Source organism: Massilia sp. UYP34 (assembly GCF_056279385.1).
Map to the genome: position 1 here is coordinate 1 of NZ_JBWBRF010000014.1, position 56,661 is coordinate 56,661.

Here is a 56,661-nt window from a genome sequence, read left to right on the forward strand (position 1 = left end):
GGGTTTCATCATGACGGCACTCGCTGGCTTGGTTCGATGTCAGGATTTTACCCAGCCGCAGGCGTCTCGGCCGAGGTTTTTAGAGGTGGCCTTAATAGCTGCCTTTGCATTTTCGCGAACACCGGAGTCAAGCCGAATATCTAACTTTGGATGAAAAGGGTCATTAACAGACCCAGCACTGTAAAAATGGAATTCGTGAACTGATGCAGCGCGCTTGTAAGCTGGAGTTCGAAATGCCATCTCCTGCCCATTCCAATGTGCTATCCGTCGCGTTTGATCACGCAATATTTTCCCACGAGAGAATACCGGCCCAAGTCCTGCAGCTTCTGCATTTCGTTGCGCACGCTCGTGCAGTATTTTCGGGCTGGAATCATTGTCCAGATACTCAAGATTCTTATGGACATCTACTGATATATGCACATCCGGAAATTCAATCAATCTTATTCCGATTGTCACACGTTCATACTCATACTCTCCAGCAACAAATCCCCCTTCAATACACAATCCAGGCTCAGCTGGAATTTCTTCGGCCTCACGAGCACGCAAGATAGTTGCTACACGATTCATTCGATTGACGAAGTCATCTTCTGGCAGAACACCGTAGACCTCTTGAATGAAAATATCTTCGTTCACCGGCACAAGCGACAACACCGTATAGCCTACCCTATCATCGGAGCCAATAATAATTTTTTGATTCAATCTCGCCCCATCAAGTACCTTTCCGAATAGCGGAAGCTTCGAAAAATTCCTCTCATTAAAAAACCTGCGCTCTTTGTCGATTTTCTTCATTCGCACGGAGATATATTCATCGAACCTCCCCAATTCCCCTTGTCGATATTCGATCGATGATTCAATCTCCGCCGGGCCATATACTAAAGTAGCATCATGCGGAACCTGCATTACAAGACGACCAAAGCAAATAGATCTAGTCTCGCTGAACATTGATTTTAGTTTGGGCGATATATTTTCCACAGCTCCTCCGGAAGCATCATCTACTGCTCGACGGCATCCTTCAATACAAAACAAAGCCAAGAAGGTCATTAGTAAATAAATTACAGATTTCCGAGATAAAGACGCCCTCATTATTTCGACCATCTCATTGTTGAGATAATCCGATATAGACAATAAATCGTTGCCGCGATCACCGACTCATTGCTATAGCTGGCCTGATGCTCGTATCCAGTCTGCCGGAACACTCCTTTGAATTTTCCACTTCTTAGTTGCGCATCTGCTGAGTATGTTGGAACCGTTTGATCTCCCGGCTCGGCTGGAGGCTGGAGGTGCGTTTTTAATAAAATCTTTTTCTCTGTTTTTTTCGACGATGCACTTGAATTTCTGAGATCCAGCCCCCCCTTTTCATCGTCACTGGCTATCTCTAGCGATGTCACGTCATCCGAAACAACATCTCCCTCGATTTTCCATATCACCTTATGCCAGGCGAGCCCTTTGGCATCGGCACCATAGTGGGCGTAGCTCTGATCATGATAAGTTTCAACAATCTGATTATGGAATCTTTTTGCTTCATCAATTAAATGAAATGTTCGCCTTAAGTTCCTCCCTGGCAAATTTGCCGGATTGAGCCAGTTTTTACGTAGAAGTCCATACCATTTATCGCTCGCCTTGTATATCTCCTCATAGGGATCTCCTTTCTGAGGAAAGCTTTTAATTACTTCGCTACCACGCGTCACTTGCAACCAATTATTCCCATATTCCTGAGAAGGAAGCAATTCCAGTCCGCCTTGAGAGTTTCCCAGAACAGCAGTCACATGGGGACCCGTTGCACCTAGAATTCTTGCCGAGGTATCGTCGCCTTCAAAACCGCACCGCATGCGCTTGTAAGCTGTTCCCGCTCCTATCGCGGGCATTACGCCATGTATTACACCAAGAACCTGATCGCCAATCTTACCCATTTCTGGATGAATTATTGCTCGCGCAACCAAGCCTCCCATCGAGTGTGTAATTAGAATTACCTTCTCACATTGGTAGCCCTGGCTCTGATACTTCTTCATCAACGCAGTTATCCTCTCAGCAGTTTCAATCCCAGAGTCCATGTTTCCTTGGAGCCAGTTATACCCCATTGCGTGTACAGGAAACCAACATCCTTTGACGGCATTGCGCAATGATGCTTCGTCCATTTTAGTCATAGATGAGCCTGGATGTGCCTCCCACTGGGAAGGATTAACATTGACGATTGACCGCATTAAATAGCCGTCTTTGAATTGATCGGAGAACACACCATTCAACCGCACCTCGCATTCGCTAAGAATTTTCTCATAGCTTCCAAAGAAAACTTCGCCCCACCCACGTTCACGCGCTTTTTCATCCCTAGTTTTTGCGTCGCTCGTTCCGGGCCTGTCGCTTTGCAGAAGTGGCCCATCAATACGTCTCCAACTTCCACCATACTGACTGGAAAAATGTGCAGCCTTGTTACGTATATTTGATGTTTCAATCGGGTTTCCGGTAATATTTATTTTGGGATCATAGGTATCAAGTTCGGTTTGGGATGGGTCAAAGCGCAATTGTCTTTCCGCTGCACTGTCCTCCTTCATCGGCACGGTTTCGAAAAGATTATCTGGTCGCCATGCAATATTATTTTTCTTCCCAAGGCTGGCCTGCCGTTCCGCGCTCATTCGCAAATTCGACCCCATGATACCTGGAATGAATATGATGGGAAGAACGCGCTTGGGTGGGATACTATGAACTTGAGGAGTCTTGTTCTGGCTAGGCGTGATGAAACCTTGGGCCAACTTTCCACCACTTTGCTCGGGTTTCGTTGGGAGCTTATAACCTGCTAGCTTTTGACCAGTCGCCATGATGCTTTCTCTGATATCAATATCGGTGATTTAATCGTCCAAAGCTTCAATCGTGTATTGCGCAAATGGGATATCTGAAGAGAAATCCTGAGTCATCCCGTCCTGATCCGTGCGCCCTTCGACAGTCTGTCCATCCTCTAGCGTGACGCGATACCGTTGATCTACCAAGGGCATTCCTGTACTCAAATCGACCATGCGCACACGCTGATCATGCTTAAGCACGCTTTCGGGCATATGCATCGTCATCCCTACACCGTCGCCAGCACTGGGAAATTCAAACTTGGATGCCTTAACCACAAAACCACCAGTGCATTGATGTGTGATCGCACCGTCGCCAAACACGACTTGGGCACCTTGCGTGACCAGTGTTATTCGGGGAGACTGCAGAACGATTTCCTCGGAAGCAGAGAGGACAATACGTTTCGCTGAAGTAATCTCCACATTCTCATCCTGCGCCTCGATTTCTACTTTCCCACTTGCCGCAACCAGCTTGGCGCCAATGGAATGCACAAATATGCTGATTCCCTGTAGTGCTTGGAGAAGCAATTTTCGGCCAGCCGATACCTGCGTATTCCCAACACTGAGAAGATCAATATGTGCTTGAGCACCAATTGCGACACCCGCCTGACTGCCGACCAGCACACCTGCCGGTGCCTCAATAGCGACGATCGGCTCGCCATTTGCTCCCGATGTCGACTGCCCTACCGCCTTAGTGCCGTCCTCCCACTTTTCGAGATGGTTTTTCAGCTGCATGAGCGACTCGCCTTCCGACACATCTGCTTCGTGCGCCTCAGCCAACTCGGCCAGCTGTTTTTGAATACTCGACAATGCGTCGAATAGACCAGTCAGTCCATCACGATCAAGCAGCCTTCCCGCAGCCCGCAGCGACGCATCCGCACTGATGAGAATCCCCTGCCCGCCCCGCAATGAAAGCGCTGCATCGGTGCGCAGCTCCGCACCTTCGCCACGTGGCTCGGCCGAACCATCCCGCCTCGGGTGTGTGAGGTAGCCGAGATTCAGCTGGCTGTGAGCGTGTTCGCTCCCAAGCTGCGCGCTGATCTGCCCCGGCGTGTCGTCCATGCGAAGCTGATTGGCCCGCACCCCCTGCCCTTCCTTGCTCACGATTCCAGACAAGTGCTTGTCGCCGGGAAGGGCACTATTGCGGCTGAACGAAGGCGACGGCGTCCGGGCGCCATGGACGTTGCCGATGACGAGGGGTTTGTCAGGATCGCCGCCCATGAACACCACGACCACCTCGTCGCCGACGCGCGGCAGCGAGATCGCTCCATACCCGTTACCCGCCCACCCTGAAGCAACGCGCAACCATGCCGAATCGCGGTCACTGCCGGAAGCGCCGGCACCATCCGCGTGCTCATGGTCTTCCGGACGGCACGCCGGAAAGCAGACCTTGATTCGGCCGCGCTCGTCGCAGTAGATTTCCTGGTTCGCAGGTCCGACCACGATGGCGGTCTGCGCTTCAGTCCGAGGCAAGTCGATACGCGGATCATAGGCAGGAACGATCGGGATTCCTCGCCGCACGCACGTAAAGCGGTTCGTGTAACGCACACCGCGTTCAGCGCTGGCCTGCAGCAAGGCGGCGCGATCGCTGCTCCAACGGTTCAGGGCGAACAGACGGCCAGCCTTTTCCTCGAGCGTCGTCGGCAGGTTGTTTTCGGCTTCCACCCGCAACTCGGTGCAGACGAATTCCCGCTGATCGGCTGGATGGGAATCGATTTCCGGATGCCCATCCATGCGACGCCATTGCCCGACCCGCATGTCCCGATCGCCGCTTTCCGCTTGAAAGAACTTGGCTTCGTATTCCTTGCGCTGCATGCGCAGCACCCCAAGGCTCCGATAATCGTCGCCATTGGCACCAGCATGGGGGGAATCGATCAGGTACTCATCGAGACTGGCCGCGAACTGGTTGCCCATCACGCCCTGATCGACGAGGCTCGTTTCCTGGCTATTCATGGACCACGTCTGGGCGTAATCCCAGCTACGGCGATTGACACGCCCAGCGGTCAGGTGACGTACCGCATGCCAGGAGGTAATACTGTCGCGCTGCTCGGTGCCGTGATCACGGTGGAAGCGCGCCGCACCGGCTGGATTCTGCTCCAGCGCGTTCGGGTTATCGACAAGGACCAGCGTATGGACCGGGACGTCGCTGCTTCCTCGCTCATTCGACGCGCCCGCCTTGATGAACCATGCAATACCCCGACGCTTCCAGAGACGCCGCAAGAAAGCCGCATTGGATTCGTTGTACTGCATCGTGAATTCGCGAGGCGGATACTGCTTCAACCCGCCCGATTCGAAATGAAATGCAGCCGCCGCGATCGGATTGGCCTGGCGCCACTCGCGCAAGATGATCTCGGTGATGTCGATCTCGTTGCGATTGCGGAAAACCCGTGTATTGCAGGTTTGCTCCAGCAGCGAAAAGGCGTCCCGAACCATCAACTGATAAGTCGCAAGCCCCCCGTCGCTCTGCCCCTCGATGACGCCGCCGATAATCCCGCACACGCTGCGAAGCTTGCCCGAGTCGGTCACGAACTGAAGTTCGACCGGATTGGCGATAAAGCGCTTGAGCTCCATGCCCGCCTGCAGGGAGACGCACTGCAGCGCATATTCAATTCCCCCGCAGATCGTCTCCACGCCGCTGACATATTTCACCAGCAGCAGATCGTCGACGATCCCCCTTGGTGTGGACAGACGCAGCCGTATGGCGCGGTTCATGTCGGTCAAACTACTGACCCCGGCGGCAAACTTATCGATGATCATGGTTTCCACCTCATGAATGAACAGTTCGCTAGTGCCTATGAGCAAAGCCGATCATAGCCACGGCAAATCACGATGAGGTTGATGGGGCGCAACTGCACCACTGGCAACGCGGTGGTACAGCAGCGCGCCGAACGGCTGAGCCGCAGATTCGGGGCGGTTGCCCCCGGCAGGGCGTTTCCGTCGTTGTAACGCGGAATTGCCCGCGCGGGGGCGCGTGGCTCGGGTGATTTGGCTACACTGATTGCACCGACTGCTGTCAATGCGCCCCGCGGCGCTGTGGTGACGCCATGCGCAATTTTTTCAACTCACACTGGAAAGTGATCCTCGCGATCCTGCTGGCGATCGTGCTGGCCATGCTGACCGTCGACACCACATCCGGCGCGCCCCCGCTGGCGGCGCGCCTCCAGGCACACACCCAGGCGCTGGCGTCCGCCGCGTCGGGCAAGCCGTACGGCGCACTGCGCCACGTCGAGGCGTCGCTGCGGCGCTACGGTTATGCCCCTCGCGTGCGACAGGGCGGCGACGCGGCGCATCCGGGCCGCAGCATCGAGGTGGCGGTGTCCAGGCTGGCGCCCGGCGAGCGCCCCGCCCGCACCTTCATCGTCGGCGCCCACCTCGATCAGGACACTCCTGCGGGGATCGCTGGCGCCGCCGCCGTGCTCGAGCTGGCGCGCGCGGCCAGGACGCTGCATCCCGCTTACGGCACCGAGGTCCGCTTCGTTTTTTTCGTGAACGATGAGCCGGCCGCAGCGGCGGACCGGCGCGCCATCGCAGCTCGCCGCGATGGCGGCAACTTCATGGCCTTCATTGGAACGCGCGAATCGTCGACCCGGGTGCGCCAGGCGCTGGCCGCCTTGCGCAACGATCCGATGCAAGCCCGGCAAGGACTGGCGGCGCCGGCCCACGTGATGGGGCTGACCCTGTCGGGGCATGGCGGCGGACCGGAAGACGGGCCTGCGCTGGTGATCACCGACGCCGGCTTCCTTCGCTTTCCTTATTTCCACGCCGAGGCGGCACCCGGCCAGGAGCAAGACCAGGCCCATGAGCGGCCGCAGGACCGCAACGACTACCACGGCATGGCGCGCATCGTCGGCGGCCTGTCCCGCACCCTGGAGGCGCTGGCCGGCGCCGTCGAGATCTAGGCCCTACTCGGCCACCCCCCTATTCGGCCAGGAACATCTCTTGCAGGTCGTTCAGGAAGCGCTGCCCCAGCTCGGTCGGCTTGATCAGCTTGTGGTCGCGGTAGATCAGGCCTTTCGCCTCGGCCTCGTTGAGCGCCTTCGTGATCGCACCGATGTTCATGCCGGTGCGCTCGCCGAACAGGTTCGGATCGAAGCCGCCGGTCAGGCGCAGCGCGTTGAGCATGAACTCGAAGCCCATGTCGGCGCGGCCGATCTCGTGTTCTTCCTGCACCGGATTGCCGCGCTTCGCGGCCTCGATGAAGGATGCGGGCTGCTTGAAGCGCGCCTGGCGCAGCACGCGGTGCGGGAACGAAAGCTTCGAGTGGGCCCCGGCGCCGATGCCGAGGTAGTCGCCGAACTTCCAGTAATTCAGGTTGTGGCGCGCGCGCCGGCCCGGCTGGGCATAGGCCGAGACCTCGTAATGCTCGTAGCCCGCGGCGCCGGTCACCTCGGCGATCATGTCCTGCATGTCGGCGGAGAGGTCGTCGTCCGGGAGCGCCGGCGGATACTTGGCGAACACCGTGTTCGGCTCCATCGTCAGGTGGTACAGCGACAGGTGCGGCGGCGCGAACGCCAGCGCCGTCTCCAGGTCGCGCCGTGCTTCGTCGAGCGTCTGCGACGGCAGCGCGTACATCAGGTCGAGGTTGAAATTCTCGAAGGTGTTCTTCGCGATCTCGACCGCGCGCAAGGCTTCGCTTCCGTCATGGATGCGGCCCAGCGCCTTCAGGTGCGCCGGGTTGAAACTCTGGATGCCGATCGACAGCCGGTTGATGCCGCTCGCGCGGTAGCTCTTGAAGCGCTCGGCCTCGAAGGTGCCCGGATTGGCTTCCATCGTGATCTCGGCGTCCAGCTCCAGCGGCAGCAGCGTGCGCAGGTCGGACATCAGGCGGTCCAGGCCGGCCGCCGACATCAGGCTCGGCGTGCCGCCGCCGATGAAAACGGTGTGGATCTTGCGGCCCCAGATCAGCGGCAGCGACTGCTCCAGGTCGAGGCGCAGCGCGTCCAGGTAGGCCTGCTCGGGCAGCTCGCCCTTCGATTCGTGCGAGTTGAAGTCGCAGTACGGGCATTTGCGCACGCACCAGGGCCAGTGCACGTACAGCGACAGCGGCGGCAAGGCGGCAAGGTTGAGTGCGCCCGGCTGCAGGTATTGCAGCGCGGCGCTGGCCGGCGAACGCGGCTCGCTCGGCCCAGGGGCCGCAACTTTAATCGGGATCATGTCAGGCGGACTTCAGTTTCTCGACCAGCGCGCGCAGCGCCTGGCCGCGGTGGGACAGCGCGTTCTTCTCGATCGGCGCCAGCTCGGCCGTGGTCTTGCCGAGCGACGGGATCAGGAAATGCGGATCGTAGCCGAAGCCGTTCTCGCCGCGCGGGCTGGCGATGATCTCGCCGTTCCAACGGCCGTCGGCGATCACCGGCTGCGGATCGTCCGGATGGCGCACGTAGACCAGCACGCAATAGTAATAGGCCGATTTGTCGCCGAGTCCCGCCAGGTCGGACACCAGCTTCTGGTTGTTGCGGGCGTCCGACTTCGGCTCACCGGCAAATCGCGCCGAATGCACGCCCGGCGCGCCGCCCAGCGCGTTCACGCACACGCCCGAATCGTCGGCCAGCGCCGGCAGTCCGGTCAGGCGCGACGCGTGGCGCGCCTTGGCCAGCGCGTTCTCGACGAAGGTGCCGAACGGCTCTTCCGCCTCCGGCACGTCGAATTCGCCCTGCGGATGCAGCTCGAACCCGATGGGGCCGAGCAGCTGGGCGAATTCCTTGAGCTTGCCGGCGTTGTTGGAGGCGAGGATCAGGCGTTGGGTCATGGTAAGCGGGTGGGATTGAATGAGCCAGCTATTTTACCGGCTTCACACACGCCATGCAGGTCACAGGAGCCGTAGCGATTGCTTCTGCAGGTGGATCAGGTCGGCGATGCCGTGCTGCGCCAGGTCCAGCAGGCGGTTCATGCCGGCGCGGTCGAACGCCGCGCCCTCGGCCGTGCCCTGCACCTCGATGAAGTGGCCCGTCTCGGTCATCACCACGTTCATGTCGGTATCGCAATCCGAATCCTCCGGATAGTCGAGGTCGAGCACCGGCATGCCGCGGAACACGCCCACCGACACCGCGGCCACGAAATGGCGCACCGGGACCGCCGGGATCATGCCGGCCGCCACCAGTTTATCGAAGGCGTCATGGGCCGCCACCATGGCGCCGGTGATGCTGGCCGTGCGGGTGCCGCCGTCGGCCTGGATCACGTCGCAATCGAGGTGCAGGGTGCGCTCGCCGAACGCTTCGAGGTCGAACGCCGCGCGCAGCGAGCGGCCGATCAGGCGCTGGATTTCCTGGGTGCGGCCGCTCTGCTTGCCGCGCGCGGCTTCGCGGTCCATGCGACTGTGGGTCGAGCGCGGCAGCATGCCGTATTCGGCGGTCAGCCAGCCCTGGCCCTTCCCTTTCAAGAAGCCCGGCACCTTCTCTTCGATGCTGGCGGTGCAGATCACCTTGGTGTCGCCGAACTCGATCAGCACCGAGCCTTCGGCGTGACGCGTGTAGTTGCGCGTGATGGTGATGGGACGCAGTTGGTCGACCGCGCGGCCGCTGGGGCGCTGTTCAAATGTCATGACGGTTGCTTTCGTGTTTATCGGGTGTCTACTTGATGACCTGGGATGACTTTTCGATCGCCGCACGGATCTCGGCGATCGCTTTTTCGATGTCGTCGTCGCCGAACGCGTCCGCGCCGCCCGGGGCCGCTTCGTCCCCGACGATGGTCGACCTGACCATGTCCTCGCCCAGCAGCTGGGTCGAGATCACATCGGGCAGCCCCGCATGCGCGGTGTCGGCGCCCTGCCAGGCGATGGCCAGCGCGGTCGTGTTGTCGGCCTGGGCGCCGCCGACGGCGACCGCCGTCTGCACCATCCCGGGCACGGCCTGCACCACGCTGCCGGTCGCCAGGCGATGCACGATCTCGGCCTCGGGCAACATCGACCACAGGCCGTCGGAGCACAGCAGCAGCACGTCGCCCGGCTGCAGGCTGACCTGGTGCGACAGCTCGATCTTCGGCGCGCCAGAGGCGCCCAGGCAGTTGTACAGCTTGTTGCGGTCGGGATGGGTCGCGCGCTCGCTCGGATCGGCGCGGCCGCGGTCGACCAGGTACTCGAAATGCGAATGGTCGCGCGTGCGCGCCAGCACCTGGTTGCGCCGCACCCAGTACAGGCGCGAGTCGCCGGCATGCGCCCACACCGCGCAGTTGTGCTGCACCAGGCAGGCCACGACGGTCGTGCGCGGCATCTCGGGCAGGCCGTGGGTGGCGGCATGGGCCTGGATGTCGTGGTGGGCCTGCAGCAGCGCTTCTTCCAGGAAGCGCTCCGGCCGTTTGACGTAGGGACGCGCCTGCATGCGGAACATCATCGACACCGTCTGCAGCGCGATGGTCGCGGCGATCTCGCCGTGCGCGTGTCCGCCCATGCCGTCGGCCAGCAGGAGCAGCAGCGAATCGCGCGTGAAGCAATAGCCCATGCGGTCCTGGTTGACCTTGCGGCCGCCGATATGGCTTTGCTGGTAAACGGAAAATTGCATGATTACCCCTGGCCGCGCCCGAATGCGCCGAGACGGTCGACGAGTCCGCGCCAGCCGCCGCGCGCCGCTGCCGACGCCGCCGCGCGCGGCGCCGCCGGGGTGGCCTGCAGCGCTTTCTGGATGGCGAACACGCTCTGCGGACGGGCGAGCGGATCGAGCGCCAGGCAGGCTTGCACGAGGTCGATCAGCTCGGGCGAATAGCGGCCCACCAGCCGGTCCAGCTGCTCGGCCAACCCGTCGCCGGCGCGGCGCGCCTCGACCGACTGCGGGGTCGCGCAGCTCATGCAGGCCAGCATGGCGGCGCCCAGGCTGTAGATATCGGTCCACGGCCCGAGGCTGGCGCCGCGCGTGGACAGCTCGGGCGCCGCGAAACCCGGCGTGTACATCGGCGCCAGCATCGGCGCATCGCTGTGCAGGGTCTGGCGCGCGGCGCCGAAGTCGAGCAGCAGCGGCGAACCGTCGGACCGCAGATAAATATTGGCCGGCTTGAGGTCGAGGTGCAGCAGCTTGTTGGCGTGCACCTCGCGCAGGCCGGCGCACACGCCCGTAAATACCTGGCGCACGAACTGCTCGCCGAGGCGCCCGCCCTTGGCCGCGGCGCGCGCGATGTGTTCCTGCAGCGAGTGGCCGGATTCGTAGGCCATGACCATGTATACGGTGTCGTGGGCGCGAAAGAAGTTCAGCACGCGCACCACGTTCGGGTGCACGATGCGCGCCAGCGCCCTGCCCTCTTCGAAGAAACACTTGAGGCCGATACGGAACACGGCCAGGTGCGGCTTGGCGACGACGGGCACCAGTTCGCCCGGCTGGCGCAGCGCGAGCGCGCTCGGTAAATACTCCTTGATGGCGACCGCATTGCCTTCGCCGTCATAGGCAAGGTAAACAATACTGAACCCACCGGACGCGATTTTCTTTACAATGCGGTATCCGGCAATGTCCAGCCCATCGGGCAGGGGAGCGTTATTCTGTGCAGCCATCCAATTGGGTTTCCTTGCTAAACAGGGCGATTGTGTGGATAAATGTCGGCTTTGTAAAGAATAAAAACCGGGGATCCCATTGAGCATTTCAAGCATGACAGGTTACGCGGTCGCCACCAGCGAAGGCGCTGCAGGAACCCTCACGATCGAAATCAAGAGCGTCAATTCGCGCTTCCTCGATCTCCAGTTCCGTATCAATGACGATTTGCGCGCGCTGGAACCCGACCTGCGCTCGGCGATCATGGCCGCGATCACGCGCGGCAAGGTCGAGGTTCGCCTGTCGTTCGGCCGCAAGGCCAGCGGCGGCTCCTCGGCGCTGAACCAGGAACTGCTGGCCGACCTCGCCCGCCTGCAGGGCGAAGTGACGCGTCACTTCGCGCAGGCGTCCCCGATGACGGTGGCCGAGCTGCTGCGCTGGCCCGGCGTCGTCGAAGAATCGACCATCGGCCAGGAGTCGCTCCAGGCGGACGTGGCCGCCCTCACCGCCACCACCATCGCCGCCTTCGTCGACAGCCGCAAGCGCGAAGGCGCGGCGCTCGAAACGATGCTGCAATCGCGCATCGAATCGATGGAAGCGATCGTCAAGCGCATCACGCCGCTCATTCCGCAAGTCATTTCGCAATTCCAGCACAAGGCCATCGAGCGCATGCAGGACGCCCTGGGCCTGGCCGGCCACGGCAATCCGTCGACGCTCACGCGCCAGGAAGTACTGGAACGGATCCGGCAAGAAGTGACGCTGTACGGCATCCGCATCGACGTCTCCGAAGAGCTGTCGCGCCTGTCGGCCCACCTGAACGAAACCCGCCACATCCTCAAGAAAGGCGGCCAGGTCGGCAAGCGCCTCGACTTCATGATGCAGGAACTGAACCGCGAAGCGAACACGCTGGGCGCCAAGGCCTCGGTCAAGGAACTGGCGGATGCGTCGATGGAACTGAAACTGCTCATCGAGCAGATGCGTGAACAGGTGCAGAATCTGGAGTGATCCGGCTGACGTTGTTCAGCCCGTGGATTTATTTTTTTGTTAGCCCCAAAACGTCGTTCCCGCGAAGGCGGGAACCCAAGTTGTTCAGCGTCTCGATAGCGCTGGCAACTTAGGTTCCCGCCTACGCGGGAACGACGTATTTATGCTAGCGTGATTGTCATCATTATCGCGGCGCGCACTCGCGACGAAACGTATTAACAAAGGAACCACCATGCTCCCACACGCCTTCTCCGGCAGCCTGTTCATCGTCGCCGCCCCGTCCGGCGCCGGCAAGTCGAGCCTGGTCAACGCCCTGCTGGCGCAGGAACCCGGCATCAAGCTGTCGATCTCGACCACGACCCGCCCGCCGCGTCCGGGCGAACAGGATGGCGAGCATTACCACTTCACCAGCGCCGAGGATTTCGTCACCCGCGCCGAGCGCGGCGAATTCCTGGAATGGGCCGAGGTGCACGGCAATTACTATGGCACGAGCCGCCTGACCGTCGAACAGGAAATGAAGAACGGCACCGACATCCTGCTTGAGATCGACTGGCAGGGTGCGCGCCAGGTGAAGAAATTATTCCCGGACGCGGCCGGCATTTTCATTCTGCCGCCGTCGATCGAGGCGCTGGAAGAACGCCTGCACAAGCGGGGCACCGACGAGCCGCACATCATCACGCGCCGCCTGCTGGCGGCCGGCGGCGAGATGGCTCACGCTCCGGAGTTCGAATATGCTATCATCAACGAAGAGTTTAACGTCGCCCTGGCCGAACTGCAGGCGATTATCAAAGCGACACGTTGCCGGTTTGCCCAACAGGCCGCCCGTAGCGCTACGCTGTTTGCCCAACTGGGAATCCACGCGCATCAAACCTGATCGGCGCGCCAATCTGGCGTGCTTTTCACCGTTGGTGCGTTGTACCATTGGCGCGCTCTAGCGTTGTCATTCCCGCGTTTTGAAACGAATTTTTGCACATCAGGAGCACACACATGGCCCGCATTACCATCGAAGACTGCCTCAAGAACATCCCGAACCGGTTCCAGCTGACCCTGGCCGCTACCTACCGTGCTCGTCAGTTGCTGCAAGGCCACACCCCGAAGGTCGAAGCCAAGGATAAGCCGACCGTCATCGCCCTGCGCGAAATCGCCGCCGGCAAAGTCGGCGTGGAAATGCTGAAAAAAGTACCGATGTAATTCCCTTCGGGGTTGCCTGGATTAGCGTCATCCCGTCTTCTGTTATTCTGTACCTACTACGGCTTGACGATTAACGTAATGAACCTGTCTCCGGATTCGACCAATTCACGCAACCCTGCTGCTCCACGCGAGCGGCGCGCCGACAATCGTCCGCCCGATTACCTCGAGCCCGTCGCTCCCGGCGTGGCATCGGTCACGCAGCTGATCTCGATGCTGTCCGAGTACCTCACGCCGGCCGAACTCAAGAAAGTCAAGGAAGCCTACCGCTTCTCCGACGAGATGCACCTGGGCCAGGTGCGCAAGTCGGGCGAACCCTATATTTCCCATCCGATCGCCGTCGCCGAGATCTGCGCCGAGTGGAAGCTCGATGCGCAAGCCATCATGGCTGCCCTGCTGCACGACGTGATTGAAGACCAGGACGTCAAGAAAGACGAGCTGATCGAGCGCTTCGGCGCCCAGGTCGCCAACCTCGTCGATGGCCTGTCCAAGCTCGAGAAGATCGAGTTCCAGAGCCAGCTCGAAGCGCAGGCGGAAAACTTCCGCAAGATGCTGCTGGCGATGGCATCCGACGTGCGCGTGATCCTGATCAAGCTGGCCGACCGCCTGCACAATATGCGCACCCTGGGCGTCATGGTGCCGGCCAAGAAGCGCCGCATCGCCGGCGAGACGATGGAAGTGTACGTGCCGATCGCCCACCGCCTCGGCCTGAACAATATCTACCGCGAACTGCAAGACCTCTCGTTCTCGCACCTGTACCCGCTGCGCTACCAGACGCTGTCGAAGGCGATCAAGGCCGCGCGCGGCAACCGCCGTGAGGTGGTCAAGAAGATCCTCGAGTCGGTCAAGAACCAGCTGGCCTCGAGCGGTCTGCAGTTCGAAGTCGACGGCCGCGAAAAGACGCTGTACGGCATCTATAAAAAGATGCGCAACAAGCACCTGTCGTTCTCGCAAGTGCTGGACGTGTATGGCTTCCGCGTCGTCGTCGACAGCGTGCCCAACTGTTACGTGGCGCTCGGCACCCTGCACGCGCTGTACAAGCCGATGCCCGGCAAGTTCAAGGACTACATCGCGATCGGCAAGATCAACGGCTACCAGTCCCTGCACACCACCCTGATCGGCCCCTACGGCACCCCGGTCGAATTCCAGATCCGCACGCAAGAGATGCACCGCACCGCCGAGAGCGGCGTGGCGGCGCACTGGCTGTACAAGACGGGCGACTCCAACATCACCGACCTGCAGCACCGCACCCATGCCTGGCTGCAGTCGCTGCTCGACATCCAGCAGCAGACCGGCGACTCGGCCGAGTTCCTCGAACACGTGAAAGTCGACCTGTTCCCGGATTCGGTCTATGTCTTCACGCCCAAGTCGAAGATCATCGCCCTGCCGCGCGGCGCCACGGCGCTGGATTTCGCCTACTCGATCCACACCGGCATCGGCGACCACACGGTGGGCGTCAAGATCAACAACGAAGACCAGCCGCTGCGCACCGAGCTGCACAACGGCGACATCGTCGAGATCATCACCGACCCGGAATCGCGTCCGAGCCCGACCTGGCTCACCTTCGTTCGCACCGGCAAGGCGCGCTCGGCGATCCGTCACCACCTGCGCCTGATCGACGTCAACGAATCGGTCGAGCTGGGCCAGGAATTGCTGGCCCAGGCGCTCGCGGTGCGCAATATCAAGCCGGACCTGCCGGACGCCGTCATCGAGCGCCTGCTGGCCGAGACCTCGGCCAAGTCGATGGAAGAGATGTATGCCGACATCGGCATCGGCAAGCGCATGCCGGCCCTGGTGGCGCGCCACATCTTCGGGCTGATGGAAGGCGACCCCGAACTGCTGCCGTCGAGTAAGCCCCTGCCGGCCAGCGAGATCGCGCCGGTCACGATCTACGGCAGCGAAGGCGTGGCGGTGCAGTTGGCGGCCTGCTGCCTGCCGATCCCGGGCGACCAGATCACCGGCCAGCTGCGGCGCGACCAGGCGCTGGTGGTGCACACCTGCGACTGCCTGCCGGCCAAGCGCATCCGCGCCAAGGAGCCGGATCGCTGGATCGCGGTGCAATGGGGCGACGAACTCAACCGCCGCTTCGACTGCCGCATCCGCCTGTTGATCAACAACGAAAAAGGCATTCTCGCCCGCGTGGCCGCCGAAATCGGCGAGTCGGACGCCAACATCACCTATGTGGGCATGGACGAGGATGACGAGCACAGCATGACGCAGCTGCGCTTCACGATCCAGATCAAGGATCGGGTGCATCTGGCGCAGCTGATTCGCAATCTGCGCAGGGTGGCGGGAGTGAACCGGGTGGAGCGGGAGCGGTCGTGACTGGCGGCCGCGCCAATATCGTCCACCCTGCGTTGTCCACCCTATGCCGGCAACTTCGATAGCCTGAGAATACTGTCGAAAGCCGCGCACGCACCCGCGCACGCGTCGGCAATCTCGTCCGGCGACTTCACGTGCTGCTTCAACGCCAGCATGAATGCGCGCCAGCGCGGCCCCGGGCCTTCGTCGGCCCCGCGCAGGTAACGCAGCGGATGCGGGGCGAGCCGCTCCGAGAGCTTCCCGTACAACACCTTCCCGCCCAGCTGCGAGCCCTCGACCACGTACGCCACGCCCCAGCGGTAGGCGGCGCTGGCATCGCGTGGCCAGGCATGCGGGCCGGACGGCGCACGCACCGGCGGCATGCCGGGCTCGTCCAGATCGGCATCGATCAGCTCCAGCCGCCCCACCGCCGGCAACGCCTGTTGCGGACCATCGCCGAAACCATCGAGCCAGACCTGCAGCGGCGCCAGCCAGTCGCGCACCATCGTGAGGTGCGTGGCATAGTCATGCAGATCGGGAGCGGGGCCGGACAGGGGCAAGCCGCCGTCGAGGCGCTCGTGGCGTGCAGAAGTGGCGGCGCGCAGCGCGGCCAGGGCGTCCACATCGGGCGCGGATTGTAGAGGTCGATTCATGACCGCATCTTAGCAGCGAACCAGGGCCTCAGTCGGCCACGGGTTCGGGATAATCGACCGACAAAATCTCCAGTTCGTCCATGCCGAGCGGCGTCTGCAACGGCACCACGTCGCCCTCGCGGCACTTGGTGAGTGCGCGCGCCACTGGCGACACCCAGCTGATCTTGCCCTTCAAAGGATCGAGCTCGTCCACGCCGACGATGGTGACGGTGTGTTCATCGCCGGCCTTGTTGATGTAGCTCACCGTTGCGCCGAAAAAGACCTGGTCGTTACCGTAATGGACAGTCGGGTCAACGACGAAGGCCGAATCCATGCGCTTGGTGAGAAAGCGGATGCGGCGGTCGATCTCGCGCAGGCGGCGCTTGCCGTAGATGTAGTCGCCGTTCTCGGAGCGGTCGCCGTTCGAGGCGGCCCAGTGAACGATGCGCACCACCTCGGGCCGGTCGACGTCGATCAGCTGCAGCAGCTCGTCCTTGATGCGCTGGTAGCCGGCCGGGGTGATGTAGTTCTTGGCGCCGGCGGGAATCGCCTGCGCCAGCGCCAATGCTTCTTCGTCGTCCTCGTTGTCCGACTCTTTGACAAATGCCTTATTCATGACCTTATTGTAACGAGACTTGGCATTGCCTGCGCCGGGATTCGCGTGCTTTTATCGTATGATGCAGACAAGCCAGAAGGGCACCTCGAAAAACCGTCGCGAGCGGCAGCAGATTCGGTCGAGAAGCGCAGCTGTACTCGAGTACAGCGAGCATCGCAGACCTACGCGGCCCGACCGAATCTGCAACGCGCAGCAGGTTTTTCGACGTGCCCAAAAGCAGTGCGCGAAAAAAAAGAAGCAACGAGACAAAACAATGAGCCTGCCCTCCTCTTTCCACACCGAACACCCACCCTCGTCCGGCCTGGTCTACCGGTTCGTCCTGCACCCCGACGGCAGCACCAGCTTCGCCTGCCTGAACGAAGGCTGCAGCGCGCTGCTCGGCATCGCGCCCGGCGAGCTGCAGGACGATCCGGCCTTGTTCGAACGCCTGATCCTGCCGGAAGACCGCCGCGCCTACCACGAGGCGATGCAGGCGTCGGCCACCGCCCTGGCGGCCTGGAACTGGGAGGGACGGATCCGCATCCCGGTCTGGAACGACGTCAAGTGGATCAACCTGCGCGCCACTCCGCACCCCCGCGAGGACGGCGCGGTTCAGTGGGACGGCATCATGACCAATATCACGGCAAGCAAGCAGGAGCAGGAAGAATCGCACCGTTCGCGCGAGCGCCTGGCCGAGCTGACCGCGCATATCGAGCAGGCCAAGGAAGACGAGCGCACCCGCATCGCGCGCGAGATCCACGACGACCTGGGCGGCAACCTCACCGCGATCAAGATGGCGCTGGCCATGCTGTCGGCGCGCCTGCCGCCCGACCAGCCGGAACTGACCGACAAGGCGAACTACGTCGACGGCCTGGTCGACCGCACGATCGAGGCGGTGCACCGCATTTCGCTCGACCTGCGCCCGAGCACGCTCGACCTCGGCATCGTCGCCGCACTGGAATGGCAGGCGCGCGAGTTCGAAAAGCAGATGGGGACCGCCGTCATCATGCGCTGTCCGGACAAAGACCTGGAGCTCGCGCCCGACCACGCGAGCGCGCTGTTTCGCATCTTCCAGGAAGCGCTCACGAATATCGCCAAGCATGCCGGCGCGACACGGGTCACGGTGTCGCTGCGGCGCCAGCGCAACCTGCTCACCCTGTCGATCTGCGACAACGGCCGCGGCATCCAGCCGGCCGACCGCCTCAAGCCGCAATCGTTCGGCCTGCGCGGCATGAGCGAGCGCGCCAGCGCACTCGGAGGCACGCTGGCCTTGTCGTCCGCGCCCGGAGGTGGCACGATGGTGACCATCAAGACCAGGCTGGCATCCAGGACCTCCGCGCAGCAGGCGGCGGCCCGCGAAGCGGCGCAAGAACAAGAATGACCGAAAAAGTACATATCCGCGTTTTCATCGCCGACGACCATGCCATCGTACGCGAGGGCCTGAAGCAGATCCTGGCCGAACAGCGCGACATCAACGTCGCCGGCGAAGCTGAAAATGGCGTCGACGCCGCCCGGCTGGTGGGCAAGTCCAAAGCCAATGTGATGCTGCTCGATATCTCGCTGCCCGACCGCAACGGCATCGACGTATTAAAGCAGATCAAGAAGGACAAGCCCGAACTGGCGGTGCTGATGCTGTCGATGCACCGCGAAGACCAGTACGCGATCCGCGCGCTGAAGGCCGGCGCGTCCGGCTACCTGACCAAGCAGAGCGCGCCGCGCGAACTGGTGACGGCCATCCGCCAGGTGGCGGGCGGCCAGAAATACGTGAGCGCGGCGCTGGCCCAGACCCTGGCCAGCTCGATCGGCGCGGACCACGAAGCGCCGGTGCACGAAGGCCTGTCCGACCGCGAGTACCAGACCCTGACCATGATCGCCTCCGGCATGACGGTCAGCGAGATCGCGCGCGAGCTGTCGCTGTCGGTCAAGACCGTCAGCGAATACCGCGCCCGCTTGTTGGTCAAAATGAAACTCAAGACCAGCGCCGAGCTGACGACCTACGCCATCCGTAACGGTTTGGTCGACTAAAGAACCTATCCCGGTAGGTGAGAGTCGTTCCTGCCGCGCCTGGCAAGCGTGCGCTGCGTTGCTCGTCGTTGCATGGCTCGCCATGCGGCCTCCTCGCGCCTTGCTCACGCCTGCCATGCATCGGCATGAACTTCCTCCCACCTACCGGGATAGGTTCTAAATCTCACATTCCGTTGCGCCACGGCGGCCACCGGCACGCGCAAGGGCTGTGTTACCGTTTTTTAATTGATGCTCGGCAAAGAAGCTGATTATCATGTGGCCAATCCCGCACATTCGTCACTGCGCAGCCATCCATGTCCATCCCGCCTACTCCTGCCGCGCCCGCCGTCAACCAGCCAGCCACCCCTGCTGCGGGTTCTGCTGCCGGTTCTGCTGTGAATCCTGCTGAAACCGCACGCGAGGCCTTCCGCCGCCTCGCCGCGCGCCGCCTCGCGCCGACGCCGGACAACTACCGCGCCATCTATGACGAGATCGCCGGCACTCCACCGGCGCCGCCCGCACCGGCGCCGGATGCGGGCGCGGTCGAGGTGCTGGCCGGCTTCGCACGGCGCATGGCCGAGACGCCGGGCGAGCTTTCCGAGCATGGCCGCCGCATGGCGCGCGCGGTCAAGCTGGAAGACTGGGGCGGCTACACCCAGGCGCTGGGGCAGATACTCGAGCGCCACCTGCGCCGCAACACGCCGGTGATGGCCCTGGGCGACGAGGAACCGGACACGGTCCTGCTGCGCGAGATGCTGGCGCGCACCCTGTCCTTCGCCTGCGCCTCGCTGCTCAGCGGCGACGCCGAACTGTCGGCCGAGGCCGAAGCGCTCGGCGCGGCGGTCAAGACCGCCGTCGGCGAATCCGAGCTGCAGCACATCGCGGCGCGCCTGAAGCAATTGTGCTTCCAGATCGAACTACGCAAGGACGACGGCGCCGAACGGCAGGAACTGCTGTTGCGCCTGTTCCGCCTGCTGCTCGACAATATCGAAGGCCTGCTCGACGACGACAACTACATGCACGGCCAGGTGCTGGTGGTGCAGGAACTGATCAAGGGCCCGCTCGACACGCGCGCGCTCGAAGACGCCACCCGAGGCCTGAAGGACGTGATCATCAGGCAGGGCCATCTCAAGCATGGCATCGACGGTGTGCGCGGCGCGATGAAGAACATGATGATGACCTTCATCGATCGCCTCGGCTCGGCCGCCGCGTCCACGAGCGACTACCATGCCAGGCTGGGCGGCTTCTCGGAACGCATCGGCAAGGCCACGGACGTGAACCAGATCAACGGCGTGCTCGACGAAGTGCTGCGCGAGATGCGCAACGCCCAGGACGAGGCGCTGGCGTCGCGTGACCGCATGGTCGGCGCGCATCAAGAGGTGCAGGAAGCCGAGCAGCGCATCCGCGAGCTGGAAGCCGAGCTGCAGCATATGAGCGAGCTGGTGCGCGAAGACCAGCTGACCGGCAGCCTGAACCGCCGCGGCCTGGACGACGTGTTCGAACGCGAGAGCGCGCGCGCCGACCGCCGAAAGACGCCGCTGTGCGTGGCCCTGCTCGACCTCGATAACTTCAAGCGGCTCAATGACACCTATGGCCATGTGGCGGGCGACGGCGCGCTCAGGCACCTGGTGAAGGTGGTGCGCGAGACCCTGCGCTCGATGGACGTGATCGCCCGTTTCGGCGGCGAGGAATTCCTGATCCTGCTGCCGGAGACCACGGTCGACGCGGCGGCGGCGGCCATGGTGCGGGTGCAGCGCGAGCTGACCCGGCATTTCTTCTTGCACGATAACGAGAAGATGCTCATCACTTTCTCGTGCGGGGTGGCGCTCCGGGCGCCCAACGAAGACCAGGCTTCGCTGATGGCGCGCGCCGACAAGGCGATGTACCAAGCCAAGAATAGCGGGAAGAATCGGGTGGTGATCGCGGATTGAACCTGGCCCTGCCGAATTTATACTGCGCTGCAACTTTCCAATCTTTCGAGCAGCCAGTCCATGCCCATCCTGCATCGCACCCAGACCCTGACCGCGCTCAAGCCTCGCTTCGTCGAGCGGTTTCGCTGCATCGGCGCCAGTTGCGAGGACACCTGCTGTTCCGGCTGGACGGTGCATGTCGACAAGAAAACCTACAAGGCCTACCGCAAGGAATCGGTCCCGGCGCTCGATCGCATGATGGCCAATATGACGCGCCTGGAAGGGATGGGCGATCGCGCCTATGGGGCGATCAGGACGGTCGGCGAGCAGGAGCAATGCCCAGCGCTCCACGACGGCATCTGCTCGGTACAGGCCCACCTCGGCGCATCCTACCTGCCCGAAGTCTGCCACGAATACCCGCGCACCAGCCGCAGCGTGGACGGCCAGGTCGAGCAGGCGATCACGCTTTCCTGCCCCGAAGCGGCGCGCCTGGCCCTGCTTGCCGAAGACGCCTTCGATTTCGTCGAGGCCCCGATCCATGTCCGCCAGTCGGCCGTGCTCGGCGTCGGGCCACGTTGCGGCGTGCCCCCGGCGCTCATGGCCGAGATCCGCATCTTTTGCCTGAACCTGTTGCGTACCCGCGAGCTGACCCTGTGGCAGCGCCTGGCGCTGCTGGGGGCGTTCTGCGACATGCTGAGCGGGGTGTGCGAACGTGGCGAGCAACAGACCATTCCCGCCATGATCGGCGACTTCGTGCGCCTGGTCGAGGACGGCGGGCTGGTCGCGACGCTCGACCTGATCCAGCCCGACCATGATGCCCAGGCCATGGTGTTCGCCACCTTGTGGGCCACCAAGGGTTTCGAATCCACGTCACCGCACGAGCAGGCGCTGATGCGCCAGGTCGCCGCCAGGTTCGGCGCCGACGCCCAGGGCCAGGTCAGCGCCGAGCGGCTGGTCGGCGCCTACCGGCGCGGCCTGGGGCGCCTCGACGCGGCCCTGGCGGCCGCCCCGTGGCTGCTCGAGCATTACCTGGTAAACGAGGTGTTCTCCGAGCTGTTCCCGTTCAATGGGGCTACCCCCTATCACAGCTATGTGCAGTTGATGGCGCGCTTCGGCCTGTTGCGCCTGATCCTCGCGGTGCAATGCAATACCGAGGGCGACGTGCCGCCGCTCGCCACCATGGTCTCGACCGTACAACTGCACTGCCGGCGCTTCCAGCATGTGCCCGGGTACACCACGCGCGTCAACAACTCACTGCACGACAGCGGCTGGGCGGAGCTGGGCAAGTTGTACACATTGCTCAAGACCTGAGCCGGACCGATGGCGCTGCCCGGGCGGCAAGGCCGCTCCGGTGTCGATTCCGCCGGTTCGGCGAGCGCGATGAACCCTATAAATAAATTTATTTTTACCCTCAAGTTCTCTTTTTGCCTGCCGCTAAGGGGCGCGGTCGTTGGCCGCACTCCTGCTACAGGCCATCTTTTTCGACAGGCGGCCCTAAACTTTTTCCATAGGGCACCGTTACCAGCAATAACAGCGGTTTGAACGTCACGGAACAGCGCGACGGACCAAAGTACACAGCAGCAAGGTCGCTGCACCCTGAAAGACCACGTCTCTGGAGTAGACACCATGGCATCCGTAATCAACACCAACGTCGCATCCCTCAACTCGCAGCGCAACCTGGCTACCTCGCAGTCGCAGCTGAACACCTCGATCCAGCGCCTGTCGTCGGGCCTGCGCATCAACAGCGCCAAGGATGACGCCGCCGGTCTCGCGATCTCCGACCGCATGCAGTCGCAGATCAAGGGCATGACGCAAGCCACCCGCAACGCCAACGATGCCGTATCGATGGCGCAAACCGCCGAAGGCGCCCTGTCGAGCTCGGGCGACATCCTGCAGCGTATCCGTGAGCTGGCAGTGCAGTCGTCGAACTCGTCGAACTCGTCCAGCGACCGCAAGGCCCTGCAAACCGAAGTTACCCAACTGACCTCGGAACTGAACCGCATCTCGAACACCACCGAATTCAACGGCCAGAAGCTGATGGACGGTTCGATGGGCACCGCGAACTTCCAGGTCGGCGCCAACGCAGGCCAGCTGATCTCGATGACCGGCTCGAACTTCACCACCTCGACCTACGGCAACAACAGCACCGACGTCGCAGCCAAGGCCACTAACGCCAGCTCGGCCAACGGCGTGGTGGCCGGCACCGTGACCATCAACGGCTCGCAAGGTTCGAAGGCCATCAACGTCGGCGCCGGGGATACCGCCAAGGCCACCGTTGACAAGATCAACACCGTCAGCGGCGATACCGGCGTGACCGCCACCGCCAAGACCGACGCCAACCTGGAACTGCTGGCGAACGAGTCGTACACGTTCACGATGCAGTCGGATAACGCCACTGCGGTGACGATCTCGTTCTCGGTGGGCACCAACGACGCCAACGGCCATGCCGGTGCGATCAGCGCCTTCAATGCCCAGTCGGCAAAGACCGGCGTCACCGCATCGTATGACTCAACCAACGGCGGCATCAAGCTGAGCCACGCCGACGGCAACGACGTCAAGCTGAAGAACACCTCGACCGGCGCCGCTGCGGGCGACGCCATGCTGGCGACCTACACCACCGCCGGCGCGCTGAGCGCTCAAGCTGAAACGAACGGCGCCAATGGCGCTACCGCGATGGGCAAGATCACCATGGACTCGGACAAGAGCTTCTCGGTGGTCGACGCGACCACCACCATGGGCCTGGGCGGCAATTCGGCGCTGAAGGCGGTGGCCGACCTCGACATCAGCACCTTCGAAGGCGCACAGGCCGCCATCAAGACCGCCGATGCCGCACTGTCCGCCGTGAACAGCCAGCGCGCAGAATACGGCGCACTGCAGTCGCGCTTCGAATCGGCGATCTCGAACCTGTCGTCGTCGACCGAGAACCTGTCGGCATCGCGCAGCCGCATCGTCGATACCGACTTCGCAGCCGAAACCGCGAAGATGACCCGCGGCCAGATCCTGCAGCAGGCCGGCACCTCGATGCTGGCCCAGGCCAACTCGCTGCCGAACGGCGTCCTGTCGCTGCTGCGTGGCTAATCGCTAACGAGCGGTAACGACAACGCGAAGTAAGCGGTTCCTCGGCTGGAGAAATTCAGCCGGGGAATTTTTACTAGGGGAATCGACATGCACATCCAATCATTGGGTTCGTCGCCCGCAACGAAACTGGACGACCGTCCGGTTGCGGTGGCCGGGCAGCCTGCGCCTGCGGACCGCCAGCCGGCCACGGATGCGCCAGCCTCCGTACCGGTCACCATATCGGGCACCGTATCGGGAAGGGACGCGGTGTCGGCAGCCGTGAAGAAACTCAACGAGGCCATGCCGCCTTCGGCCCAGAGCCTGGAATTCGAGATCGACGAGGGCAGCAAGGAGGTCGTCGTCAAGATCATCGACCAGAGCACCAAGGAGGTGGTTCGCCAGATCCCTACCGAGGAAGCCCTGGAAATGGCCAGGTCGATCGACAAGATGCAGGGATTGCTGATCCGGCAAACCGCCTGAACTTCCGTATCAGAAAGCGCCACATTCGCGAGAATGTGGCGCTTTTTTCATGTGCAAGCACGGCGCCGGCATATGGCTATTTCGCAAAATCAAAATAAAGCGACCTTTACCGCTCTTAAGTCCGGTTTGTTTCTGTCGATAATCACTTACGATATTGCTTTCACGGGAGAAACAAGTGGCCGTTAGTTCAACCTCACTCGACATCAACAGCATCGTCAGCCAACTGATGCAGGCTGAGGCCGCGCCGCTTGCCAATTATGACAAGAAGACCGCGGCGTTCCAGGCTCGTGCGGCCGCCCTCGCCCAAGTCAGCGCCGCGGTCGGCACCTTCCAGGGTGCGCTGACGAAGCTCAACACGTCTGCCACGTTCCAGGGCCTCGGCGCCGCCACCAGCAACAAGGACGTCTTGAGCGGGACCGCCGGCGCAGGCGCTGTGCCGGGCAAGTACAAGATCAACGTGACCCAGCTGGCGCAGGCCCAGAGCCTGAAGACGAACGGCTACGCCAGCACGACGTCGACCATCGGCGCCGGCGCCCCGACCACCCTCACCTTCCAGTTTGGCACCGTTACCGGCGGCACCTTCGGCGCCGCCGGTAACGCGCTGGGGCTGGCGGCGGCGGCAAGCGGCATCGCCAACGGTTCGCTGAACCTGAACGGCGTTTCCATCGGCACCGGCCCAACCACGCGCAGCGCCCGCGCGCTGGCGGAAGCCATCAATGCGCAATCCGACAAGACCGGCGTGGTCGCCACCGCCGGCGTCACCAGCACCGCTGCCGGCCTGTTCGAGAATTTTGGCGAGGTCAGCGTCGATGCGGGCTCCAGCTACACCCTGTCGGTGGGCGGCGTACAGCTGGCCAACCTGACCCCGGGCAGTACGCCGCTGACGGGCGCCGCCCTCGACACCGTACTGGCCGGCGCCAACACCCGCAATGCGCTGGCCGCCGCCAACATCACCTTCACCGGCAGCGCCGCCGACGGCACGTTGCAGTTTAGCGCTTCCGACGGTTCGACCATCGACGTGACCGAAGCCGTCACCGGCACCGTCCACGGCGGCATTGGACACGCCGACACTGCCGTGAATACCGGTGCAACCGTGACCGCGACCGCCGGCGTCACCCTGCGTTCGAACGACGGCAACCAGATCGTGGTCGGCGGCACCAACCCGGCCGCCGCCGGCTTTGCCGCAGGCAGCGTCGGCGCCCATATGGGATCGGGCTTTTCGCTCAACGGGGCCATCAACAGCAAGACGGTCACGCTTGGCGCCGGCGACCAGTCGCTGCAGGGCATTCGCGATGCGATCAACAAGGCCGACATGGGCGTGACCGCCACCATCGTGTCCGACGGCAGCGCCAAGCCGTATCACCTGGTGCTCACCTCGAACAAGACCGGTGAAGCGACGACGATGAAGATCAGCGTCGGCGGCGAAGACGGCAACCCGGCGGATCCGGCCATTGCCGCGATGCTCGGCTACGATCCGGCCGGCGTGCAGAACTTGACCCAGACGGCCGGCGCCCAGAGCACCAGGCTGAACATGAACGGCATCGAGATCAAGAGCGACAGCACCACGGTCACCGATGCGATCCAGGGCGTGACGCTGGACGTCACCTCGACCGGCAGCTCGACGCTGACGGTGTCCAAGGACACGGCGTCGATCACCACCGCGGTCAACGACTTCGTCAAGGCTTATAACGACCTGAACAAGACGATCGGCGGCCTGACCTCGTTCAACTCCACCAGCGGCAAGGGCGCCATCCTGCAGGGCGACGCCAGCGTGCGCACCATCCAGAGCCAATTGCGCCGCCAGATCAGCGCCGTGATGGAAGGCTCCGGCGGCAAGCTCAATTCGCTGAGCCAGATCGGCATCGGCTTCCAGCAGGACGGCAGCCTGAAGGTCGACTCCACCAAACTCAACAAGGCGATCAGCGAAAACGCGGCGGACTTCGGCGGCCTGTTCGCCGCCATGGGCTCGACCACCGACAGCATGATCAAGTTCGACAAGTCGAGCGCCGCCACCAAGGCGGGCACCTACGCGATCAACATCACCAGCCTGGCGACCCAGGGCAACCTGGTCAGCAGCGCCGCTCTCAGCGGCTCGACCACGATCGCCCCGAATACCGTCTGGCGCGTGACGCTGAACCAGACCGATCCGGTCACCGAAAGCAAGAGCCAGGAGATCAAGCTCCAGGCAGGCACCTACAGCAACGACGACCTGGCGGCCCTGATCCGCTCGGCGATCAACGGCAACTCCACCTTCGCCGGCGCCGGCGACACGGTCGAGGCCGCGGTCGGTGACGACGGCCGCCTGACGCTGTCGTCGAGCAAATATGGCGACATCTCGAACATTGAGATCGCCGGCATCAGCGGCAGCACGGTCGACAGCATCTTCGGGGCCGCCACGCCGACCAAGGGCAAGGACGTCGAAGGCACCATCGGCGGCGTGGCCGCCACCGGCAACGGTCAATCGCTGACCGCCGCAGCCGGCTCGGCGGCCGAAGGCATCCAGGTCTCGATCACCGGCGGCCTGGTCGGGGATCGCGGCAGCATCACCTTCTCGCAAGGCTTCGCTTACCAGCTGACCAACCTGGCGGCCGGCTTCATCGGCAAGGACAGTCTGCTCAAGAGCAAGACCGACGGCCTGGATGCCTCGATCAAATCGGTCGCCGCGCAGCGTGCACGCTTCGAGATGCGCCTGGAAAGCATGGAAAAACGCTATCGCGCGCAATTCGTCGCACTCGACGCCATGCTGTCCTCGATGCAGTCGACTTCTAACTACCTCACCCAGCAGTTGGCGAGCCTGTCCGCCAACCGGGGTTAATTCAGCATCACTGGAGAATTACATGTTTGGAACCCAGAAACGCGGCGTGGGCGCCTATGCGACGGTCGGCCTGGAAACCGGCGTCGCCTCGGCCTCGCCGCACAAACTGGTGGTCATGCTGTACGACGGCGTGATCGTCGCCCTGCTCAGCGCGATCAACGGCATCAAGTCGTCGAACATCGGCATCAAGGGCGCCGCGATTTCGAAGGCCATCACGATCATCGACAACGGCCTGCGCGCCTCGCTCGACAAGAAGGCCGGCGGCGACATCGCCGCCAACCTCGACGCGCTGTACGATTACATGAGCCGCCGCCTGCTGGAAGCGAACATCAAGAACGACGCGACGATCGTCGAGGAAGTGCACGGCCTGATGGCCGACCTGCGCGAAGCCTGGGTCCAGATCGGCGAGCAGCAGGCCGTGGCCGAGCCGATGCCGCCCGCGATCCAGCAAGCCCCCACCCTGATGAGCGCCTGAGAGAGATGACGACGATGACGATGAGCGGACAGGAAGTCGTGACCACTTACGAAACCATGGTCGGCATCACCGAGCGCATGCTCGATGCGGCCAGCGCCAGCGAGTGGGACCGCCTGGCCGAACTGGAGCAGGAATGCGCACGCCACGCGAACCGGTTGAAGGCGAATGAAGGCGGCGCGCCGCTGGGCGGCCAGGAACGCCTGCGCAAGGTCGACGCGATCCGCCGCATGCTCGACTTCGACCGCCAGATCCGCGACCTCACCACGCCATGGATGGCGCACTTGTCGACGCTGATGAAGAGCGCCTCGACCGAACGCCGCGTCGCGCGCGCCTACGGCGTCTGATGATGGGAGGGCTGGATGCTGCCGCGTGAACTCGTCGGCAGCGTCACGCCCGTCACCCCGGCGCGGCCGGCCGAGCAGGCCGTCGATCCGCGCCAGCAGGCGTTCGCGCGCGAGATCGCGCCGCTGCTGGGCAAGACCATCCACGGCGCGATCCAGGCGCGGCTGCTCGATGGGACGTTCGTCGTCCGGTTCGCCGACACCCAGGCCCGCATGCAGCTGCCTCCCGGCGCCCAGGTCGGCGCCGACGTGCCGCTGACCCTGGTCGGCCTGCATCCGCGTCCCACCTTCCAGGTCGGTTCACACACCACCACCGCCTTCGCCGAAGCCGGCCCCGCGCCGCAGGAGGACGCCGACGGCGCGCATGCGCCGCTGTCGTACCGCGAAGGCGCCGCCATCGGCCGCGCCGCCGGCCTGCTGGCATCAAGCGCGGCACTCGGCGCGCAAGCCTTCGCCGGCGGCGCCGAAGCGAAGAACACCACCTTGAGTCCCACCGCCCAGGCCCTGGCCGGCGTGCTGGCCGCAGCCCAGAAGGCCGACAGCCAGCTGTCCGCCATCGTCGGCCGCGCTCCGCTGGCGCCCGGCCCCGGGGCGGATCCAGCGGCGTTGGCGGCCGGCCTGCAGCAGGCCTTCGGCAAGAGCGGCCTGTTCTACGAATCGCACGTGGCCGAATGGGCGCGCGGCGCCCTGCCCCTGTCCGAGCTGGCGGGCGAGCCGCAGCAGCAGGCTGCGCAGGGCGGGGCACGCCCCAATGCGCAGGATCCCGCGACTGCGCAGTTCATCAGCATGCAGCTGGCGGCCCACGAACAATCGCACCTGTCATGGAAAGGCCAGCTGTGGCCGGGCCAGCCGATGGAGTGGGACGTGCAGCGCGAGGCCCATCAGGATGGTGACGGCAGCGGCGACGGCGAACAGGCGATCTGGCACTCGCGCCTGCGCCTGCGTTTTCCGCAGCTGGGCGAGCTCGAGGCGCAGCTGCGCATGGTGAACGGCGCCCTGCAGGTGCAGTTCGCGGCGGCCGACGAAGCCACCGCCGGCCTGCTGCGCGAGCACATGCCGGCACTGGCCGGCGCCCTCGACGCGGTGGGCACGCCGCTGGCCGGCTTCGACGCCCGTGCGCGCGCCGGAGCGGCCGAAGACCCGGATCACGATCATGCGTGAGCAGGGCGACAAGCGGCGCCAGAATGCCGTGGCGCTGGCCTACGGCGCCGGAGAACGCGCGCCGACCGTGGTGGCCAAGGGCTCCGGACTGGTCGCCGAGCAGATCATCCGGCGCGCCCAGGACGCCGGGGTGTTCGTGCACGAATCGAAAGAGCTGGTGTCGCTGCTGATGCAGGTGGATCTCGACCGCGAGATTCCTCCCGCCCTGTACCGGGCAATTGCAGAACTGTTGGCATGGCTATATCATATAGAGTCGGCTCGACAACACGATGATCTGTTGCCTCCCGCGCCCGATCCGACGCCCCACCTCCCATTGGCACCAGCGGCAAGGATAGATGCAAGCGATGATTGAAACAGAACTGGAAGACTGGCACGACTTTGAAGTAGCATCGCGCCGCGAGATCGTGGCGCTGCTGCGCCAGATCGGAGAAAAGAACCAGCTGATTCGCATGCTGATCAAGGGCGAGGCCGACGTCTGCGTCACCTCGATCCTGGCGGTCGACGAGGACAGCGGCACCGTGGTGCTGGACCGCTCGGTGGACCGCGCCCAGAACGAGCGCATCGTGGCCGCCGGCCGCGTGAAATGCGAGACGTCGCTCGACAAGATCCGCATCCTGTTCGGCGCCGACGGCCTGGCCGCCACCACCTGGCGCGGCGAGCCCGCGCTGCGCGCCGACATCCCGCCCACCCTGATCCGCCTGCAGCGGCGCGAGTACTACCGCATGCCGACCCCGGTCAGCAATCCGGTGCGCGCGCTGGTGCCGGTGCCGATCGACGCCGGCGGCGGCATGGGCGTGTTCCCGCTGCACGACATCAGCGTCGGCGGCATCGCCCTGCTCGACAACAAGCTTCAGCTGGGCGCCAGCATCGGCCGCGTGATCGAAGGCTGCCGCATCGAGCTGCCCGAGATCGGTCCGATCGCGACCTCGCTCGAGATCCGCAACTCGCTCGACCTCACCCTCCTGAACCAGAAGACCAGCCGCCGCCTGGGCTGCCAGTTCGTCGACATCTCGCGCGGCGCTCTGGCCGCCGTGCAGCGCTACATCACCAAGCTCGAACGCGAGCGCAACGCGAAGCTCGCCGGCCTGGCCTGAGGCCGGCCCTGCGCGGGCATTTCAGCGACGAAGATCGATGGACACGGCCGCGCGCGCATCTTCTCTTTCCCTGTCGTTTCCCGCGGCGCTTCTCCACGGCCACGACACCGCGACCCTGTCCCAGGCAATGGGACTGCTCGCCATCGTCGGCGACCTGGGCATGGGCCAGCCGCTCGATGGTTCGGCGCGCGCCGCGCGCCTGGCCGCGCGCGTGGCCGCGGCGGCCGGCGCCGGCGCCGCGGCGTGCGAGCATGCGCGCATGGTGGCGCTGCTGCGCTGGTCGGGCTGCACCGCCACCGCGGCCGGCTTCGCCGCGATGCTGGGCGACGACGTCGGCGCGCGCCACGCGCTGGTGAGCCGCACCCTCCATGCCCGGCAGGCGGCTCGCCTCTCCGACACCACCGGGCTGGCCGAGGTCCACTGCGAAGTGGCGGGCGACATCGCCGCCATGATGGGCTTGCCGGCCGCGGTCGAACGCGGCTTGCGCCACGTGTGGGAGCATGACGACGGCAGCGGCCTGCCGTCGCACCTGCGCGGCGCCGACGTGCCGGACGTGGTGCATCACGCGACGCTGGGCGGAGACCTCGACATCCTGGCGCGCGTGCATGGTGTCGACCGCGCGCTGGACATGATCGCGCAGCTGGGCGGCGTCAAGTATCCGGCGCGCCTGGTGGCGCTCGTGGCGCCGCACGCGCGCGCCTGGCTCGACGCGCTGGAGGCCGCCGAAGCGCCATCGTCGCAGCCGGATTTTCTTCCGGTATCGGCGTCGCTCACCCTGGTGGCCGACATGATCGAACTCAAGCTGCCCTGGCTGGCCGGCTATTCGCGCCGCGTCGCGTTGCTGGCGCAGGAAGCGGCGCAACTGGCGGGCCTGCCCGAGACGCAGCAGCGCGGCCTGGCGCGCGCCGCCCTGCTGCACGGGATCGGGCGCGCGGCGGTGACCAACACGGTGTGGGAGCGCAGCGGCAAACTGAGCGCCGCCGACTGGGAAGCGGTGCGCCTGGTGCCCTACTGGACCGCGCGCGCCGGCAGCCGCATCGACGGCCTGGGACCGGACGCGCAACTGGCGTCGCACGTCTACGAGCGGCTCGACGGCAGCGGATACTTTCGCAGCCTGGACGCGGGCGCCCTCGGCGCGCCGCAGCGCCTGCTGGGCGCGGCCGCCGCCTGGGTGGCGCTGCGCTCGCCGCGGCCATGGCGCGCCGCCCATGCGCCGGCGGCGGCCGGCGCCCTGCTCGCGGCCCAGGTGACGGGCGGCCGCTTCGACCGCGCCACGGTGGACGCCGTGCTGGCCGCGGCGGCAGGCGTTCGCGCCGCGCCGGGAAATGGAATAGCAGATGCGGGTGCGAACGCCGCAGCCGGCGCGCCGGTGCGCGCCACGCTGTCGGCGCGCGAGACCGAGGTATTGCGGCGCATCAGCCTCGGGGAGAGCAACAAGGCGGCCGCGCGCGCCATGCGCCTCAGCCCCAGCGCCGTGCGCACCCACGTCGAGAGCATCTTCGGCAAGCTCGATTGCACCACCCGCGCCGCCGCCACCCTCAAGGCCCTGACCCTCGGCCTGATCTGAGGCCGCAATCGGCTCGAGCGGCGCGCGGGACAGGTCGCCGCGCAGCGGCGTCAGGACGAATGCATGCGGCGCTCGTTCAGCAGGGCCACGAAGCGCCGCGCCGCCAGCCCCTGGGGACGGTTGTTCGCCCACACCACGTCGACGAACAACGTCATGATGTTGGTGAAATTGGCGGAAGGAATGTGCACCAGCTGGCCATCCGCCAGCGGCGTGAGCACGAAGCCGGCGGGCAGCCAGGCCCAGCCCAGGCCCGCCGTCACCAGGCTCAGTGCGGCGACCGGATTGTCGGTCTTCCACTGCAGGCGCGACATGGCGATGCGCTTGTCGACCTGGTCGGCGTGGCGGCCGGCCATGACGATCTGGCGCTCGCCCAGCAGGTGCTGGTCGCGGATCGCGCCGGCCGGTACACGCGCCAGCAGCGGGTGATCGGGCGCCAGCACCGCCACCAGGGTTTCACGGGCTACTTCCTGGAAACCTTCGCGCGGATCCATGCCGTAGCGCTCGAACACCAGCGCCAGGTCGGCGCGGCCATCCTGCAACATCGCCAGGGCATCGGCTTGCGCGGCGCTCAAGACGTTCACTTCCAGTAAGGGAAACGCCTCGGAGAGCGCACGCAGCGCGTCGTGCCAGGGCGCGGCGGCCATCAGCTCGGGCACCAGAACCAGGGTCAGCGAAGGTTCGAGGTCCTGGCTCAGCGACAGCGCGTGCTGGTTCAGCAGCCGCAATTGCTCGACCAGCAGGCGCGCCTGCGGCAGCAACGCCAGCGCGTGTTCGGTGGGACGCGGTTCGCGGCCGCCGCGGTCGAACAGCTCGAGGCCGAGCTCGGCCTCCAGGTTGGCGATGGACATGCTGACGGCCGAGGGCACGCGCCCGAGCGCGCGGGCGGCGGCCGAGAATGAGCCGTGGTCCACGGCGGCGAGCAGGATGCGCAGGTGGTCGAGATCGAAAGCCATCTATCAATCATACTGACAGCTGCTGACTTTTTCCATCACCCTGATTCACATAAGATGCGTTTCCATCAGCGGCAAGGTCTGCCGCATCCATTCGAGGAGAGCATCATGGTGTGGTTGGTATTGTTTCTTGCAGGGTTGTTCGAAGTGTGCTGGGCCGTCGGCTTGAAGTACACGGAAGGGTTCACCCGCCCGTGGCCCACGGTCGGCACCGTGGTGGCGATGGCGATCAGCTTCGTCCTGCTGTCGCAGGCGATGAAGACGCTGCCGCTGGGAACGGCCTATGCGATCTGGACCGGCATTGGCGCGGTCGGCACCGCCCTGGTGGGCATCGTCCTGTTCGGCGAATCGGCCAACCCGGCGCGCATCGCCTGCATCGGCCTGATCGCGGCCGGCATCATCGGACTGAAACTGGCGACGCCGGCCTGACTGAAAGCGCCGGTGCGCCCGGCCGGGTTCTTCCCTGCGCGGCGCTCGGGGGAAGGGGCGCCCGGCGCTATCACACCTGCATATTCATGATGTCGTGGTATGCCGACACCAGTTTGTTGCGCACCTGCACCGTCGCCTGGAAGGCAATGCTCGATTTCTGCATCGCGACCATGGTGTCCGACAGGCTCACCGTGTCGTCGCCCATGGTGAAACGCCGGCTGAGCGCCTGCGCCTCGGCCGAGCGATTGCTCACGCCCTGCAGGGAGTTGTGCAAGGCTTCCGCGAAATCGAGCTTGACCGCGGACTTGCCGCCGACCGCGCCGGCACTGCCAAGCCCGCCAGGGGCGACCGGCCCCGCCGACTCCGGCTTGGTGGCCGCCGTCTTCAACTGCTCCATCATGGCCTGGATGCGGCTACTGTCGATGCCGCCGATACCGCCAATACTCATGTTACCCTCCTGCATGTTATTGCTTTGTGGAATCATCCACAAATGCACTCAGGAAAGCAGAATAGCAGCGCAAGCGCCAGTTTCACCCGTGAGTTAGGGCGGTAAACGCCCCCTATTTCGGGATTTGAATGTTGCCCCTGGGCTCCATAATGCTGTCTGTTCCCTATCCATTCACCTGAATCCATCAACCATGGCAGCAACTGCGGAAGACCTTCTCGACACCACCCAGGGCCAGCCCCCGGCTGCGCCCCCGTCGTTTTTCCAGACGACCATGGGCAAGCGCGTCGCCGTCGGCGGCGGCATCGCGCTGATCCTGGCGCTGATGCTGGCGGTCTGGATGTGGAGCCAGGCGCCCGAGTACCGCGTGCTGTTCTCCAATTACAGCGACCGCGACGGTGGCGCGATCACCGCATCGCTCGACCAGATGGGGGTGCAATACAGGTTTTCCGAAGGCGGCAGCGCGATCCTGGTGCCGGCCGAGCAGATCCACGACCTGCGCCTGAAGCTGGCCGCGCAAGGCCTGCCGAAGGGCGGCAACGTCGGCTTCGAGCTGATGGAAAACCAGAAGCTGGGCGTGTCGCAATTCCTGGAACAGGTCAACTACCAGCGCTCGCTCGAAGGCGAGCTGGCGCGTTCGATCCAGTCGCTGGGCTCGGTGAGCAACGCGCGCGTCCACCTGGCGCTGCCGAAGCCGTCCGTGTTCGTGCGCGACCAGCAAAAGCCGACCGCCTCGGTGCTGCTCAACCTGCAACCGGGCCGCGCCCTGGATCCGGGCCAGGTCAGCGCCATCTCGCACCTGGTCGCGTCCAGCGTGCCTGAACTGACCATCGGCAACGTGACCGTGGTCGACCAGAACGGCAACCTGCTGTCCGAGCAGGCCGGCAAGGGCGCCGGCAACAAGATGCTGGATGCCACCCAGCTGAAGTACGTCGACCAGGTCCAGCAGAACATCATCAAGCAGGTCGAATCGATCATCAAGCCGCTGGTCGGCGAAGGCAATGTCCGCGCCGAAGCGACCGCCGAGGTGGACTTCGCCCAGGTCGATACCGCGGCCGAAATGTACAAGCCGAATTCGCCGCCGGAACCGCAGGCCATCCGCAGCCAGCAGACCTCGGAGACGCTGGGCGCCGGCGCCGGCCCGTCGGGCATCCCGGGCGCGCTGTCGAACCAGCCGCCGGGCGTGAACACCGCGCCGATCGACGGCGAGCCGCCGGCCGAAGCGCCTGCCGCCACCGGCCCGAGCACCAAGAACGCCACCATGAATTACGAGCTGGACAAGACCATCCGCTACGAGCAGCGGCCGATGGGCGGCATCAAGCGCCTGACGGTCGGCGTGGTGGTCAACTACCGCCGCATCGTCGACCCGGCCACCGGCAAGGTCACCGTGCGTCCGCTGGCGGCCAACGAGGTGGCCCAGATCAACGAGCTGGTCAAGCAGGCCATGGGGTACAACCAGGCGCGCGGCGACACCCTGAATGTGACCAACGCGCCGTTCGACGGTGTGGACAAGCCGGCCGATCCGGTGGTAGAACCGGACTGGTGGCGCGACCCGGCGAACATGCCGCTGTTCAAGGACCTGGCCCGCTACGCTTTCGTGTTCGCCGTGATCGCCTTCCTGTACTACCGCTTCCTGCGTCCGCTGCTGCGTCCGGCGATCAAGAAGTTCGACGAAGCGACCGCGATCCCGGAAGATCAGAAGGCGGAAGAACTGGCCGCGGGCGAGGCACTGGGCGAAGGTGCCGCGGCGGACGAGGAAGACCTCGCGGACGAAGAGAAGGTTCGCCGCGACATGGGTTACCGCGAGAACCTGAAGTTGGCGAAGGACCTGGCAAACGAAGATCCGCGCATCGTCGCAAACGTCATCAAGGCATGGTTGGGTACAAATGAGTGATAAAGACAAGGAAGGCACGAACAAGGCGGCGATCCTGATGCTGGCCCTGGGCGAGGCCGAAGCGGCCGAGGTGATGAAGTACCTCGGCCCGCGCGAGGTGCTCAAGCTGGGCGCGGCGATGGCGCAGATGAAGGCGGTGCAGCACGGCCAGGTGGTCACGGTGCTCGAAGAGTTCGTCGAAGAGACCAATCTGCACTCGACCGTCGGGCTCGATTCGGACGAGTACATCCGCCAGGTGCTGACCAAGGCCCTGGGCGACGACAAGGCGGCCGTCCTGCTGAACCGCATTCTCGGTGGCAAGGATGCCTCGGGCATCGAGAGCCTGAAGTGGATGGACTCGGTCTCGGTGGCCGAGCTGATCCGCAACGAGCACCCGCAGATCATCGCCACCATCCTGGTCCACCTCGAGCGCGACCAGGCGTGCGAAATCCTGGCAAACTTTACCGAGCGCCTGCGCAACGACGTCGTGCTGCGCATCGCCACCCTGGACGGCGTGCAGCCGGCCGCCCTGCGCGAGCTGAACGACGTGCTGACCAAGCTGTTGTCGGGTAACGAACACATCAAGAAGTCCTCGCTGGGCGGCGTGCGCACCGCGGCCGAGATCCTGAACTTCATGAGCGGCGAGCAAGAGCAAGCCGTGATGGACAATATCAAGAACTACGACAACGATATGGCGCAGAAGATCATGGACGAGATGTTCGTGTTCGACAACATCATCGACATCGACGACCGCGGCATCCAGCTGCTGCTGCGTGAAGTGCAGTCCGAGATGCTGATCATCGCGCTGAAAGGCGCCTCGCAGGATCTGCGCGAGAAGATCTTCAAGAATATGTCGCAGCGTGCCAGCGAAATGATGCGCGAAGACCTGGAATCGAAGGGGCCGGTGCGCCTGTCCGAAGTGGAATCGCAGCAAAAGCAGATCCTGCAGATTGTGCGTCGTCTGTCCGACGAAGGCCAGATCGTGTTGGGCGGCAAGGGTGAGGATTCGTTCGTCTGATGGCCATACCGAAAGAACAGCAGAGCGCCTACCAGCGCTGGGAAATGGCGTCGTTCGGCGACGACCGTCCCAGCACGCTCGCACGCCGCGCTGCCGAGGCCGAGGCGGCGGCGCCGCCTGCCGACGCCACGCCCGCCCTGCCGCCGGGATTCAGCCTGCCCAGCGTCGAAGAACTGGAAGCGATGCGCGAAGCGGCGCGCCAGGAAGGTTTCGCGCAGGGACTCGACGAAGGCCGCGCCCAGGGCCATGCCGAGGGCCGCGCACAGGGTTACGCCGAAGGCGCCGAGGCCGGCCAGCGTGAAGCCGCGGCCGAACTGGAGCAGCTGCGCCAGGTGGCCGCCAGCTTCGGCGACGCCATCGCCCAGGCCGACGAGACCATCGCGCGCGACCTGCTCGACCTCGCCCTGCGCCTGGCGCGCGGCATGGTGCGCACCGGTTTCGAGGTGCGCCCGGAACTCATCCTGTCGGTAGTGCGCGACGCCATCGACCAGCTGCCCGTGCTGCAACAGCCGGCCGTGCTCACCCTGCATCCGCTGGACGCCGAACTGGTGCGCCACGGCATGGCCGAAGAATTGAGCAAAGGCGGCTGGCGCATCGTCGAGAACGGGTCCATCGGGCGCGGCGGCTGCAAGGTCGAGACCGCCACTAACCAGATCGATGCGCAAGCCGCGGCGCGCTGGAACCGCCTGACCCACGCGCTGGCCGCCAACGTCGAGTGGCTGGGCGACTGATGGACGAGCGCACCCCTGCCCGCGAACGCGGCGACGCTGGCGGCGACCCGCATACCGGGCGCTGGAAATCCTATCTGCGCGACTGCGACACCCTGGTCGGCTTCGCCGATCCGCTGCAAGTGTCGGGCCGCGTCACGCGCGTGGCCGGCCTGGTGATGGAATGCGTCGGCCTGCGCCTCGCGGTCGGCGCCGCCGCCACGATCCCCACCGCCAGCGGCTTCATCGAGGCCGAAGTGGTCGGCTTCGAGGGCGAGCGCCTGTTCCTGATGCCGCAAAGCGATACCGAGGGCGTGGTGCCCGGTTCGCGCGTCTTCCCGGTCGAGAGCGTACTGCCGCCGCCGGGCACCGTGCCGCACGGACGGCGGCGTCCGCAAGACCGCGCGCGCCACCTGCCGGTCGGCATGCAGCTGCTGGGCCGCGTGGTCGATGGCGCCGGCCGTCCGCTCGACGGCCTCGGTCCGCTCGGCACGTCCGAGGTGGGGCCGCTCAATGCGCGGCCGGTCAATCCGCTCGACCGCGCGCCGATCAAGGACACGCTCGACGTCGGCGTGCGCGCCATCAATGCGATGCTGACCGTGGGCCGCGGCCAGCGCCTGGGCCTGTTCGCCGGCACCGGCGTCGGCAAATCGGTGCTGCTGGGGATGATCGCACGCTATACCGAAGCCGACGTCATCGTGGTCGGACTCATCGGCGAACGTGGGCGCGAGGTCAAGGAATTCATCGACCAGATCCTGGGACCCGAAGGCCGCGCCCGCTCGGCCGTGGTGGCGGCGCCGGCCGACTCGCCGCCGCTGCTGCGCCTGCAGGGGGCGGCCTACGCCACGGCAATCGCCGAGCATTTCCGCGACCAGGGCAAGAACGTGATGCTGATCATGGATTCGCTGACCCGCTATGCGATGGCGCAGCGCGAGATCGCGCTGGCGATCGGCGAGCCGCCGGCCACCAAGGGCTACCCGCCATCGGTATTCGCCAAGCTGCCGGTGCTGGTCGAGCGCGCCGGCAACGGCCTGGAAGGCGGCGGCTCGATCACGGCCTTCTATACCGTGCTGTCCGAAGGCGACGACCAGCAGGATCCGATCGCCGATGCGGCGCGCGGCATTCTCGACGGCCACATCGTGCTCGATCGCCACCTGGCCGAGGCCGGGCATTATCCGGCGATCGACATCGAACAGTCCATTTCGCGGGCGATGCACTCGATCACGACCCACGAACACCAACTCGCGGCGCGCAAGCTGAAGCAATTGTATTCACGCTACCAGCGCTCGCGCGACCTGATCAATGTCGGCGCCTATGCCGCCGGCAGCGACCCGGTGCTCGACCAGGCGATCGCGAAGCATGCGGCCATCGAGGAATTCCTGTGCCAGGAAATCCACGACAACGCCACGCTTCCCGAGAGCTTGGGCCAACTTTCCTCGCTATTCGACTGATTGGCAAGAATTGTCCAGCGTTAAAATCGCTGCACCATGGCCCAATTATCCGCACTCGAAACACTGATTGACCTGGCGCAGAAGGATTCCGATGCCGCCGCCAGGCGCCTGGGCGCGGCCAACAAACTGGTCGAGGAAGCCGAGCAGAAGCTGGAGATGCTGGTCGGCTACCGCGACGAATATGCGCGCAAGCTGGACGCGGCCCAGGTCGCCGGGATCACGCCGTTTGCGTACCACAACTTCGTTGCCTTTATCGGCAAGCTGGACAATGCCCTGGATGGCCAGCGCGACGTGTTGAAGCATGCCCGGTTCAAGGCGGAGACCGAGCGCAAGACATTGCAGGAAAGCGAACGCAAGCGCTTGTCGTATCGCACGCTGAACGAACGCGCCGCGAGCGAGGCGCTCAAGGCACAGAACAAGCGCGACCAGAAACTGATGGACGACCACGCGGCGCGTGGCGCCCGCTACCAACAACGCTGAGCGAAACATGACGACGCAGACCACGAATCTCCTGTTCCAGACCACCGGCGCCAGTGCTGGCGCGCCACGCGGCGCGAATCCGGACCGGCTGGCCGACAGCGCACGCGGCAATGGCGCCTTCGGCGCCACCCTGTCGCGCGAACTGGCGGCGCGCCAGCAGGCGCCGCAGCCCCAGCCCCAGACCCCGGCTGCCCAGCAGCCGAAGCCGGCCGCGCAGCAGCAATCGACGCCGAAAGCCGCCGACAAGCCCGCCAACCGCGAGCCGGTGCGCGAGCAGGCAAACAAGGCCGGCGCCAGGCCGGCCGGCCCCGACGGCGAAGCGAAGACCACGAAACCGGCGTCGGCCGAGGGCAAGGAAGAAGCCGAGACAGCGCAAGGTGCGGCCGAAGGCGCGGCCGAGGCCGCCGCTGCGGCGACGACGCCGGTCACCGACATGCTGGCCTTCATGGCCAGCCTGACCCGGCCCGCGGCGGCCGACGCCGCTGCCGTGTCGCCTGACGCCGCCGCTGCCGGCGACCTGCAATCGACGGCGCTGGAAGGCGCGCTCGAGCGCATGACCGGCGCGGCAGGCAGCACGGGCGCTGACGCCGCGGCCGGCGCCGCCGCCGTCACCGACCAGCTCGGCAAAGGCGTCTCGCTGGCCGCCGGCGTGCAGCGCGCACCAAGCGACCCGAACGCGTCCCAGGCCCAGGCCGGCGCCCTGCCGGAAGGCCTGCAGGATGCCGCCCAGTTCCAGACCCAGCTGCGCGAAAGCCAGCAGCAGGTCGCCACGCGCATCGAGGACGCCCCGGCTCCGCTGGCCCAGCTGCAGGCCCAGGCCGCCAGGATGGCGGATGCGGTGGGCAACCCGGCCGCCGTGCCGGGCGACCGCATCCCGGCCCGGATGGGCAGCCAGGCCTGGGACAACCAGGTCAGCCAGCGCATCGTCTACATGGTCGGCAAGGAGCAGGCCGCCACCCTGACCCTGAACCCGCCCGACCTGGGACCGGTCCAGATCGTGCTCAACGTGAGCAATGACCAGGCCAGCGTGGCCTTCTCGGCCGAGCAGCTGGAAGTGCGCCAGGCCCTGGAAAACGCCCTGCCGCGCCTGCGCGAGATGATGAGCGAGAGCGGCATCGCCCTGGGTAACGCGACGGTCGACGCCGGCGCACGCCAGCAGCAGGACTGCGAACGCCAGGCGCCGGGCGGCGCAAACGCCAATGGCAGCCTGGCCGGCAACGGCACTGGCGGCGAAGGCGAGGCCGCGGTGAACGAAGCGGCGCCGCGTACCCGCACCGTGGGCCTGGGCGAGCGCGGGATGGTCGATCTGTTCGCGTAATTCCGGCCCGCAGCTTCAATATGTCGTTCCCGCGCAGGCGGGAACCCAAGTCCTTTGTGCTGCAACTTACGTCGAACGTCATCGCTGAGCATGTAACCTTGGGTTCCCGCCTACGCGGGAACGACGTTTTAAGGGTAGCAAAAGAAATAACGCGACCACGGAACGTCATCCCTTTTTCATTCCGTCATCGCGCGCCTGCAACAATTCCGGATTTACTGCCTCTTCCGCCCTCTTTTCTAGGCTTGCCCGAGTGCATCTTTCGGCGACAATGCCATAATGTTGTACCCATCCACCAGCACTGAAGACCAAACTTGAAAGCGAATCCGAAAATGAAGGCTGATCCGAAAGCGGACGCGGCTGCAGCGGCGCCGGCCGGCTCGAAGAAAAAGCTCATCATCATGATCGTCGCCGCGATCCTCGTGCTTGGCGCGGGCGTCGGCGGCGGCTGGTATTTCAGTCAGTCTTCGGCCGCCCATGGCGAAGAAGCCCCAACCAAGGAAACCAGGAAGAAGAAAAAGAAAGACCCGGCGGCCAAGCCAGAATACGTGCCGATCGAGGCCTTCACCGTCAACCTGCAGCCCGAGAACGGCGAGCAGTATTTGCAGGTACAGTTCACCCTACAGGTCCAGGGTGCCGAACAGGCGACCATGGTGAAGGACAATATGGCGATGGTGCGCAATCGCGTGCTGCTCCTGTTGTCGAGCAAAAAGGCGTCCGACATCAATACGGTGGAAGGCAAGCGGCAATTGGCGTCCGAAATCCAGGCGGCGGTCACCGAGCCGTTCGAAAAACAGGGCGACGAACAGGAAGTGTCCGACGTATTATTCACTTCGTTCATCATCCAGTAAGCATCCAGACAACACGACGACATGGCCGATAATTTCCTCTCACAGGAAGAAGTCGATGCCCTCTTAAAAGGGGTCAACGGCGATCAGGACGACATTGCGACGCCTGAAGACACCTCGGGGGTACGCACCTATAACCTGGCAACGCAGGAGCGCATCGTGCGCGGCCGCATGCCGACGCTCGAGATCATCAACGAGCGTTTCGCCAGGTATCTGCGGGTCGGCCTGTTCAACTTCCTGCGCCGCAGCGCCGAAGTCTCGGTCGGCTCGGTGCGGGTGTCGAAGTACAGCGAGTTCATTCGCAACCTGGTGGTGCCGACCAACCTGAACCTGATCCACATGAAGCCGCTGCGCGGCACCGCCCTGATGGTGTTCGATCCGGGCCTGGTGTTCCTGCTGGTGGACAATCTGTTCGGCGGCGACGGGCGTTTCCACACCCGCGTCGAGGGCCGCGACTTTACCCAGACCGAGCAGCGCATCATCATGCGCATCCTCGACATCGTGTTCGAGGCCTACGGCAAGTCGTGGGAGCCGGTGTATCCGATCGAGTTCGAGTACATCCGCTCCGAGATGAACACCCAGTTCGCGAACATCGCGACCCCGAACGAAGTCGTGGTGTCCTGCACCTTCACGGTCGAGCTGGGCTCGGTGTCGGGCCAGATCCATTTCTGCATGCCCTACTCGATGATCGAGCCGATCCGCGATGCGCTGACCTCGAGCATCCAGGGCGAGGCGCTGGAAGTCGACAAGCGCTGGGTGCGCCTGCTGACGCAGCAGATCCAGGTCGCCGAGGTCGAGCTGGTCGCGGTGCTGGGCAACGGCAAGGCGAACTTCGACGAGATCCTGAACATGAAGATTGGCGACGTGATCCCGATTACGGTGCCGGAGCTGCTGCAGGCCACGGTCGACGGCGTGCCGGTGATGGATTGCAGTTACGGCGTGCACAACGGGCAATATGCGCTGAAGGTCGAGAAGCTGCTCGCCAATAGCGACACCTTCAGCAAGTAATCGATATGCCTGGCCGGGCGCAGGGCGCCGGCCGGGGCAATACAGAAGCAATACAGGAGAACACCATGTCGGACAACCAGGAAGACCAGGACCACATCGACGACGATTGGGGCGCGGCGATCGCCGAGCAGGCCGCGGCCGAAGCGGCCGCCCTCGAGCGTCAGCAACAGCAGCAGGCGGCCGCCCCGGCCGCGGCTGCCGCCGTGTTCAAGGATTTCTCGAACAAGGGCGCGCGCAACGAGACGCCGAACGACATCGACTTCATCCTCGACATTCCGGTGCAATTGACGGTGGAACTGGGGCGCACCAAGATCGCCATCAAGAACCTGCTGCAACTGGCGCAGGGCTCGGTGGTCGAACTGGACGGCCTGGCCGGCGAGCCGATGGACGTGCTGGTCAACGGCTGCCTGATCGCCCAGGGCGAGGTGGTGGTCGTGAATGACAAGTTCGGGATCCGGCTCACTGATATCATCACGCCCTCCGAACGGATTCGCAAGCTGAATAAATGACACCGCGCCGCGCCCCTGCCCTGTTTTTCGATCGCACTCCTGTCACCGGATACGCAGGCGCAGGGTCGGCAGCGAAGCTGCCGACCCTGCGGTCCATCGCGGCGGCATTGCTGTTCGCGCCCCTCGTCGCCTGCGCCCAGCAAGCCGCGAACACCGACACCACCTCGACGCCGGCGCCGCCGGCCGGCATGGCCGGCGCCTCGAGCGCGCCGGCGCAGGCGCCGGCCGCCCACGAGGATGCCGTAACGCCACGCCGTCCCGGCGACACCACCCAGCCGGTCGCCACCGCGCCGGTGTCGCCGGCGTCCACCGCACCGCTGAGCGAAGCGCCGCGGGTGGCGCTGCCGCCGTCCACGATGCCTGCCCCGTCCAGCGCCAGCCCCGGCGCCGGACGCCCGGATGCCGGACGCCCGGACGCCGGCGGCCTGCTCAAGACCATCATGGCCTTGACGCTGGTGCTCGGCCTGCTGGCCGGCCTGGCCTGGATGATGAAGCGCTACGGCCCCAAGATGGGTGGCGGCAACGCCAACCTGCGCGTGGTCGGCGCCCTGAACCTGGGCGGACGCGAACGCATCATGGTGGTCGAAGTCGGCGACCAGTGGATCGTGGTCGGCGCCGCGCCGGGCCGCGTCAACGCCCTGCACACCATGCCGCGCCAGGAAGGCGAACTCACTCCCGCGGCCGCCCACGGCGGCATCCCGGCCACCAATTTCTCGGACTGGCTCAAGAAGACGATCGACAAACGCAATGCGCGCTAAACACCTTTTGTTGGCCGGCATACTGGCCCTGCCGCTGATCGCGGCGGCCCAGCCCGGCATCCCGGCATTCCAGAGCAGTCCGGCGCCGGGCGGCGGCACGTCGTACTCGCTGCCGGTCCAGACCCTGCTGCTGCTGACCTCGCTCACCTTCCTGCCGGCCGCGCTCCTGATGATGACGGCGTTCACCCGCATCATCATCGTGCTGTCGCTGCTGCGCCAGGCGCTGGGCACCCAGACCGCGCCGCCGAACCAGGTGATGGTGGGGCTGGCGCTGTTCCTGACCTTCTTCGTGATGGGGCCGACTTTCGACCGCATCTACAGCGAGGCCTACCTGCCGCTGCAGCGCAACGAGATCCAGATGACGGACGCGATGAACCGCGGCGTGGTGCCGCTCAAGGAGTTCATGATCAAGCAGACGCGCCAGTCCGACCTGGCGCTGTTCGTGAAGATCTCGCGTTCCGAAGCGCTGCAGGGGCCCGAGGACATTCCGCTGCGGGTCCTGATTCCGGCCTTCGTCACCAGCGAACTGAAGACGGCGTTCCAGATCGGTTTCGCGATCTTCATCCCCTTCCTGATCATCGACATGGTGGTGGCGTCGGTGCTGATGGCGATGGGCATGATGATGATGTCTCCCGCCGTCATCGCCCTGCCGTTCAAGCTGATGCTGTTCGTGCTGGTCGACGGCTGGCAGTTACTGCTGGGCTCGCTGTCCCAGAGTTTCTACTGAGGATGCGGCCATGACCCCAGAAAGCGTGATGACGATGGGCCGCACGGCCATGGAGGTGACCCTGATGATCTCCGCGCCGCTGCTGCTGGTGGCGCTGATCATCGGCCTGATCATCAGCATCTTCCAGGCCGCGACCCAGATCAACGAGGCGACCCTGTCCTTCATTCCGAAGCTGGTCGGCGTGTTCGTCGCCCTGGTGCTGGCCGGACCGTGGATGCTGTCGGTGATGCTCGATTACATGCGCCAGGTGTTTACCGGGATTCCGGGGATGATCGGGTAGCGCGGGCGTGCGAACGTTCGTTGAACGCGTCGGCGGCGCAGCCACCAACCCTGCGGTGCGCTGGCCGTGCTGACATTCACCTCGGTTGAAATCAACGCCTGGATCGCGGCGCTCTTGTGGCCGCTGTCGCGCATCCTGGGGCTGATCGCGGCCGCGCCGCTGTTCGGCAACGCCGGCGTGCCGCTGCGCGTCAAGGTCCTGCTCGGCGTGTTCCTGGCGCTGGTGATCGCGCCGCTGGTGCCGGCCGTGCCCGCCGTCGATCCCACCTCGTGGGCGGGCCTGCTCATCCTGGTCAAGGAAATGATCATCGGGCTGGCGATGGGTTTCGCCATGCGCCTCGTGTTCGCCGCCGTCGAGTACGCGGGCGAGGTGGCCAGCCAGACCATGGGCCTGGGCTTTGCCATGTTCTTCGACCCCAGCACGCGCGGACGCTCGTCGGCCATCAGCCAGTTCATGGCCCTGGTCGCGACCATGGCCTTCCTGGCCGTGAACGGCCACCTGGTGCTGCTCGAGGCGCTGGCCGAGAGTTTCATCACCATGCCGATCACCGAGACGCCGTTTTCCTCCAACGCGGCGCTGGAACTGGCGCGCTGGGGCGGGCGGATCTTCTCGGCCGGCCTGCAGATCGCGATGCCGGTCATCGCCGCCCTCCTGATCACCCAGGTCGCCCTCGGCATCCTGACGCGCGCCGCGCCGCAGCTGAACATCTTCGGCATCGGCTTCCCGATCACCCTGGGCGTGGGCTTCCTGACCCTGAGCCTGGCCCTGCCCTACCTCAGCGCGCCGATCGTCAACCTGTTCAACCAGGGCATCGAAACCACCCGCTCGCTGCCGCGCGCCGGCAATCCGCAGCCGGGCGCGGCGCCGGCGCAGCCGGTCCCGGCGGCGCCGGCGCCTGGATGATGGCCGGGCGATGTCCTGGCCAATGGCGCGCTCTGGCGCTCTTTCCCGGTCAGCCCGGCGGCGTCTGGTAGCGCATCGCGACGTCGCAGCGCGCATAGCGCGCGCCATAGTCCGCCATGATCCCGGCGTCATGCTCGAAGCCCCGCTTCTCGTACAGGTGGATGGCGGCCTCGCACCTGGCATTGCTGAGCAGGTAGAGTGGTTCGGCCCCGAGCGCCATGGCGCGGGCGATGATCGCCTCGAGCAGGAATTCGCCGGCCTTCAACCCGCGCGCGCTCGCGCGCACGCCCATCTTGGTCAGCTCGAAACTGCGCGCGCCGGTCTTTTGCAGCGCGCAGGTGCCGACGATGCCCAGTCCGCGCGCTTCCACGAACAGGATCACGCCGCCCGGATCGACGATCTTCTTGCGCGGGTGTTCCAGCACCTCCCTGTCGGTCGCCTCTAGCCGGAACATGGCGTTGATCCACTCGGCATTGATGTCGTGGAAGTGGTGCGCCAGCGCGTCGCTGAATTCGTGGATCGTGAGGACCTGCGGCGTCGACCGCGCCGCCAGCGCGTCGATCGAGTGCGCCGCCAGCGCCGTCTCGACGGCGGCGATCTGCGCCATGAACGCTTCCGGCTCGCCGCCGAACAGCGCCTTGACCGCCTCTTCGATCCGCGGCCAGACAACCAGCCTGGCGCGCGCCAGCACGGCATTGCCTTCGGCGGTCAGAGAGATCGTGCGCTGGCGAGCGTCCCCTTCCTGGCTTTGCTGCGATTCGGCCAGGCCAAGATCGACCAGCTGGCCGATGCCGCGCGTGACGCCCGGCTGGCTGATGCCCACCACCTGGACCAGTTGCCCGACCGTCAGCGCCTGGCCGTCGAGCGCGGCCAGCAGCGGCATGTGGGCCGGCTGCACCGGCAACCCGGCGTCCAAGGCGACCCTGGCGGCGCCCGCCTGCATGCGTTCGCCCAGGCGCTTGAGACGGCTGCCCAGGAAGGTTGGTCCCAGCTCTTTCAGTAAATCCGCCATCGCCATCTCCATAACACGATATATAACAGTGTATATTCTTGCCATGGGGATCGTCAATCCGTCTTGCGCCAGACAAGTCCAGCGCGCCAGCACCGGGGAGGTGAATGCCGCGAAGTGCACCACATCGAGGGTGAAGTGCTCCACGATCGCCCCCTCCTCGCGTCTGGACAGCGGGCGGGCTCGAGATGCCTCAAACGCCGCCTTTATTTGGCCCGCAATGCTACTTGGTTAACAAACAAAGCCGCACTGCAGGGGTAGCCTGAACGTCTTAGGGCGTAGCGCCCCCACCACGCCATGCATGTGGCCGCTATCGACATGAAACCATCAAGACCTCTCAAGTTCGCCGGTTGGATCCTGCTCGGAATCACGGTCATCGTGATCCTGTTCTTCCTGCTGTTTGACTGGAATATGTTGCGGCCGTATATCAACCGCAAGGTGTCGGAAACCACCGGCCGTGAATTCGCGATCCGGGGCGACCTGGACGTGACGTTCCGCCGCGGCCTGGACGGCGAACGCGGCTGGCGGCGCTACGTGCCGCGTCCCTACGTCAGCGCCAGCGACGTCACCATGAGCAACCCGGACTGGAGCACCGTCGGCCCGCAAATGGCGGGGGCGCAGCGCATCGAGGTGGGCCTGCACGTGCTGCCGCTGCTGCGCAAGGACGTCGTGATCACCGACCTGCGCCTGGCGGCCCCGGACATCGCCGTGCAGCGCCTCGCGGATGGCCGCAACTCCTGGACCTTCAAGGACAACGGCCCATCGCAATGGGACGTCCACATCCAGCGCCTGTCGTTCGACAGCGGCAAGCTGCGTTACATGGACGCGCCGCTCGGCGTGGACCTGCGCGCGGACGCGCGCACGATCGACGGCCAGCAACCCGCGCCGGCCGCGGGCGTGCCGCCGTACGGCCTGGCCTTCACCCTGTCGGGCACCTACAACAAGGCGAAAATCACGGGCGGCGGCAAGGCAGGCGCGGTGCTGTCGCTGACCGGCGACGACATCACCTACCCGATCGAGGCCGAGGCCAGCGCCGGCCAGAACAAGCTTGGCCTGCGCGGCGTGATCCGCGATCCGAGCGCGCCGTCCGGCTTCGCCCTCAGCATGTCGCTGGCCGGCGCCAGCATGGCCGACCTGTACGGGCTGACCGGCGTGCTGCTGCCGGCAACCCCGCCCTACTCCACGCGCGGCGAGCTGCTGGGCAAGAAGGAAGGTGAATTCTGGACGTTCACCTATAAGGATTTCACGGGCAAGGTCGGCGCCAGCGACCTTGCCGGCACCCTGCGCTATGCCCAGCGCAAGCCGCGTCCGTTCCTGAGCGGAACCCTGACCTCGCAGCAGCTGCGCCTGGCCGACCTGGGTCCGACCGTCGGCGCCGACACCGGCGCCGGCACCAAACAAGCCGGCCGCATCAAGTCGCCGCCACCGGGCAAGGCCCTGCCGACCGAAGGATTCAATACCGACAACTGGGGTGCGCTGGACGCCGAGGTGAAGTTCTCCGGCAAGCGCCTCGTGCGCACCCACGACATTCCGCTGAGCGACGTCGAGACGACCGTCCGCATGAAGGACAAGGTGCTCACGCTGACCCCGCTCAGCTTCGGCATGGCGGGCGGGCGCATCGTGTCGAACATCCGTCTCGACGGCAGCGACAAACCGCTGGACGCCTCGGCCCGCCTGGCGGCGCGCGGCCTCAAGATCCGCGAACTGTTCCCCAAGCTGCAAACGATGCAGGCCAGCTTCGGCGAAGTCAATGGCGATGGCGTGCTGGCCGGCAAAGGCAATACGGTGGCGGCGATGCTGGGCACATCGCAGGGCGAGATCAACGCCGTCGTCACCGAAGGCTCGGTCAGCCAGTTCATGCTCGAACTGGCCGGCCTGAACGTGGCCAACGCCATCTTCGTCAAGATCTTCGGCGACAAGCAGATGATGCTCAACTGCGTGGCGGCCCAGACCACGGTGCGTAACGGCCGCGCCAACATCGATCGCTTCGTGCTCGACAGCGAGGACGCGGTGGTGAACATGTCGGGTTACGTCGACCTGGCCAGCGAACGCCTGGACCTGGACGTGCGGCCCAAGACCAAGGGCGCCCGCGTGCTGTCGCTGCGCACGCCGCTGTATGCGCGCGGCACCTTCACCGAACCGAAGGTGGGGCCGCAGGCGGGTCCGCTGGCGATGAAGGCCGGCGCCGCCGTGGCGCTGGCCGCCATCAACCCGCTGGCCGCCCTGATTCCGCTGATCAACATCGACAAGGCGCCGGACACCAACTGCGGCGCCGAGATCAGGGCGGCGACCAAGCCGCCGAAGGTGAATGCGAAGACGCCACCGAAGCCGGTGGCGGCGCGCTGATCAGAGGATGTTAAACAGCGACAGCCCCGACATGGTCTTGAACGACATCTGCGCCGCCTGCAAGGTCAGCTGTTGCTGGGAAAAGTCCGAGATGGCCTTGACCGTGTCCAGCCCCTGCAGGTCGTCCAGGGTGCCCGCGTACTGGAGGTCGAGGTCCGAGCCGGCGCTGTCCAGATAATCGAGCTCGTTCATGTGCGCGCCGACCGAGGCCTGCACGGTCAGCACGTTGTCGTGGGCGTTCTTGAGATTGTCGAGCGCGGTGTTGATCTGGTTGGTCAGCGCCGCCTTGCCGGCCGCACCGTCGCCGGGCAGGCGCAGCGTGTTGATCAGGTCGGTCACGGTGGTGAACACCGACTGCTTCTGGCTCGGCTCGACGCTGAACTTGTCGCCGGCGGCCGGCACGCCCTTGATTTCCATCGACATGCCGCCGAAGGCGATCTGCTGGCCATCCTGGTAGGGCAGGTCTTGCTGGCCCGCCAATATCGCGCGCGGGGCGACGCTGGTGTCGTAGACCGTGTAGATCGGCGCCGGCGGCGTGGCTGCACTCATGCCGAACTCGATCTCGAACGTGGTGCCGTCGATGGCCGGACGGTTGATCACCGAGCCCGACGAGATGATGGCGGCGCCGGCATTTGCCGCGTCGGCCTTGGTCTGGAACGTGCCGTTGCCGGTCGGGATCGCTTCGAAGACACCCCTGCCCGAGGCCGACAGCGGCACCTTGCGCGATTCGCTCACCTGGAGCTGGCGCACGCCCGAGTCGCCCTGGTAGGCGGCGCCGCCGGGTGTCGCCGTGAACGGCTTGGTGGTGGTCATGAAGCCCGAGAACAGGTAGCCGCCGGCGCCATCGGCGGTATTGGCCACGCCCAGCAGGTCGGCCAGGCGGCCTTCGAGTTCGGTGGCCAGCTTTTCGCGGTCGCCCTGCAGCATGATGCCGTTGCCGCCCTCCACCGCCAGTTCCTGGATTTCCTGCAGCAGGTCGCCGGCGTTCTGCAGCGCCGATTCGGTGAACCCCAGCGCCGATTTCGCGCTGCTGCGGTTGGTGGCGAACTGGGCGTTGATGTTCTGCGATTGGGTCACCTCGAGCGCGCGCGCCGACGCTACCGGATCGTCGGCCGGGGTCAACAGGCGGCGGTCGGTCGACAGCTGCATCTGCGTGCGCGCCAGCGCCGACTGCAGGCTGTTGAGCTGGTTGGTCGAGGTGTTGTAGAGGTTCAGGGTACTGATGCGCATGATGGTCTTTGCTCAGGGTCAGGCGTTAGCGGCCGATCGACAGCAGCGAATCGAAGATGGTGCCGGCGATCTGCATCACCTTGCTGGCCGCCTGGTAGGCCTGCTGGTACCTGATCAGGTTGGCCGCTTCCTCGTCCAGGTTGACGCCCGAGACGTCGGCCTGGGCGCCGGCCGCCTGCGCCAGCAGGGAATTGCTGGCCGAGGCGTTGATCTGGACTTCGCGCGTCTTGTTGCCGACTTCGCTCACCATCTGGGCATACGAGGACTGGACGGTCGCGGTGCCGCCATTGAAGATGTTCCTGGTCTGCAGCTCGCCCAGCGCCGCGATGTTGCGGGTGTCGCCGACGCCGTTGACGTTGGAGGCGATCTCGAAGTTGTCGCCGTCGCCCGGGGCGCCGGTCATGGTCACGATGATGCCGCCGAAGGCGTAGGTGGCGCCGTTCTGGAACACGACGCTGCCCACGATCGGCGTCCTGACGCCCTTGTCGTCGACCGTGTAGACCGTGTCGGCGGCCGGGAAACCGGTCAAGGTGTCGGGCGCGCCGGCGACGCCCTTGTTGAAGGTGAGCGTGATCGGCAGCGCGGGCGGCGTCCCATCCAGGAACTCGCTGTCGACCTTGATCTCGCTGATCTTGCCGCTGCCGGTATTGGTCGAAGGTTCATCGCTCAGGACCGGGGCCGCGGCCGCGATCTGCGACACGTCGTTGGCCAGCACCTTGAAGTCGGACGCGCCATTGATGGTCGGCCGCACCAGGAAGGTGTCGCCGTCGACCGCGCTGTTCGAGAAGGTCATCTCCACGCCGCCGACTTGCAGGATGGCGTCGCCGTTGACGTCCGGTGCGACCGACGCGACCGGCTTGCGGTCCGGCAAACTGGAAATGTGATACTGGCCAGCGGAAAACTTGACCTCGTAATCGTTGTCGGCCAGCTTGGACGGGTCGACGACCCTGGCCGTCAGCTCGGACGTGCTCAGCGGCGAGCTGTTGACGCTTTTGCCCACGTAGGCCGGCGCTTCGTTGAAGAAGGCCTTGCCCGGCTGGCCGTTCTGGTCCAGGCCCAGCTCGTGCTGGCGGTTGAATTCGAAGGCCAGGCCGAGCGCGATCTTGCCGAGCTGGCTTTGCGCCTTGTCCAGGGTGTTGCTGCGGAACTCGAGCACGCCGCCCAGCTTGCCGCCCGGCAGGGCGCCGTCGGGCAGCACCGACACCTTGCTGCCCACCTGGTAACCCACTTCGAGGCGGGCCAGGTCGGTCGGCGACTGCATCGTCGCCAGCTGGAAGGAATCCTGGCCCACCACCAGCGGCTGGCCGTTGCCGATCGCGACCGTGAAGCTGTTGTTATCGCCCGGCAGCACGGTGGCCTTGACGTATTTGTTCAGTTCCAGCACCAGCTGGTCGCGCTGGTCCAGCAAGTCGTTCGGCGGCCGCTGCGGCGACGAGGCGTAATTGCCGATCTGCTCGTTGAGCTTGGCGATCTGCTTGGCGTAGGTATTGATCGCGGTGACGCTCGACTCGAGCTCGGCATTGACGCCCTCGCGGATCTCGCCCAGGCGCGCGTCCAGGCCGTTCAGGCGCGTGGCCAGCGATTCGGCGTTCGACAGCATGGCCTGGCGCGACGGCACCGAGGCGCGGTTGGCGGCCATGTCCTGCACGCCCTTGAAAAAGCCTTGCATCGCCGGGGTCAGGCCGGACGTGGTGTCGGCCAGCAGGTTGTCGATCTGCTTGATCTGCGAATGATACGATTCCAGGCCGCTGGCGCTGGCCTGGGCGCTGCGCACCTGCGTGTTCAGGAAGTCGTCGCTGTAGCGCTTGATCTGCGCGATCTGGGTGCCGGTGCCGATGAAGCCCACGCCGGTATTCATGGCGGCCGCGGTGGCCTGCACCACCACCTGGCGGCTGTAGCCGGCCACGTTGGCGTTGGTGATGTTGTGACCGGTCGTGGACAGGGCCGCCTGGGCGGCGTACAGACCGGTCTTACCGATGGCGAGAAGGCTACTCATGAATTTTTTCTCTCTTTGACAAGTCTGTCTACGGCAGATTCTGGAAAAACTTGACGGTCATTGGACATGACATCGTCTCCGGCCAGGCCGTCAGGCCAGCGAATGCTTGATCAAGCGGGTCAGCTTGGCCGCGTAATGCGGGTCGGTCGCATAGCCGGCGCGCTGCAGGCCCCGGGCGAACGCCTCGGCGTCGCCCCCGTTGGCGATGACTTTTTCATAACGTGGATTATTCGTGATCAGCCTGGCGTAGTCGCGGAACGAATCGGCCGGCGTGTCGTAGGCGCGGAATTTCTCGACCCGGGTCTGCGGCTTGCCGTTCACATACTCGGTGGTCACGGCGGTGGCGACCTTGCCTTTCCAGTTCGGACCGGCCTTGATGCCGAACAGGTTGTTGCTGCTGGTGCCGTCGGCATTCTTGATCATGCGCTTGCCCCAGCCGGTCTCGAGCGCCGCCTGGCCCAGCATGAACTTGGCCGGCACGCCGGTGGTCTGCTCGGCCGCATGGGCGTGCTCGTGCAGCTTTTCCTGGAAGGCGCGCACGTGCGGCGCCTGGACCCGGCCGCTCTCGGTGGTGGCGGCCAGCGGCGGCGCCTTGCCGGTGGCCGCAGCCGCCGCCGCGCCACCCTGATACATGGCGGCGGCGTTCATCGCGGTCGGCAGGCCCTTGATGCCAGGCGCGGCAGCGCCGGCGCCCACGCCGTCGGCGCCGATCGCTAGCGCCTGCTGGCCCATCTGCTGGGCGCCCAGCTGGCGCACCAGCACGTCGGCCAGGCCAACGCCGCGCTTGGCCAGGTTCTGGCTCATCTGCTGGTCGAGCATGGTGGTGAAGGTCTTGGTCTGCTGGTTGTCCATCAGGCCTTCCTGCGGAGTGGCGTCGCGCATGCTCTTCATCATCATATTGATGAACATCGCCTCGAACTGGGTCGCCGCTTCCTTCATGGCGGCCGGCGAGCCGTCCTTCGCGCTCTGCCGCAAGCCGTTGAGGCTGTTGGTGTCGAGCGCGAGCTTGGCGGTCTGGTCGTTGGAGAGGCGCGAGGCGATCATGCTTGGGTCCAGTGAATTAGATGATTTCGAGTTCGGCGCGCAGCGAACCGGCGGCCTTCAGCGCCTGCAGGATGGCCAGCAGGTCTTGCGGGGTGGCGCCGATCGAATTCATCGCCTTCACCACTTCGGCCAGCGAGGCGCCGCCCTTGACGTTGAGCATCTGGCCCGGTTCCTTCCTGACCTCGACGCTCGGGTTCTGGGTCACCACGGTGGCGCCCAGGGTGCCCGGGTTCGGCTGGCTCACTTGCGTGTCGGCGCCGATCGTCACCGACAGGTTGCCGTGCGAGATCGCGCAGTTTTCCAGCATCACGGCCTGGTTCATCACCACCGAACCGGTGCGCGCGTTCATGATCACCTTGGCCGAGGCCAGCGGCTGCCTGACGTCGATCTGTTCCAATTGGCCCAGGAAGGCCACGCGCTGGTCGCTCGACGACGGGGTGCGCACGCGCACCACGCGGCCGTCGAGGGCGGTCGCCACGCCGGGGCCGAACTGGTCGTTGACGGCTTCGACCACGCGCGCCGCGGTGGCGAAGTCGGTTTCCTTGAGCTCCAGGCGGATCTGGTTGTCCGCGCCCAGGTTCGAGGCCACCGCGCGCTCGACGGTCGCGCCGCCCGAGATGCGGCCCACCGACAGGTGGTTGACCTGCACCTGGGCGCCGCCACCCGGGGCTTGCGCGCCGACGCCGCCGACCACCAGGCTGCCCTGGGCCATCGCGTACACCTGGCCGTCGGCGCCGTGCAGCGGCGCCATCAGCAAGGTGCCGCCGCGCAGGCTTTTCGCATTGCCGATCGAGGACACCGTGATGTCCAGGGTCTGGCCCGGCTGGGCGAAGGCCGGCAGCGAAGCGGTGACCATCACCGCCGCCACGTTCTTGAGCTGCAGCTGGACGCCGGCCGGCAGGTTGATGCCCTTCTGCTGCAGCATCGCCTTGATCGACTGCACGGTGAACGGGGTTTGCGTGGTCTGGTCGCCGGTGCCGTCCAGGCCCACGACGATGCCGTAGCCGGACAGCTGGTTCTGGCGCACGCCGGCGATGGTCGCCAGGTCCTTCAGGCGCTCGGCCTGGGCCATCGGAACGGTCCCGGCGAGCGCGGCGGCCAGCAGCATGAAGACGGTGATCTTACGCATGGATGATTTCTCTTAGAACGGCAGCATCGACAGGAAGAAACGCGACAGCATCGAGGTCACCTCGGCGCGGTCGAGACGGCTGTTGGTGCGGTATTCGACCCGCGCATCGGCGATCGTGGCCGACGAGACGACGTTGCCCGGCTGGATCGTGTCCGGGCTCACCATGCCCGAGAAACGGATGAACTCGGTGCCCTTGTTCATTGCGACCTGCTTTTCGCCGGCCACGATCAGGTTACCGTTGGGCAGTACTTCGGTCACGGTCACGCCGATGGTGCCGGTAAAGTTGTTCGAGGCGCTCTGGTTGTCGCCGTCGGCGAACTTGATGCCCGACTCGAGATCGACGCCGGCGCCGATCTTGCCGGCCAACAGGCCAGGCGCGGTGAAGCTGGCGCTGCCGGTCTTGTTGCCCGAGCTGGCGCCGGCCTTGGTGGCGCTGGTGCGCTCGCTGATGTTGACGGTCAACAGGTCGCCGATGTGGCGCGCGCGGCGGTCCTCGAACATCGGGCGGTAGCTGTTGGCGTTGAAGATGGCGCCGTCGGTGGCCGGCGCGTTCTCGACCAGCATCGGACGGGCGCTGGTCGGGCCCTGGACGATGGTGGACGGCGCGGTGTTGCAGCCGGCAAGCAGCGCCAGCGCAGCGAGGAACGACAGGGGCAAGGACAAGGTTTTCATGAGGACGGGATTAGAGCTGCGACAGTTTCTGGAGCATCTGGTCGGAGGTCGTGATCGCCTTGCTGTTGATCTCGTAGGCGCGCTGGGTCTGGATCATGGCGACCATCTCTTCGACCACGTTGACGTTCGAGGCTTCGACATAACCCTGCATCAGGTTGCCGGCGCCATTGGTGCCAGGCACGTTGAGGTTCGGCGCGCCGGATGCGGTGGTTTCGACGTACAGGTTCTCGCCGCGCGACTCGAGGCCGGCGGGATTGATGAAGGTGGCCAGCTGCAGGGCGCCGATCTGGGTCATCGCGGCTTCGCCGGCGATCTTGACCGACACGGTGCCGTCGCGGCCGACGCTGATCGATTCGGCGTTCACCGGCACGGTGATGGCGGGCTGGACAACGAAGCCACTCGAGGTGACGAGCTGGCCGTTCTGGTCTTTCTGGAACGAGCCGTCGCGGGTGTACGCCTGGGTGCCGTCCGGCATCAGGACCGGGAAGTAGCCGGGACCGTTGACCATGACGTCCTTGTCGTTGCCGGTCAGCTGCGGGTTGCCCTGGGTATGGATGCGTTCGGTGGCGACGGTGCGCACGCCGGTGCCGATCTGCAGGCCCGACGGCAGGTTGGTCTGCTGCGACGACTGGGCGCCGGGCTGGCGCACGTTCTGGTACAGCAGGTCCTCGAACACGGCGCGCGACTTCTTGAAGCCGTTGGTGCTGACGTTGGCGAGGTTGTTCGAAATGACGTCCAGGTTGGTCTGCTGGGCTTCCAGGCCGGTCTTGGCGATGTACAGCGAACGAATCATGGCATTCTCCTATTGGCGGCAGGCGAACACCGCCACGCACAATAGAATTATGCCGGGGCAACTATCAATTCAAAGCGAGGATCTGGGTCGCTTTTGCGGCGTTATTCTCGGCGTTCTTCAACAGGCTCATTTGCGTGTCGAACGACCTTGCCAGGGCGATCATATTGACCATGCAGTCGACCGGATTGACGTTGCTGCCCTCGAGCGCGCCGCCCGCCACCCGCACGTTGGGGTCGGGCTGGGCATTGCCGCCATCCTTCAGGCGGAACAGGCCGTCGTCGCCGCGCACCAGGTCGCCCTCGGGCGGATTGACCAGCTTCAGGCGGCCCAGCACGGCCGCCGCGGCCGGCTGGTCGACGTTGGAGATGGTCGAGATGGTGCCGTCGCCGCCGATCGTCACGGTGGCGTCGGGCGGGATGGTGATCGGACCGCCTTCGCCGGCGATGGTCTGGCCCGAGGCGGTGGTCAGCACGCCGTTCGGGCTCATCTGCAGCGAACCGTTGCGGGTATACGCCTCGGTGCCGTCCGGCATCTGCACCGCCAGCCAGCCCTGCCCTTTCACTGCCACGTCCAGGTCGCGGCCCGTGACCTGCAGCGCGCCCGACGAGAAGTCGTTGCCAGCGGTCGAGTCGACCACGAAGGCGCGCGTCGGCAAGCCCGGACCCTGCACCGGCGCCGAGCGGAACACGTCGAGCTGGGCGCGAAAGCCCGTGGTGCTGACGTTGGCCAGGTTGTTCGAGGTCGTGGCCTGCTGTTCGAGGATGTGCTTGGCGCCGGAGGCGGCGGTGTAGATCAGGCGGTCCATGTCGTGGTCCTTGAGGTGGGCAAAATGCGGCGGTGCTTGAACGCACCGCCGGCA

The 56,661-nt window shown here is 65.0% G+C and carries 53 protein-coding genes; 33 read left to right on the forward strand and 20 right to left on the reverse strand.

Annotated features, from left to right (window positions below; all coding sequences use genetic code 11):
* Positions 1-39: 39 nt before the first annotated feature.
* From ACZ9AQ_RS18230 to ACZ9AQ_RS18240, 3 genes are read right to left on the reverse strand one after another with little or no spacing between them, the layout of a single operon-like run.
* Positions 40-1,095 (reverse strand): T6SS immunity protein Tli4 family protein, encoded by a 1,056-nt coding sequence (locus tag ACZ9AQ_RS18230; RefSeq protein ID WP_429206002.1) that lies wholly within the window; start codon positions 1,093-1,095, stop codon positions 40-42.
* Entirely contained in the window at positions 1,083-2,813 is a 1,731-nt protein-coding gene (locus ACZ9AQ_RS18235) for an esterase/lipase family protein (protein WP_429206004.1), read from the reverse strand. Before ACZ9AQ_RS18235 ends, ACZ9AQ_RS18230 begins: the two co-directional genes overlap by 13 nt.
* 30 nt (positions 2,814-2,843) lie before the next feature.
* Positions 2,844-5,588, reverse strand: coding sequence for a type VI secretion system Vgr family protein (locus ACZ9AQ_RS18240; protein ID WP_429206006.1), 2,745 nt, complete (start codon positions 5,586-5,588; stop codon positions 2,844-2,846).
* A 287-nt stretch (positions 5,589-5,875) separates the two neighbouring features.
* Here ACZ9AQ_RS18240 and ACZ9AQ_RS18245 point away from each other — a divergent pair, with 287 nt between their 5' ends.
* Entirely contained in the window at positions 5,876-6,730 is an 855-nt protein-coding gene (locus ACZ9AQ_RS18245) for a zinc-binding metallopeptidase family protein (RefSeq protein WP_429206008.1), read from the forward strand.
* 19 nt (positions 6,731-6,749) lie between these two features.
* On the opposite strand, the gene hemW is transcribed toward ACZ9AQ_RS18245, so the two are convergent.
* Genes hemW through ACZ9AQ_RS18270 form a run of 5 tightly spaced genes read right to left on the reverse strand, consistent with a single transcriptional unit; the run spans position 6,750 to position 11,301 of the window.
* Entirely contained in the window at positions 6,750-7,985 is a 1,236-nt protein-coding gene (hemW, locus tag ACZ9AQ_RS18250) for a radical SAM family heme chaperone HemW (protein ID WP_429206010.1), read from the reverse strand.
* A gap of 1 nt (position 7,986) precedes the next feature.
* Positions 7,987-8,577 carry an RdgB/HAM1 family non-canonical purine NTP pyrophosphatase gene (rdgB, locus tag ACZ9AQ_RS18255; protein ID WP_429206012.1) on the reverse strand — a complete coding sequence of 197 codons (591 nt, stop codon included), beginning with the start codon at positions 8,575-8,577 and terminating at the stop codon, positions 7,987-7,989.
* 60 nt (positions 8,578-8,637) lie between these two features.
* Positions 8,638-9,369, reverse strand: a complete 732-nt coding sequence (gene rph / locus ACZ9AQ_RS18260) for a ribonuclease PH (protein WP_429206014.1) — start codon at positions 9,367-9,369, stop codon at positions 8,638-8,640.
* Positions 9,370-9,397: 28 nt separating this feature from the next.
* Positions 9,398-10,324, reverse strand: a complete 927-nt coding sequence (locus ACZ9AQ_RS18265; RefSeq protein WP_429206016.1) for a PP2C family protein-serine/threonine phosphatase — start codon at positions 10,322-10,324, stop codon at positions 9,398-9,400.
* 2 nt (positions 10,325-10,326) lie between these two features.
* Positions 10,327-11,301 (reverse strand): serine/threonine protein kinase, encoded by a 975-nt coding sequence (locus ACZ9AQ_RS18270; RefSeq protein WP_429206018.1) that lies wholly within the window; start codon positions 11,299-11,301, stop codon positions 10,327-10,329.
* 94 nt (positions 11,302-11,395) lie between these two features.
* On the opposite strand from ACZ9AQ_RS18270, the gene ACZ9AQ_RS18275 reads away from it, so the two are divergent.
* From ACZ9AQ_RS18275 to ACZ9AQ_RS18290, 4 genes are all read left to right on the forward strand, one after another.
* Positions 11,396-12,283, forward strand: coding sequence for a YicC/YloC family endoribonuclease (locus tag ACZ9AQ_RS18275; protein ID WP_429206020.1), 888 nt, complete (start codon positions 11,396-11,398; stop codon positions 12,281-12,283).
* Positions 12,284-12,494: 211 nt separating this feature from the next.
* Entirely contained in the window at positions 12,495-13,136 is a 642-nt protein-coding gene (gmk, locus tag ACZ9AQ_RS18280) for a guanylate kinase (RefSeq protein WP_429206022.1), read from the forward strand.
* 113 nt (positions 13,137-13,249) lie between these two features.
* On the forward strand, positions 13,250-13,453 hold the full coding sequence (gene rpoZ, locus ACZ9AQ_RS18285; RefSeq protein ID WP_429206024.1) for a DNA-directed RNA polymerase subunit omega: 204 nt from the start codon (positions 13,250-13,252) through the stop codon (positions 13,451-13,453).
* A gap of 78 nt (positions 13,454-13,531) precedes the next feature.
* Positions 13,532-15,775 (forward strand): RelA/SpoT family protein, encoded by a 2,244-nt coding sequence (locus tag ACZ9AQ_RS18290; RefSeq protein WP_429206026.1) that lies wholly within the window; start codon positions 13,532-13,534, stop codon positions 15,773-15,775.
* A 41-nt stretch (positions 15,776-15,816) separates the two neighbouring features.
* Here ACZ9AQ_RS18290 and ACZ9AQ_RS18295 read toward each other — a convergent pair whose 3' ends face one another.
* The gene (locus ACZ9AQ_RS18295) at positions 15,817-16,404 is read right to left on the reverse strand and encodes a biliverdin-producing heme oxygenase (RefSeq protein WP_429206028.1); all 588 of its coding nucleotides are present in this window, start codon (positions 16,402-16,404) and stop codon (positions 15,817-15,819) included.
* A 28-nt stretch (positions 16,405-16,432) separates the two neighbouring features.
* Positions 16,433-16,999 (reverse strand): transcription elongation factor GreB, encoded by a 567-nt coding sequence (gene greB, locus ACZ9AQ_RS18300; protein WP_429206030.1) that lies wholly within the window; start codon positions 16,997-16,999, stop codon positions 16,433-16,435.
* Between the two features lie 253 nt (positions 17,000-17,252).
* On the opposite strand from greB, the gene ACZ9AQ_RS18305 reads away from it, so the two are divergent.
* The 13 genes from ACZ9AQ_RS18305 (at position 17,253) to ACZ9AQ_RS18365 (ending at position 31,882) form a co-directional block, all read left to right on the forward strand.
* On the forward strand, positions 17,253-18,359 hold the full coding sequence (locus tag ACZ9AQ_RS18305) for a sensor histidine kinase (RefSeq protein ID WP_429206032.1): 1,107 nt from the start codon (positions 17,253-17,255) through the stop codon (positions 18,357-18,359).
* Positions 18,356-19,003, forward strand: coding sequence for a response regulator (locus tag ACZ9AQ_RS18310; protein WP_429206034.1), 648 nt, complete (start codon positions 18,356-18,358; stop codon positions 19,001-19,003). The genes ACZ9AQ_RS18305 and ACZ9AQ_RS18310 overlap by 4 nt, the downstream gene beginning before the upstream one ends.
* A 293-nt stretch (positions 19,004-19,296) precedes the next feature.
* On the forward strand, positions 19,297-20,913 hold the full coding sequence (locus ACZ9AQ_RS18315) for a sensor domain-containing diguanylate cyclase (protein ID WP_429206036.1): 1,617 nt from the start codon (positions 19,297-19,299) through the stop codon (positions 20,911-20,913).
* Positions 20,914-20,973: 60 nt separating this feature from the next.
* The gene (fliB, locus tag ACZ9AQ_RS18320) at positions 20,974-22,203 is read left to right on the forward strand and encodes a flagellin lysine-N-methylase (RefSeq protein WP_429206038.1); all 1,230 of its coding nucleotides are present in this window, start codon (positions 20,974-20,976) and stop codon (positions 22,201-22,203) included.
* Between the two features lie 315 nt (positions 22,204-22,518).
* Positions 22,519-23,970 (forward strand): flagellin N-terminal helical domain-containing protein, encoded by a 1,452-nt coding sequence (locus ACZ9AQ_RS18325; protein ID WP_429206039.1) that lies wholly within the window; start codon positions 22,519-22,521, stop codon positions 23,968-23,970.
* Positions 23,971-24,057: 87 nt separating this feature from the next.
* Positions 24,058-24,429, forward strand: coding sequence for a flagellar protein FlaG (locus tag ACZ9AQ_RS18330; RefSeq protein ID WP_429206041.1), 372 nt, complete (start codon positions 24,058-24,060; stop codon positions 24,427-24,429).
* 175 nt (positions 24,430-24,604) lie between these two features.
* On the forward strand, positions 24,605-27,244 hold the full coding sequence (fliD, locus tag ACZ9AQ_RS18335) for a flagellar filament capping protein FliD (RefSeq protein ID WP_429206043.1): 2,640 nt from the start codon (positions 24,605-24,607) through the stop codon (positions 27,242-27,244).
* Between the two features lie 22 nt (positions 27,245-27,266).
* On the forward strand, positions 27,267-27,719 hold the full coding sequence (gene fliS, locus ACZ9AQ_RS18340) for a flagellar export chaperone FliS (RefSeq protein WP_429206045.1): 453 nt from the start codon (positions 27,267-27,269) through the stop codon (positions 27,717-27,719).
* A 5-nt stretch (positions 27,720-27,724) separates the two neighbouring features.
* Positions 27,725-28,063: a flagellar protein FliT gene (locus ACZ9AQ_RS18345; protein WP_429206046.1), complete on the forward strand. Its 339-nt coding sequence runs from the start codon at positions 27,725-27,727 to the stop codon at positions 28,061-28,063.
* A gap of 15 nt (positions 28,064-28,078) precedes the next feature.
* Positions 28,079-29,221, forward strand: a complete 1,143-nt coding sequence (gene fliK, locus ACZ9AQ_RS18350; RefSeq protein ID WP_429206048.1) for a flagellar hook-length control protein FliK — start codon at positions 28,079-28,081, stop codon at positions 29,219-29,221.
* Positions 29,214-29,573, forward strand: a complete 360-nt coding sequence (locus ACZ9AQ_RS18355) for an EscU/YscU/HrcU family type III secretion system export apparatus switch protein (RefSeq protein WP_429206049.1) — start codon at positions 29,214-29,216, stop codon at positions 29,571-29,573. Before fliK ends, ACZ9AQ_RS18355 begins: the two co-directional genes overlap by 8 nt.
* On the forward strand, positions 29,566-30,315 hold the full coding sequence (locus ACZ9AQ_RS18360) for a flagellar brake protein (protein WP_429206051.1): 750 nt from the start codon (positions 29,566-29,568) through the stop codon (positions 30,313-30,315). Before ACZ9AQ_RS18355 ends, ACZ9AQ_RS18360 begins: the two co-directional genes overlap by 8 nt.
* Positions 30,316-30,352: 37 nt before the next feature.
* Positions 30,353-31,882 (forward strand): HD domain-containing phosphohydrolase, encoded by a 1,530-nt coding sequence (locus ACZ9AQ_RS18365; protein WP_429206053.1) that lies wholly within the window; start codon positions 30,353-30,355, stop codon positions 31,880-31,882.
* 50 nt (positions 31,883-31,932) lie between these two features.
* Here the strand turns inward: ACZ9AQ_RS18365 and ACZ9AQ_RS18370 are convergent, their stop codons facing one another.
* Positions 31,933-32,835, reverse strand: a complete 903-nt coding sequence (locus ACZ9AQ_RS18370; protein ID WP_429206055.1) for a LysR family transcriptional regulator — start codon at positions 32,833-32,835, stop codon at positions 31,933-31,935.
* 105 nt (positions 32,836-32,940) lie between these two features.
* Between ACZ9AQ_RS18370 and sugE the strand changes: the two genes are divergently transcribed.
* On the forward strand, positions 32,941-33,261 hold the full coding sequence (gene sugE, locus ACZ9AQ_RS18375; protein ID WP_429206057.1) for a quaternary ammonium compound efflux SMR transporter SugE: 321 nt from the start codon (positions 32,941-32,943) through the stop codon (positions 33,259-33,261).
* Positions 33,262-33,331: 70 nt separating this feature from the next.
* On the opposite strand, the gene fliE is transcribed toward sugE, so the two are convergent.
* Positions 33,332-33,709 carry a flagellar hook-basal body complex protein FliE gene (fliE, locus tag ACZ9AQ_RS18380; protein WP_429206059.1) on the reverse strand — a complete coding sequence of 126 codons (378 nt, stop codon included), beginning with the start codon at positions 33,707-33,709 and terminating at the stop codon, positions 33,332-33,334.
* Positions 33,710-33,899: 190 nt separating this feature from the next.
* Here fliE and fliF point away from each other — a divergent pair, with 190 nt between their 5' ends.
* The 13 genes from fliF to fliR all read left to right on the forward strand — a co-directional run bounded on the left by fliF (position 33,900) and on the right by fliR (position 45,583).
* Positions 33,900-35,600: a flagellar basal-body MS-ring/collar protein FliF gene (fliF, locus tag ACZ9AQ_RS18385; RefSeq protein ID WP_429206060.1), complete on the forward strand. Its 1,701-nt coding sequence runs from the start codon at positions 33,900-33,902 to the stop codon at positions 35,598-35,600.
* A complete protein-coding gene (fliG, locus tag ACZ9AQ_RS18390; RefSeq protein WP_429206062.1) occupies positions 35,593-36,597 on the forward strand; it encodes a flagellar motor switch protein FliG in 1,005 nt (334 codons plus the stop codon). The genes fliF and fliG overlap by 8 nt, the downstream gene beginning before the upstream one ends.
* Positions 36,597-37,328, forward strand: coding sequence for a flagellar assembly protein FliH (gene fliH, locus ACZ9AQ_RS18395; RefSeq protein ID WP_429206063.1), 732 nt, complete (start codon positions 36,597-36,599; stop codon positions 37,326-37,328). Before fliG ends, fliH begins: the two co-directional genes overlap by 1 nt.
* Positions 37,328-38,755, forward strand: a complete 1,428-nt coding sequence (gene fliI, locus ACZ9AQ_RS18400) for a flagellar protein export ATPase FliI (protein WP_429206064.1) — start codon at positions 37,328-37,330, stop codon at positions 38,753-38,755. Before fliH ends, fliI begins: the two co-directional genes overlap by 1 nt.
* Positions 38,756-38,791: 36 nt before the next feature.
* Positions 38,792-39,235: a flagellar export protein FliJ gene (fliJ, locus tag ACZ9AQ_RS18405; RefSeq protein WP_429206065.1), complete on the forward strand. Its 444-nt coding sequence runs from the start codon at positions 38,792-38,794 to the stop codon at positions 39,233-39,235.
* A 7-nt stretch (positions 39,236-39,242) separates the two neighbouring features.
* The gene (locus ACZ9AQ_RS18410) at positions 39,243-40,553 is read left to right on the forward strand and encodes a flagellar hook-length control protein FliK (protein WP_429206066.1); all 1,311 of its coding nucleotides are present in this window, start codon (positions 39,243-39,245) and stop codon (positions 40,551-40,553) included.
* A 329-nt stretch (positions 40,554-40,882) separates the two neighbouring features.
* Positions 40,883-41,401, forward strand: a complete 519-nt coding sequence (gene fliL / locus ACZ9AQ_RS18415; RefSeq protein WP_429206068.1) for a flagellar basal body-associated protein FliL — start codon at positions 40,883-40,885, stop codon at positions 41,399-41,401.
* A 21-nt stretch (positions 41,402-41,422) separates the two neighbouring features.
* Positions 41,423-42,406: a flagellar motor switch protein FliM gene (gene fliM, locus ACZ9AQ_RS18420; RefSeq protein WP_429206070.1), complete on the forward strand. Its 984-nt coding sequence runs from the start codon at positions 41,423-41,425 to the stop codon at positions 42,404-42,406.
* A 65-nt stretch (positions 42,407-42,471) separates the two neighbouring features.
* Positions 42,472-42,915 carry a flagellar motor switch protein FliN gene (fliN, locus tag ACZ9AQ_RS18425; protein ID WP_306396732.1) on the forward strand — a complete coding sequence of 148 codons (444 nt, stop codon included), beginning with the start codon at positions 42,472-42,474 and terminating at the stop codon, positions 42,913-42,915.
* Entirely contained in the window at positions 42,912-43,673 is a 762-nt protein-coding gene (gene fliO, locus ACZ9AQ_RS18430; RefSeq protein WP_429206072.1) for a flagellar biosynthetic protein FliO, read from the forward strand. The genes fliN and fliO overlap by 4 nt, the downstream gene beginning before the upstream one ends.
* On the forward strand, positions 43,663-44,400 hold the full coding sequence (gene fliP, locus ACZ9AQ_RS18435; protein ID WP_429206073.1) for a flagellar type III secretion system pore protein FliP: 738 nt from the start codon (positions 43,663-43,665) through the stop codon (positions 44,398-44,400). Before fliO ends, fliP begins: the two co-directional genes overlap by 11 nt.
* Before the next feature lie 10 nt (positions 44,401-44,410).
* Positions 44,411-44,680 (forward strand): flagellar biosynthesis protein FliQ, encoded by a 270-nt coding sequence (gene fliQ, locus ACZ9AQ_RS18440; protein ID WP_429206074.1) that lies wholly within the window; start codon positions 44,411-44,413, stop codon positions 44,678-44,680.
* A 66-nt stretch (positions 44,681-44,746) separates the two neighbouring features.
* The gene (gene fliR / locus ACZ9AQ_RS18445) at positions 44,747-45,583 is read left to right on the forward strand and encodes a flagellar biosynthetic protein FliR (protein WP_429206076.1); all 837 of its coding nucleotides are present in this window, start codon (positions 44,747-44,749) and stop codon (positions 45,581-45,583) included.
* 49 nt (positions 45,584-45,632) lie between these two features.
* Here the strand turns inward: fliR and ACZ9AQ_RS18450 are convergent, their stop codons facing one another.
* Positions 45,633-46,595: a bifunctional helix-turn-helix transcriptional regulator/GNAT family N-acetyltransferase gene (locus ACZ9AQ_RS18450; RefSeq protein ID WP_429206078.1), complete on the reverse strand. Its 963-nt coding sequence runs from the start codon at positions 46,593-46,595 to the stop codon at positions 45,633-45,635.
* Positions 46,596-46,910: 315 nt separating this feature from the next.
* On the opposite strand from ACZ9AQ_RS18450, the gene ACZ9AQ_RS18455 reads away from it, so the two are divergent.
* Positions 46,911-48,938 carry an AsmA family protein gene (locus ACZ9AQ_RS18455; RefSeq protein WP_429206080.1) on the forward strand — a complete coding sequence of 676 codons (2,028 nt, stop codon included), beginning with the start codon at positions 46,911-46,913 and terminating at the stop codon, positions 48,936-48,938.
* Here ACZ9AQ_RS18455 and flgL read toward each other — a convergent pair whose 3' ends face one another.
* From flgL to flgF, 7 genes are all read right to left on the reverse strand, one after another.
* A complete protein-coding gene (gene flgL, locus ACZ9AQ_RS18460) occupies positions 48,939-50,168 on the reverse strand; it encodes a flagellar hook-associated protein FlgL (protein WP_429206082.1) in 1,230 nt (409 codons plus the stop codon).
* 25 nt (positions 50,169-50,193) lie between these two features.
* A complete protein-coding gene (flgK, locus tag ACZ9AQ_RS18465; RefSeq protein WP_429206083.1) occupies positions 50,194-52,164 on the reverse strand; it encodes a flagellar hook-associated protein FlgK in 1,971 nt (656 codons plus the stop codon).
* Positions 52,165-52,254: 90 nt separating this feature from the next.
* Positions 52,255-53,208, reverse strand: a complete 954-nt coding sequence (flgJ, locus tag ACZ9AQ_RS18470; protein ID WP_429206085.1) for a flagellar assembly peptidoglycan hydrolase FlgJ — start codon at positions 53,206-53,208, stop codon at positions 52,255-52,257.
* Positions 53,209-53,224: 16 nt separating this feature from the next.
* A complete protein-coding gene (locus tag ACZ9AQ_RS18475) occupies positions 53,225-54,337 on the reverse strand; it encodes a flagellar basal body P-ring protein FlgI (protein WP_429206087.1) in 1,113 nt (370 codons plus the stop codon).
* Between the two features lie 12 nt (positions 54,338-54,349).
* Positions 54,350-55,009 carry a flagellar basal body L-ring protein FlgH gene (locus ACZ9AQ_RS18480; protein ID WP_429206088.1) on the reverse strand — a complete coding sequence of 220 codons (660 nt, stop codon included), beginning with the start codon at positions 55,007-55,009 and terminating at the stop codon, positions 54,350-54,352.
* 10 nt (positions 55,010-55,019) lie between these two features.
* Positions 55,020-55,802: a flagellar basal-body rod protein FlgG gene (gene flgG / locus ACZ9AQ_RS18485; protein ID WP_071361654.1), complete on the reverse strand. Its 783-nt coding sequence runs from the start codon at positions 55,800-55,802 to the stop codon at positions 55,020-55,022.
* Positions 55,803-55,866: 64 nt separating this feature from the next.
* Positions 55,867-56,607 carry a flagellar basal-body rod protein FlgF gene (flgF, locus tag ACZ9AQ_RS18490; protein WP_429206091.1) on the reverse strand — a complete coding sequence of 247 codons (741 nt, stop codon included), beginning with the start codon at positions 56,605-56,607 and terminating at the stop codon, positions 55,867-55,869.
* Between the last annotated feature and the right edge of the window lie 54 nt (positions 56,608-56,661).

Coding starts and splice junctions, on each gene's coding strand:
- ACZ9AQ_RS18365 (WP_429206053.1), top strand. CDS start 30,353: ATGGACACGGCCGCGCGCGCATCTTCTCTTTCCCTGTCGTTTCCCGCG.
- fliQ (WP_429206074.1), top strand. CDS start 44,411: ATGACCCCAGAAAGCGTGATGACGATGGGCCGCACGGCCATGGAGGTG.
- ACZ9AQ_RS18245 (WP_429206008.1), top strand. CDS start 5,876: ATGCGCAATTTTTTCAACTCACACTGGAAAGTGATCCTCGCGATCCTG.
- fliN (WP_306396732.1), top strand. CDS start 42,472: ATGTCGGACAACCAGGAAGACCAGGACCACATCGACGACGATTGGGGC.
- ACZ9AQ_RS18480 (WP_429206088.1), bottom strand. CDS start 55,009: ATGAAAACCTTGTCCTTGCCCCTGTCGTTCCTCGCTGCGCTGGCGCTG.
- flgL (WP_429206082.1), bottom strand. CDS start 50,168: ATGCGCATCAGTACCCTGAACCTCTACAACACCTCGACCAACCAGCTC.
- ACZ9AQ_RS18310 (WP_429206034.1), top strand. CDS start 18,356: ATGACCGAAAAAGTACATATCCGCGTTTTCATCGCCGACGACCATGCC.
- ACZ9AQ_RS18315 (WP_429206036.1), top strand. CDS start 19,297: ATGTCCATCCCGCCTACTCCTGCCGCGCCCGCCGTCAACCAGCCAGCC.
- ACZ9AQ_RS18230 (WP_429206002.1), bottom strand. CDS start 1,095: ATGGTCGAAATAATGAGGGCGTCTTTATCTCGGAAATCTGTAATTTAT.
- fliP (WP_429206073.1), top strand. CDS start 43,663: ATGCGCGCTAAACACCTTTTGTTGGCCGGCATACTGGCCCTGCCGCTG.
- ACZ9AQ_RS18295 (WP_429206028.1), bottom strand. CDS start 16,404: ATGAATCGACCTCTACAATCCGCGCCCGATGTGGACGCCCTGGCCGCG.
- ACZ9AQ_RS18290 (WP_429206026.1), top strand. CDS start 13,532: ATGAACCTGTCTCCGGATTCGACCAATTCACGCAACCCTGCTGCTCCA.
- rpoZ (WP_429206024.1), top strand. CDS start 13,250: ATGGCCCGCATTACCATCGAAGACTGCCTCAAGAACATCCCGAACCGG.
- gmk (WP_429206022.1), top strand. CDS start 12,495: ATGCTCCCACACGCCTTCTCCGGCAGCCTGTTCATCGTCGCCGCCCCG.
- flgJ (WP_429206085.1), bottom strand. CDS start 53,208: ATGATCGCCTCGCGCCTCTCCAACGACCAGACCGCCAAGCTCGCGCTC.
- fliL (WP_429206068.1), top strand. CDS start 40,883: ATGAAGGCTGATCCGAAAGCGGACGCGGCTGCAGCGGCGCCGGCCGGC.
- flgF (WP_429206091.1), bottom strand. CDS start 56,607: ATGGACCGCCTGATCTACACCGCCGCCTCCGGCGCCAAGCACATCCTC.
- ACZ9AQ_RS18270 (WP_429206018.1), bottom strand. CDS start 11,301: ATGGCTGCACAGAATAACGCTCCCCTGCCCGATGGGCTGGACATTGCC.
- ACZ9AQ_RS18330 (WP_429206041.1), top strand. CDS start 24,058: ATGCACATCCAATCATTGGGTTCGTCGCCCGCAACGAAACTGGACGAC.
- ACZ9AQ_RS18455 (WP_429206080.1), top strand. CDS start 46,911: ATGAAACCATCAAGACCTCTCAAGTTCGCCGGTTGGATCCTGCTCGGA.
- fliM (WP_429206070.1), top strand. CDS start 41,423: ATGGCCGATAATTTCCTCTCACAGGAAGAAGTCGATGCCCTCTTAAAA.
- ACZ9AQ_RS18240 (WP_429206006.1), bottom strand. CDS start 5,588: ATGATCATCGATAAGTTTGCCGCCGGGGTCAGTAGTTTGACCGACATG.
- fliH (WP_429206063.1), top strand. CDS start 36,597: ATGGCCATACCGAAAGAACAGCAGAGCGCCTACCAGCGCTGGGAAATG.
- fliF (WP_429206060.1), top strand. CDS start 33,900: ATGGCAGCAACTGCGGAAGACCTTCTCGACACCACCCAGGGCCAGCCC.
- ACZ9AQ_RS18305 (WP_429206032.1), top strand. CDS start 17,253: ATGAGCCTGCCCTCCTCTTTCCACACCGAACACCCACCCTCGTCCGGC.
- fliJ (WP_429206065.1), top strand. CDS start 38,792: ATGGCCCAATTATCCGCACTCGAAACACTGATTGACCTGGCGCAGAAG.
- ACZ9AQ_RS18355 (WP_429206049.1), top strand. CDS start 29,214: ATGCGTGAGCAGGGCGACAAGCGGCGCCAGAATGCCGTGGCGCTGGCC.
- ACZ9AQ_RS18360 (WP_429206051.1), top strand. CDS start 29,566: ATGATTGAAACAGAACTGGAAGACTGGCACGACTTTGAAGTAGCATCG.
- ACZ9AQ_RS18275 (WP_429206020.1), top strand. CDS start 11,396: ATGACAGGTTACGCGGTCGCCACCAGCGAAGGCGCTGCAGGAACCCTC.
- ACZ9AQ_RS18410 (WP_429206066.1), top strand. CDS start 39,243: ATGACGACGCAGACCACGAATCTCCTGTTCCAGACCACCGGCGCCAGT.
- ACZ9AQ_RS18265 (WP_429206016.1), bottom strand. CDS start 10,324: ATGCAATTTTCCGTTTACCAGCAAAGCCATATCGGCGGCCGCAAGGTC.
- fliG (WP_429206062.1), top strand. CDS start 35,593: ATGAGTGATAAAGACAAGGAAGGCACGAACAAGGCGGCGATCCTGATG.
- rdgB (WP_429206012.1), bottom strand. CDS start 8,577: ATGACCCAACGCCTGATCCTCGCCTCCAACAACGCCGGCAAGCTCAAG.
- ACZ9AQ_RS18345 (WP_429206046.1), top strand. CDS start 27,725: ATGACGACGATGACGATGAGCGGACAGGAAGTCGTGACCACTTACGAA.
- fliE (WP_429206059.1), bottom strand. CDS start 33,709: ATGAGTATTGGCGGTATCGGCGGCATCGACAGTAGCCGCATCCAGGCC.
- fliS (WP_429206045.1), top strand. CDS start 27,267: ATGTTTGGAACCCAGAAACGCGGCGTGGGCGCCTATGCGACGGTCGGC.
- fliK (WP_429206048.1), top strand. CDS start 28,079: ATGCTGCCGCGTGAACTCGTCGGCAGCGTCACGCCCGTCACCCCGGCG.
- flgK (WP_429206083.1), bottom strand. CDS start 52,164: ATGAGTAGCCTTCTCGCCATCGGTAAGACCGGTCTGTACGCCGCCCAG.
- fliO (WP_429206072.1), top strand. CDS start 42,912: ATGACACCGCGCCGCGCCCCTGCCCTGTTTTTCGATCGCACTCCTGTC.
- greB (WP_429206030.1), bottom strand. CDS start 16,999: ATGAATAAGGCATTTGTCAAAGAGTCGGACAACGAGGACGACGAAGAA.
- hemW (WP_429206010.1), bottom strand. CDS start 7,985: ATGATCCCGATTAAAGTTGCGGCCCCTGGGCCGAGCGAGCCGCGTTCG.
- ACZ9AQ_RS18475 (WP_429206087.1), bottom strand. CDS start 54,337: ATGCGTAAGATCACCGTCTTCATGCTGCTGGCCGCCGCGCTCGCCGGG.
- ACZ9AQ_RS18370 (WP_429206055.1), bottom strand. CDS start 32,835: ATGGCTTTCGATCTCGACCACCTGCGCATCCTGCTCGCCGCCGTGGAC.
- fliI (WP_429206064.1), top strand. CDS start 37,328: ATGGACGAGCGCACCCCTGCCCGCGAACGCGGCGACGCTGGCGGCGAC.
- flgG (WP_071361654.1), bottom strand. CDS start 55,802: ATGATTCGTTCGCTGTACATCGCCAAGACCGGCCTGGAAGCCCAGCAG.
- ACZ9AQ_RS18450 (WP_429206078.1), bottom strand. CDS start 46,595: ATGGCGGATTTACTGAAAGAGCTGGGACCAACCTTCCTGGGCAGCCGT.
- ACZ9AQ_RS18235 (WP_429206004.1), bottom strand. CDS start 2,813: ATGGCGACTGGTCAAAAGCTAGCAGGTTATAAGCTCCCAACGAAACCC.
- ACZ9AQ_RS18325 (WP_429206039.1), top strand. CDS start 22,519: ATGGCATCCGTAATCAACACCAACGTCGCATCCCTCAACTCGCAGCGC.
- rph (WP_429206014.1), bottom strand. CDS start 9,369: ATGACATTTGAACAGCGCCCCAGCGGCCGCGCGGTCGACCAACTGCGT.
- fliB (WP_429206038.1), top strand. CDS start 20,974: ATGCCCATCCTGCATCGCACCCAGACCCTGACCGCGCTCAAGCCTCGC.
- sugE (WP_429206057.1), top strand. CDS start 32,941: ATGGTGTGGTTGGTATTGTTTCTTGCAGGGTTGTTCGAAGTGTGCTGG.